Annotated in this window: 55 protein-coding genes and 1 tRNA gene (2 of these 56 only partly in view); 26 read left to right on the plus strand and 30 right to left on the minus strand. The window is 57.8% G+C overall.

The annotated features are described in order from the left end of the window. The 4 genes from iolG to ACR0EL_RS11535 form a co-directional block, all read right to left on the minus strand. A protein-coding gene (gene iolG, locus ACR0EL_RS11520) for an inositol 2-dehydrogenase (protein WP_480500021.1) crosses the window boundary here: on the minus strand, positions 1–595 show its 5' portion. The gene continues 419 nt to the left of window position 1, outside the view; the window shows 595 of its 1,014 coding nt (coding positions 1–595); it begins with the start codon at positions 593–595; its stop codon lies off the left edge, out of view. Positions 596–1,067: 472 nt separating this feature from the next. Then, positions 1,068–1,144 (minus strand) — tRNA-Arg (locus tag ACR0EL_RS11525). A gap of 21 nt (positions 1,145–1,165) precedes the next feature. Next, entirely contained in the window at positions 1,166–1,642 is a 477-nt protein-coding gene (locus ACR0EL_RS11530) for a GNAT family N-acetyltransferase (RefSeq protein WP_353011775.1), read from the minus strand. Next, positions 1,643–1,954, minus strand: a complete 312-nt coding sequence (locus ACR0EL_RS11535) for an ETC complex I subunit (RefSeq protein WP_353011777.1) — start codon at positions 1,952–1,954, stop codon at positions 1,643–1,645. It abuts the gene before it with no gap. A 142-nt stretch (positions 1,955–2,096) separates the two neighbouring features. Here ACR0EL_RS11535 and ACR0EL_RS11540 point away from each other — a divergent pair, with 142 nt between their 5' ends. From ACR0EL_RS11540 to ACR0EL_RS11555, 4 genes are all read left to right on the plus strand, one after another. After that, on the plus strand, positions 2,097–3,053 hold the full coding sequence (locus tag ACR0EL_RS11540; RefSeq protein ID WP_480500023.1) for a thermonuclease family protein: 957 nt from the start codon (positions 2,097–2,099) through the stop codon (positions 3,051–3,053). A 282-nt stretch (positions 3,054–3,335) separates the two neighbouring features. Then, on the plus strand, positions 3,336–5,522 hold the full coding sequence (uvrB, locus tag ACR0EL_RS11545) for an excinuclease ABC subunit UvrB (RefSeq protein WP_480500024.1): 2,187 nt from the start codon (positions 3,336–3,338) through the stop codon (positions 5,520–5,522). Between the two features lie 4 nt (positions 5,523–5,526). After that, positions 5,527–6,495 (plus strand): DUF2971 domain-containing protein, encoded by a 969-nt coding sequence (locus tag ACR0EL_RS11550; RefSeq protein ID WP_480500025.1) that lies wholly within the window; start codon positions 5,527–5,529, stop codon positions 6,493–6,495. A 359-nt stretch (positions 6,496–6,854) separates the two neighbouring features. Further along, positions 6,855–7,283 carry an excinuclease ABC subunit B gene (locus tag ACR0EL_RS11555; RefSeq protein ID WP_480500027.1) on the plus strand — a complete coding sequence of 143 codons (429 nt, stop codon included), beginning with the start codon at positions 6,855–6,857 and terminating at the stop codon, positions 7,281–7,283. Positions 7,284–7,310: 27 nt separating this feature from the next. On the opposite strand, the gene ACR0EL_RS11560 is transcribed toward ACR0EL_RS11555, so the two are convergent. The 6 genes from ACR0EL_RS11560 to ACR0EL_RS11585 form a co-directional block, all read right to left on the minus strand. Continuing rightward, positions 7,311–7,715 carry an excalibur calcium-binding domain-containing protein gene (locus ACR0EL_RS11560; RefSeq protein WP_480500028.1) on the minus strand — a complete coding sequence of 135 codons (405 nt, stop codon included), beginning with the start codon at positions 7,713–7,715 and terminating at the stop codon, positions 7,311–7,313. 119 nt (positions 7,716–7,834) lie between these two features. Further along, a complete protein-coding gene (locus tag ACR0EL_RS11565; protein ID WP_480500029.1) occupies positions 7,835–8,161 on the minus strand; it encodes an antibiotic biosynthesis monooxygenase family protein in 327 nt (108 codons plus the stop codon). 124 nt (positions 8,162–8,285) lie between these two features. Continuing rightward, positions 8,286–10,571: a glycosyl hydrolase family 28-related protein gene (locus tag ACR0EL_RS11570; protein ID WP_480500030.1), complete on the minus strand. Its 2,286-nt coding sequence runs from the start codon at positions 10,569–10,571 to the stop codon at positions 8,286–8,288. A 137-nt stretch (positions 10,572–10,708) separates the two neighbouring features. Next, the gene (locus tag ACR0EL_RS11575) at positions 10,709–11,110 is read right to left on the minus strand and encodes a DUF4864 domain-containing protein (protein ID WP_480500032.1); all 402 of its coding nucleotides are present in this window, start codon (positions 11,108–11,110) and stop codon (positions 10,709–10,711) included. 47 nt (positions 11,111–11,157) lie between these two features. Further along, positions 11,158–12,732, minus strand: a complete 1,575-nt coding sequence (locus tag ACR0EL_RS11580; RefSeq protein WP_480500033.1) for a lysine--tRNA ligase — start codon at positions 12,730–12,732, stop codon at positions 11,158–11,160. 264 nt (positions 12,733–12,996) lie between these two features. Then, the gene (locus tag ACR0EL_RS11585) at positions 12,997–14,169 is read right to left on the minus strand and encodes a zinc ABC transporter substrate-binding protein (protein ID WP_480500035.1); all 1,173 of its coding nucleotides are present in this window, start codon (positions 14,167–14,169) and stop codon (positions 12,997–12,999) included. Positions 14,170–14,225: 56 nt separating this feature from the next. On the opposite strand from ACR0EL_RS11585, the gene ACR0EL_RS11590 reads away from it, so the two are divergent. The 4 genes from ACR0EL_RS11590 to ACR0EL_RS11605 all read left to right on the plus strand — a co-directional run bounded on the left by ACR0EL_RS11590 (position 14,226) and on the right by ACR0EL_RS11605 (position 16,792). Then, positions 14,226–14,738 (plus strand): transcriptional repressor, encoded by a 513-nt coding sequence (locus ACR0EL_RS11590; protein ID WP_480500037.1) that lies wholly within the window; start codon positions 14,226–14,228, stop codon positions 14,736–14,738. A 2-nt stretch (positions 14,739–14,740) separates the two neighbouring features. Beyond that, positions 14,741–15,481, plus strand: a complete 741-nt coding sequence (locus ACR0EL_RS11595; RefSeq protein WP_480500038.1) for an ATP-binding cassette domain-containing protein — start codon at positions 14,741–14,743, stop codon at positions 15,479–15,481. Continuing rightward, on the plus strand, positions 15,481–16,275 hold the full coding sequence (locus ACR0EL_RS11600; RefSeq protein ID WP_480500039.1) for an iron chelate uptake ABC transporter family permease subunit: 795 nt from the start codon (positions 15,481–15,483) through the stop codon (positions 16,273–16,275). The genes ACR0EL_RS11595 and ACR0EL_RS11600 overlap by 1 nt, the downstream gene beginning before the upstream one ends. A 94-nt stretch (positions 16,276–16,369) precedes the next feature. After that, positions 16,370–16,792, plus strand: coding sequence for a tellurite resistance TerB family protein (locus tag ACR0EL_RS11605; protein ID WP_170535981.1), 423 nt, complete (start codon positions 16,370–16,372; stop codon positions 16,790–16,792). Between the two features lie 13 nt (positions 16,793–16,805). Here ACR0EL_RS11605 and dacB read toward each other — a convergent pair whose 3' ends face one another. The 3 genes from dacB to ACR0EL_RS11620 all read right to left on the minus strand — a co-directional run bounded on the left by dacB (position 16,806) and on the right by ACR0EL_RS11620 (position 19,474). Then, positions 16,806–18,284: a D-alanyl-D-alanine carboxypeptidase/D-alanyl-D-alanine endopeptidase gene (gene dacB, locus ACR0EL_RS11610; protein ID WP_480500040.1), complete on the minus strand. Its 1,479-nt coding sequence runs from the start codon at positions 18,282–18,284 to the stop codon at positions 16,806–16,808. 66 nt (positions 18,285–18,350) lie between these two features. Further along, the gene (locus ACR0EL_RS11615; protein WP_480500041.1) at positions 18,351–18,971 is read right to left on the minus strand and encodes a nicotinate-nucleotide adenylyltransferase; all 621 of its coding nucleotides are present in this window, start codon (positions 18,969–18,971) and stop codon (positions 18,351–18,353) included. A gap of 32 nt (positions 18,972–19,003) precedes the next feature. After that, positions 19,004–19,474, minus strand: a complete 471-nt coding sequence (locus ACR0EL_RS11620) for an MOSC domain-containing protein (RefSeq protein ID WP_480500042.1) — start codon at positions 19,472–19,474, stop codon at positions 19,004–19,006. A 137-nt stretch (positions 19,475–19,611) separates the two neighbouring features. Here ACR0EL_RS11620 and ettA point away from each other — a divergent pair, with 137 nt between their 5' ends. Next, entirely contained in the window at positions 19,612–21,279 is a 1,668-nt protein-coding gene (gene ettA / locus ACR0EL_RS11625) for an energy-dependent translational throttle protein EttA (protein ID WP_480500043.1), read from the plus strand. Positions 21,280–21,382: 103 nt separating this feature from the next. Here the strand turns inward: ettA and ACR0EL_RS11630 are convergent, their stop codons facing one another. Then, complete coding sequence (locus tag ACR0EL_RS11630) at positions 21,383–22,306, minus strand: hypothetical protein (protein WP_480500044.1); 924 nt, start codon at positions 22,304–22,306, stop codon at positions 21,383–21,385. 325 nt (positions 22,307–22,631) lie between these two features. Between ACR0EL_RS11630 and ACR0EL_RS11635 the strand changes: the two genes are divergently transcribed. Beyond that, positions 22,632–22,838, plus strand: a complete 207-nt coding sequence (locus ACR0EL_RS11635) for a cold-shock protein (RefSeq protein WP_170350547.1) — start codon at positions 22,632–22,634, stop codon at positions 22,836–22,838. Between the two features lie 165 nt (positions 22,839–23,003). Then, entirely contained in the window at positions 23,004–23,558 is a 555-nt protein-coding gene (locus tag ACR0EL_RS11640) for a L,D-transpeptidase (RefSeq protein WP_480500046.1), read from the plus strand. A gap of 5 nt (positions 23,559–23,563) precedes the next feature. Here ACR0EL_RS11640 and ACR0EL_RS11645 read toward each other — a convergent pair whose 3' ends face one another. Next, a complete protein-coding gene (locus ACR0EL_RS11645; RefSeq protein WP_480500048.1) occupies positions 23,564–24,178 on the minus strand; it encodes an SOS response-associated peptidase in 615 nt (204 codons plus the stop codon). Between the two features lie 8 nt (positions 24,179–24,186). Further along, the gene (locus tag ACR0EL_RS11650; RefSeq protein ID WP_480500150.1) at positions 24,187–24,822 is read right to left on the minus strand and encodes an arylesterase; all 636 of its coding nucleotides are present in this window, start codon (positions 24,820–24,822) and stop codon (positions 24,187–24,189) included. 50 nt (positions 24,823–24,872) lie between these two features. On the opposite strand from ACR0EL_RS11650, the gene ACR0EL_RS11655 reads away from it, so the two are divergent. Continuing rightward, positions 24,873–25,568, plus strand: a complete 696-nt coding sequence (locus tag ACR0EL_RS11655; protein WP_480500049.1) for an ABC transporter ATP-binding protein — start codon at positions 24,873–24,875, stop codon at positions 25,566–25,568. Further along, positions 25,565–28,093 (plus strand): ABC transporter permease, encoded by a 2,529-nt coding sequence (locus ACR0EL_RS11660; RefSeq protein WP_480500050.1) that lies wholly within the window; start codon positions 25,565–25,567, stop codon positions 28,091–28,093. Before ACR0EL_RS11655 ends, ACR0EL_RS11660 begins: the two co-directional genes overlap by 4 nt. Positions 28,094–28,095: 2 nt before the next feature. Here the strand turns inward: ACR0EL_RS11660 and ACR0EL_RS11665 are convergent, their stop codons facing one another. Then, on the minus strand, positions 28,096–28,542 hold the full coding sequence (locus tag ACR0EL_RS11665; protein ID WP_170535953.1) for an RrF2 family transcriptional regulator: 447 nt from the start codon (positions 28,540–28,542) through the stop codon (positions 28,096–28,098). 92 nt (positions 28,543–28,634) lie between these two features. Between ACR0EL_RS11665 and ACR0EL_RS11670 the strand changes: the two genes are divergently transcribed. Further along, positions 28,635–29,246: a gamma-glutamylcyclotransferase family protein gene (locus ACR0EL_RS11670; protein WP_480500051.1), complete on the plus strand. Its 612-nt coding sequence runs from the start codon at positions 28,635–28,637 to the stop codon at positions 29,244–29,246. Between the two features lie 21 nt (positions 29,247–29,267). On the opposite strand, the gene gltX is transcribed toward ACR0EL_RS11670, so the two are convergent. Then, entirely contained in the window at positions 29,268–30,593 is a 1,326-nt protein-coding gene (gltX, locus tag ACR0EL_RS11675; protein WP_480500052.1) for a glutamate--tRNA ligase, read from the minus strand. A 216-nt stretch (positions 30,594–30,809) separates the two neighbouring features. Here gltX and ACR0EL_RS11680 point away from each other — a divergent pair, with 216 nt between their 5' ends. Further along, positions 30,810–31,742 (plus strand): MBL fold metallo-hydrolase, encoded by a 933-nt coding sequence (locus tag ACR0EL_RS11680; protein ID WP_480500053.1) that lies wholly within the window; start codon positions 30,810–30,812, stop codon positions 31,740–31,742. Between the two features lie 4 nt (positions 31,743–31,746). Here the strand turns inward: ACR0EL_RS11680 and ACR0EL_RS11685 are convergent, their stop codons facing one another. From ACR0EL_RS11685 to ACR0EL_RS11695, 3 genes are all read right to left on the minus strand, one after another. Then, positions 31,747–33,078, minus strand: coding sequence for an NAD(P)/FAD-dependent oxidoreductase (locus tag ACR0EL_RS11685; protein ID WP_480500054.1), 1,332 nt, complete (start codon positions 33,076–33,078; stop codon positions 31,747–31,749). Between the two features lie 144 nt (positions 33,079–33,222). Further along, the gene (locus ACR0EL_RS11690) at positions 33,223–33,483 is read right to left on the minus strand and encodes a hypothetical protein (protein ID WP_170535943.1); all 261 of its coding nucleotides are present in this window, start codon (positions 33,481–33,483) and stop codon (positions 33,223–33,225) included. A 263-nt stretch (positions 33,484–33,746) separates the two neighbouring features. Then, positions 33,747–35,405, minus strand: coding sequence for an NAD+ synthase (locus ACR0EL_RS11695; RefSeq protein ID WP_480500055.1), 1,659 nt, complete (start codon positions 35,403–35,405; stop codon positions 33,747–33,749). Positions 35,406–35,558: 153 nt separating this feature from the next. On the opposite strand from ACR0EL_RS11695, the gene ACR0EL_RS11700 reads away from it, so the two are divergent. Further along, positions 35,559–37,037 (plus strand): MORN repeat-containing protein, encoded by a 1,479-nt coding sequence (locus tag ACR0EL_RS11700; RefSeq protein ID WP_480500056.1) that lies wholly within the window; start codon positions 35,559–35,561, stop codon positions 37,035–37,037. A gap of 4 nt (positions 37,038–37,041) precedes the next feature. Here ACR0EL_RS11700 and ACR0EL_RS11705 read toward each other — a convergent pair whose 3' ends face one another. Then, positions 37,042–37,707, minus strand: coding sequence for an SDR family NAD(P)-dependent oxidoreductase (locus ACR0EL_RS11705; RefSeq protein WP_480500057.1), 666 nt, complete (start codon positions 37,705–37,707; stop codon positions 37,042–37,044). Between the two features lie 289 nt (positions 37,708–37,996). On the opposite strand from ACR0EL_RS11705, the gene ACR0EL_RS11710 reads away from it, so the two are divergent. Continuing rightward, entirely contained in the window at positions 37,997–39,565 is a 1,569-nt protein-coding gene (locus ACR0EL_RS11710) for a 2-isopropylmalate synthase (RefSeq protein WP_480500059.1), read from the plus strand. An 82-nt stretch (positions 39,566–39,647) separates the two neighbouring features. Here ACR0EL_RS11710 and ACR0EL_RS11715 read toward each other — a convergent pair whose 3' ends face one another. Next, positions 39,648–40,520: a LysR family transcriptional regulator gene (locus ACR0EL_RS11715; protein WP_480500060.1), complete on the minus strand. Its 873-nt coding sequence runs from the start codon at positions 40,518–40,520 to the stop codon at positions 39,648–39,650. A 90-nt stretch (positions 40,521–40,610) separates the two neighbouring features. Between ACR0EL_RS11715 and ACR0EL_RS11720 the strand changes: the two genes are divergently transcribed. Further along, positions 40,611–40,916: a YciI family protein gene (locus tag ACR0EL_RS11720; RefSeq protein ID WP_480500061.1), complete on the plus strand. Its 306-nt coding sequence runs from the start codon at positions 40,611–40,613 to the stop codon at positions 40,914–40,916. A gap of 79 nt (positions 40,917–40,995) precedes the next feature. Here the strand turns inward: ACR0EL_RS11720 and ACR0EL_RS11725 are convergent, their stop codons facing one another. Beyond that, entirely contained in the window at positions 40,996–41,781 is a 786-nt protein-coding gene (locus ACR0EL_RS11725) for a 23S rRNA (adenine(2030)-N(6))-methyltransferase RlmJ (protein WP_480500062.1), read from the minus strand. A 155-nt stretch (positions 41,782–41,936) separates the two neighbouring features. Between ACR0EL_RS11725 and ACR0EL_RS11730 the strand changes: the two genes are divergently transcribed. From ACR0EL_RS11730 to ACR0EL_RS11755, 6 genes are read left to right on the plus strand one after another with little or no spacing between them, the layout of a single operon-like run. After that, positions 41,937–42,983: a rod shape-determining protein gene (locus ACR0EL_RS11730; RefSeq protein WP_170535929.1), complete on the plus strand. Its 1,047-nt coding sequence runs from the start codon at positions 41,937–41,939 to the stop codon at positions 42,981–42,983. Positions 42,984–43,041: 58 nt separating this feature from the next. Continuing rightward, complete coding sequence (gene mreC, locus ACR0EL_RS11735) at positions 43,042–43,944, plus strand: rod shape-determining protein MreC (RefSeq protein WP_480500063.1); 903 nt, start codon at positions 43,042–43,044, stop codon at positions 43,942–43,944. Then, positions 43,937–44,473, plus strand: coding sequence for a rod shape-determining protein MreD (locus ACR0EL_RS11740; RefSeq protein ID WP_480500064.1), 537 nt, complete (start codon positions 43,937–43,939; stop codon positions 44,471–44,473). Before mreC ends, ACR0EL_RS11740 begins: the two co-directional genes overlap by 8 nt. Then, positions 44,470–46,419 (plus strand): penicillin-binding protein 2, encoded by a 1,950-nt coding sequence (gene mrdA / locus ACR0EL_RS11745; RefSeq protein WP_353011856.1) that lies wholly within the window; start codon positions 44,470–44,472, stop codon positions 46,417–46,419. Before ACR0EL_RS11740 ends, mrdA begins: the two co-directional genes overlap by 4 nt. Beyond that, on the plus strand, positions 46,416–47,555 hold the full coding sequence (gene rodA / locus ACR0EL_RS11750; RefSeq protein WP_480500065.1) for a rod shape-determining protein RodA: 1,140 nt from the start codon (positions 46,416–46,418) through the stop codon (positions 47,553–47,555). The genes mrdA and rodA overlap by 4 nt, the downstream gene beginning before the upstream one ends. Positions 47,556–47,570: 15 nt before the next feature. Beyond that, entirely contained in the window at positions 47,571–48,503 is a 933-nt protein-coding gene (locus ACR0EL_RS11755) for a 2-hydroxyacid dehydrogenase (protein ID WP_480500067.1), read from the plus strand. Positions 48,504–48,516: 13 nt separating this feature from the next. On the opposite strand, the gene ACR0EL_RS11760 is transcribed toward ACR0EL_RS11755, so the two are convergent. From ACR0EL_RS11760 to ACR0EL_RS11785, 6 genes are all read right to left on the minus strand, one after another. Further along, positions 48,517–50,532 (minus strand): M3 family metallopeptidase, encoded by a 2,016-nt coding sequence (locus tag ACR0EL_RS11760; protein WP_480500068.1) that lies wholly within the window; start codon positions 50,530–50,532, stop codon positions 48,517–48,519. A gap of 76 nt (positions 50,533–50,608) precedes the next feature. Then, a complete protein-coding gene (locus ACR0EL_RS11765) occupies positions 50,609–51,658 on the minus strand; it encodes a HesA/MoeB/ThiF family protein (protein WP_480500069.1) in 1,050 nt (349 codons plus the stop codon). After that, positions 51,658–52,113 (minus strand): dUTP diphosphatase, encoded by a 456-nt coding sequence (dut, locus tag ACR0EL_RS11770; protein WP_480500151.1) that lies wholly within the window; start codon positions 52,111–52,113, stop codon positions 51,658–51,660. Before dut ends, ACR0EL_RS11765 begins: the two co-directional genes overlap by 1 nt. Before the next feature lie 31 nt (positions 52,114–52,144). Next, positions 52,145–53,341: a bifunctional phosphopantothenoylcysteine decarboxylase/phosphopantothenate--cysteine ligase CoaBC gene (coaBC, locus tag ACR0EL_RS11775; RefSeq protein ID WP_480500070.1), complete on the minus strand. Its 1,197-nt coding sequence runs from the start codon at positions 53,339–53,341 to the stop codon at positions 52,145–52,147. Between the two features lie 63 nt (positions 53,342–53,404). Beyond that, complete coding sequence (locus tag ACR0EL_RS11780) at positions 53,405–54,229, minus strand: ChaN family lipoprotein (protein ID WP_480500071.1); 825 nt, start codon at positions 54,227–54,229, stop codon at positions 53,405–53,407. Further along, the gene (locus tag ACR0EL_RS11785) at positions 54,226–55,104 is read right to left on the minus strand and encodes an RNA polymerase factor sigma-32 (RefSeq protein ID WP_480500072.1); all 879 of its coding nucleotides are present in this window, start codon (positions 55,102–55,104) and stop codon (positions 54,226–54,228) included. The genes ACR0EL_RS11780 and ACR0EL_RS11785 overlap by 4 nt, the downstream gene beginning before the upstream one ends. Before the next feature lie 100 nt (positions 55,105–55,204). On the opposite strand from ACR0EL_RS11785, the gene cobU reads away from it, so the two are divergent. Then, the gene (cobU, locus tag ACR0EL_RS11790) at positions 55,205–55,726 is read left to right on the plus strand and encodes a bifunctional adenosylcobinamide kinase/adenosylcobinamide-phosphate guanylyltransferase (RefSeq protein WP_480500073.1); all 522 of its coding nucleotides are present in this window, start codon (positions 55,205–55,207) and stop codon (positions 55,724–55,726) included. Continuing rightward, positions 55,723–55,852, plus strand: the beginning of a protein-coding gene (locus ACR0EL_RS11795; protein WP_480500074.1) for a histidine phosphatase family protein. 449 nt of this gene lie beyond the right edge of the window; only the first 130 of its 579 coding nucleotides appear in the window; it begins with the start codon at positions 55,723–55,725; the stop codon falls past the right edge of the window. Before cobU ends, ACR0EL_RS11795 begins: the two co-directional genes overlap by 4 nt.

Raw genomic sequence — 55,852 nt, forward strand, 5'->3', positions numbered from 1 at the left:
GATCAACCACCGCCGAGCCAACGGCGGAAATCGCCACAGGCAAGCCACCCATAAGGTAGTTCGCCATGTCAAAATCGTGGATCATCATGTCCCGAAACAATCCACCGGACACTTTGATGTAGCTTACTGGTGGCGGTGCCGGATCGAAGGACGTGATCGAAAGCAGCTCGGTCTTGCCGATCTCTCCGGCGTCTGAGGCAGCTTTCATCCCTGAAAAATTCGGGTCAAACCGGCGGTTGAACCCAATCATGATGGGCTTTTGATGATCCGCCACGTTGGCCTGACACGCCATTGCACGCTGCAAATCCAGATCCACCGGCTTTTCGCACAAAACCGCCTTGCCCGCCTGCGTCGCCGCCTCGATCAGGTTCGAATGCGTATCGGTTGGGGTCGCGATCAGAACGGCATCAATCGCGGGGTCTGCAATGATTTCATGTGAACTGCTTACCTGCGCGCCATATTCGTCCGCAAGCTGGCTCGCCGCGTCAGCGACCGCATCTGAGACCGCAGAGAGGGTGCTGTCAGGATGCGCCGTAATCGCCTGCGCGTGAACGCGCCCAATCCGACCGGCCCCAAGCAGTCCAACACTCAGCATGCATCTCTCCCGAATCCTGTTGCGCTTCACAATGAGAATTTTTGCAACCGGTTGCAAGGTGTTTTTTTAGGCGATCCCTCGATATCAACAAAACGCCGGAACCATCGGGAAATTTCAGGCTTTTTGTAGCGCAACAGCCTGTTGGATTTTCGAGTTTTTCCACAGCATTTTCGAGAAACCACACAAAAAACGTCTGTTCTACGGGAATCCCCCAATGTCGCGGATCATCGGCTTTCGCTAGACTGTGAATCAGCGGTTAACACTACCACTGAATAACCCCCTTGCGAGGGGCTGGCCCAAACCCCCTCACCCAGCCCCTCGAACCCTCACCTGATTTTTCGCTCTATTTGGCCTTTCGAGATGTGCCGCCGCTTAGCCCCGCACCTTTGTGCGACCGTAGGAATGAAAAAGTGTTTTGAGGCCGTGCCCCTGTCCCGTAAGAAAAACGGGCGATTTCATAGAGTTTTGGAAATGGCGATCCCTGAAGGACTCGAACCCTCAACCTGCTGATTAGAAGTCAGCTGCTCTATCCAGTTGAGCTAAGGGACCGCTGCGCCCTTCTTGCGGTTTTTATAAGCGGGGTTCAAGGGCCAAGCGCATGAACGCGCTGTTGGGATCTTCTTCATAGCCAAAGATCGGGCCGCAATAGGAATATCCCAGCGCCTCGTAGAGTTTGCGTGCGGCGTCGTATTCGGAAAGATGGGCTGCGCCGGTTTCCAGTACAAGCGCGGAAACTCCCTCGGCTTTGGCCAAGTCAGCCAGATAGGTCATGATCTCACGTGCAAGGCCGCGACCGCGTGCCGCCGACACAACATGAACCGATTTCACCTCGGCCGTGCCATCGGGAAGGGTTTTGAGCGCTCCGCACCCAAGCGCCACATCATCTTCGAAAACGCCCCAAAACCGAATCTCGGGCGCGCGCAAAGCCTCGACGTCTAGAGTGTGATTTGAGGTCTGCGGCGTTGCCTCCCAACTATGGGCAAGATGGGCCTCAATAATCGGACGCAGAGCCTCTGATCCGGGATCAGCGGCGCGAATCTCGATCATTTAGTGGGTCCAGGGCGCGCGGCGGTCGGTGGCAAAGTTCTCGCCATAACCGCGTTGCCGCAGGTTGGGTTTGCGCTTGTGCGGCTCGCTTACCTGTGCGTCGATGCCATTGTCTTTGGCATAATCCAACGCTTCTTCCTTGGTGTCGAACTTCAGGCGCACCTGGGTCTGGGTATCGTTGGATGAGGTCCAGCCCATCAGCGGATCAACCTCGCGCGCGGATGCAGGGGCATATTCCAGCACCCATTTGCGGGTTTTGGCCATGCCCGAGGTCATCGCATTTCTGGCGGGCTGGTAAATCCGTGCGCGCATATCGCCTCTCCGTACTCACTTGGCTGGCGTGTTTATGCGCCAGTGCGGCGTCAGGGGCAAGACTGCACGCACAGCAGTTAACAAACTGTCGCGCAAACATGGTATCCTAAACTTGTTTGTTTCAATTGATTGGAGAAGCCCGATGTCAGGGACATCTTTTACCGCCCGTGTGGACCGTGTTGTTGATGGGGACACCGTTCGTGTCTTTTTGGAGGACGATGCCGAGAAGAGCGAGAGCCTGCGCATTCTAGCGCTTGATACCGAAGAAGTATTTGCTGGCAGTAAACCGGTTACCCCGCTTGGTCACGCCGCCTCCGACCGTGCCAAGGAACTGATTGCACCCGGGGATACGGTCAAACTGATCCTGCCCGGGAACGAGCCACGTGCCGAAGCCTTGCAGAAGTACCGAGGCAATTTTGGTCGGGTTCTCTGCTATCTCGAACTGGAAGACGGCACCGATTTTCAGCAGGTGATGATTCAGGAGGGTCTTTCACCCTATTTCCAGAAATACGGCTATGCCGAATTTGCCCATTTGCATGACAGGTATCGCGAGGCCGAACGCATGGCGCAATCCGGAACGTTGGGCATTTGGGACCAGGTGGCCAACAATGGCTCGGTCATGCGCAACTACGCCGCCCTGACAACATGGTGGGATCTGCGGGCACGCATCATCGAAGGCTACCGCGAAATCAAGCGCCGGAACCCCGAGATCAACATGTTCAACACCCGTCTGGACTATGATCGCCTGGTTGAGATCGCCAAAGCAGGCCAGGAGACCACAGTGTTCATAGAACTGCGTGACTTCACGCCCACCTCGGGCGATCATATCCTGTTTCACACCGGCAGCCTGACCCAGCCGTATCAGTTGTTCATTCCAAATGGGAACGTGGGCGGTGGCGAAGATGTAATGAACCTGATCCTGAACCGCTACCGCGCGGATGGAGAGGAGCAACCGCGCCGCTCCTATGCGTATGTCACAGGCCCCACCAAGATGTTCCCCGACAATGACAGCGGGCGGCCCGAGATTATCGTGACCGATCCCGCACAGATTACGGATTGGCCTGATCAGGCTTTGGAACGCGCTGGCGTATCTGGGTAGATCCGAGTCAGCATGTTGGCCTGCCCATTTCGGTAGGGCCGACACTTTTTGACCGTCGGAAGCTTCGGAATCATCTGATGACAAAATCTGTCATCAGATGAATCTATACGATCACGCAAACCCAGTTTTCAGGATCAATCCAGTCGATCCCTGAATACGATATGGGCATCGCTGCACCGCAGCAGCCTGATTTCAGCCGCATAAGTCCACATCATACTCGGATCAGCCCTTGCAGATGGACAAAATAAGAACAAATGTAGGGACCTGACCCGGAGCCTGCCCATGCCATACGCCCATTCCGACAAGACCCAACTGACCGCCGAAGACGTGCGCGCCCGCCTGAAACTGGAAGGCGGCAAGCAGTTTGTGATGCACACTGAATTCGCGCCTGCAGGTGATCAGCCAACAGCCATCAAAGAACTGGCAGGCGGGGTTCAGGACGGAGAGCGAGATCAGGTTCTGCTGGGTGCCACCGGCACGGGCAAGACCTTCACCATGGCCAAAGTGATCGAGGAAACGCAACGCCCTGCGATCATCCTTGCACCCAACAAGACGCTGGCCGCGCAGCTATATGGCGAGTTCAAGGGCTTCTTCCCCGAGAACTCAGTCGAATATTTCGTATCCTACTACGATTACTACCAGCCAGAGGCCTATGTGCCCCGCAGTGACACGTACATAGAAAAAGAATCGCAGATCAACGAACAGATCGACCGGATGCGCCACTCGGCCACCCGCGCGCTGTTGGAGCGGGATGACGTAATCATCGTCGCCTCGGTCTCGTGCATCTACGGTATCGGCTCGGTCGAGACCTATGGCGCGATGACGCAGGACCTGAAGGTGGGTCACGAGTACGACCAGCGTCAGGTGATGGCCGATTTGGTTGCCCAGCAATACCGGCGCAACGATCAGGCGTTTCAGCGCGGCTCGTTCCGGGTGCGCGGAGATTCCTTGGAAATCTGGCCCGCCCACCTTGAAGACCGCGCCTGGAAATTCTCGTTCTTCGGCGAAGAACTGGAAACCATCACCGAATTTGACCCGCTAACCGGCGAGCGCGCAGCGACGATGGAACAGGTACGGGTCTATGCAAACTCGCACTATGTGACACCGAAACCAACGATGAACCAAGCAATCATCGGGATCAAAAAGGAACTGCGTATCCGGCTGGATCAGCTGGTGGGCGAGGGCAAGCTGCTGGAAGCGCAGCGTCTGGAACAGCGCACAAATTTCGATCTGGAAATGCTCGAAGCCACTGGCGTGTGCAACGGGATCGAGAACTACTCGCGCTATCTGACCGGCCGTGCGCCGGGTGAACCGCCGCCAACCCTGTTCGAGTTCATCCCCGACAACGCCATCGTCTTTGCCGACGAATCCCACGTCAGCGTCCCGCAAATCGGCGGCATGTACCGGGGCGACTATCGGCGCAAATTCACACTGGCCGAACACGGGTTCCGCCTGCCCTCCTGCATGGACAACCGTCCCCTCAAATTCGAGGAATGGGACGCCATGCGCCCGCAATCCGTCTTTGTCTCGGCGACGCCTGCGAAATGGGAGATCGAGCAAACCGGCGGCGTCTTCACAGAACAGGTCATTCGCCCCACCGGCCTGCTGGACCCAGAGGTCGAAATCCGCCCCGTCAGCATGCAAGTGGATGATCTGCTGGACGAGGTGCGCAAGGTTGCCGCTGACGGCTATCGCACGCTGGTCACCACGCTGACCAAACGCATGGCGGAGGACCTGACCGAATACCTGCACGAACAGGGCATCAAGGTCCGCTACATGCACTCGGACATCGACACGCTGGAACGGATCGAAATCCTGCGCGACCTGCGGCTGGGGGCCTTCGACGTGCTGGTCGGCATCAACCTGCTGCGCGAAGGCCTCGACATCCCCGAATGCGGGCTGGTCGCCATTCTGGACGCGGATAAAGAGGGCTTCCTGCGCTCGGAAACCTCGCTGATCCAGACCATCGGCCGCGCCGCGCGGAACGCCGATGGCCGGGTGATCATGTATGCCGACAAGATCACCGGCTCGATGGAGCGTGCCTTGGGCGAAACCAATCGCCGCCGTGCCAAGCAACTGGCCTATAACGAAGAACACGGCATCACGCCTGAGACCGTGAAGAAAAACGTCGAGGACGTTCTGGCCGGTCTCTACGAAGGCGACGTCGACATGAACCGCGTCACCGCCACCATCGACAAACCGATGCACGGCGCGAATTTGGAAGCGCACTTGGACGGGTTGCGCGAGCAAATGCGCAAAGCGGCCGAGAATCTGGAATTCGAAGAGGCCGCCAATATCCGGGATGAGATCAAACGTCTGGAAGCGGTCGATCTGGCCGTCGCCGACGACCCCATGGCGCGCCAATGGGCGGTGGAGAAGGCCTCGGAAGACGCAGTGAAATCGCGCGGACGGTCAACGGCTGGGCGGCCGGGGCAAAGGGGTGGGAATGTGAAGCGGAGAAAAAGATAAAAATATGATGAAAAAGGAAAAATTTCTGAGATTTTGGAATCTTCTCACCAACGATCTACACAGCAATCGTGACATCGGTAATTCAAGGCCTCTTTTAGTCCACTATACAACCGTGGACGTCGTTCAAAAAATTCTAACAACCCCTTGCTTATGGATGTCTAGCCCTCTGAACATGAATGATCACCAAGAAGTTGGTTTTCTCATCAACAATGCCATTTGGCAACTTCATGCCAGTACGTTGCTGAGAGATGCTTTTGATAGTGACAGCATTCACGTTGAGTTCCTTTCCGCTCTAAAGCGACAGTATGATTATTTTGGCTCAGAAGAGGTACTCAGTATTTTTGTTGCTTGCTTCTCAGAACACGAACCGGCCGAATTACCAGATGGAAAATTGAGCATGTGGAGAGGTTACGGCGATTTTGGAAACGGTGCAGCTATCGCGTTTGACACGAGTGCGTTAGCACTCGAACAAAACTCTCCTCTTGTTTTGTCCGAAGTCCGTTATTTGACGAATGCTGAAATCGTTGAACGAGTCAGAGACATGATTGGCCAATTGGCAACTGCAATAAAATCAGAAACGATTTCGATTGATGAAGCAGAAGGATTGGCTCACGTTGTATTTCGCAGATTGGCGTTGGCTGCGGTTTTTGCAAAGCATCGCGGTTTTGAAGAGGAACGTGAATGGCGGCTTGTGTACATGCCCAACCTGAACGACTCTGACAGATTTTCCCGCATGATCGACTTCTTCAATGGCCCCAAGGGCTTGGAGCCGAAGCTCAAACTTGCCCTGACCGAAGAAGAGGACCCGAGAGGCTTAAAACTAGATTTTGAGAAACTGGTGCATTCAATAATTATTGGTCCCAGCGCTGCTTCTCCTCTCAGTGAACGAGCTGCAAGCATCCTTCTCGATAAGATTGGGAGGTCAAATTTCAAAAGCAAATTGAAAGCTTCGACCATTCCGTTTCGTTCCTAGCAAGCGTAGGATGGGTGCTCGCACCCATCTTCTCCGGTGATAAACATTGATGGATGAAATCACCCATCCTACAGCCCCATACACCACCCTTACAGTCCAGCGCCCTCTCCTCCACGGTTGAAATCACAAATTGTGAGCCAGAACGGTTGCCACGACGAACACCCTGCCCAGCTCACATGAAGTCCAAAGCGCCATTCATCGGGTGTGCGGCACCCGCGTTGTACTGCCGAGGATTTGGGGGGGCCTCTAGGAAAGTCCGCCTGCGCCTTTGATCAGGCCGTGTCGCTTAGGGTCTGCCTCAATCGCTGAAGCGGATGACCATCCTTGTCCGATGCCGATTGGCAGCTAGATTACCGATCATGCGCATCGTCCTACTCTCAATAATCCTCGCCACCCCGGCCACCGCATGGGAGGCGACAGTCGGGCAAATCTGCACCCTGTCACACAGCACCGATCAGGCAGACATCTTCCTGACCTACGACCCGTCTCAGCCGCTTTATACGCTGACCGTCACCCGTAAGACCGAGGGTTGGACACAAACCCCATGGTTCGCCATGCGCTTTAACGGCCCTAGGCCCATCGAAATCGCCACGCCGCGCCATGTGTTGTCGGACAATGCGGCCTCGCTAACCGTCACGGATACCGGGTTTGGCAATGTTCTGGATGGGTTGGAATACAATCAAACCGCCTATGCCTTTACGCAGGACGGTCTTGCCGAGTTTCCATTGGACGGCGCAGCGCCCGAGGTGCGCATCTTTCGCGATTGCGCGGGCGCGCAGCTTTCATAACGGCGGCCAGTCACTCCGCCCAACAGATCACGGCCGCACGAACTTTGCGTTTCCAACCGAGCGTACGGGCGCTTTGTTCGTGCTTTGCGCTGGGGTGCTTTGAACTTGCACCGAACCCGATCTTTCACAGGACACACCGTTACCGTCCGGGTCATAGCGTTCGTGATAGCCAGCATAGCCTTTGCGGAACGGGCCAAAGCCAATTGCCTCGGGCGCAGAGCAACCTGTTAGAGCGATCAGGTGCAAGAGTGCTCCGTTGCGGTCATACTCGGATGTCCGGATATAGATATTCGCCGCCAATAGAAGCGTGGTTACAGGCAATGCAAGTAGCATCAGCGAAATCCGAAACGGCGATAGCGCCTTGCGGCGTGTCGCTTCGGCGCGCAATTGCCGCTTGGTCGCCTTCGGGGTTTGACCTTCAGGCTTTTGCATCGTGTTGTCCAAATTCATGACCCGAATCTAAACCACATTTGTGGCGAAGCCGAGGCGATCCGCATTGAGCAAATTAAAGCTGTGGCACATTGGTCGTCAGGCTCTAAGAAGATTGCCCACTAAGGGCGATCAAATGTGTCGGCCACGTCATACATGACCGGCTCAAAGCTCTTGCACATCTCATTGATCTTGCGGTTCCGGTTGCGCATCTCAGGCGTGCGCAGCATGGCAAGAAAATCCTCGCGCCGTTCCCATTGCGAGTAGTTGGCGATCCGAGTCTGGGCATCGTTCACATGCAACCCCGCCGAGACAAACCCCGGTTGCTTCGAAATGAACTCGGCATAAGCATCCGTCAACGCATCGAGCAGATCGTGACAGGTGCCCGGTGTCATTTCAAACGTTGTGATGACGGTCTGTACGCTGGCATTTTTTGCTATGGTCGGCATCTGCTCCTCCTGTGGCTGAAGCAAGCGTAGCACAGAGAACTGATATGTCGTCCAATTCCTTGGAAAATTTCAAAGCGCGACCGCAATGGAATGTGGCCGCCCCAAAGAGCGGCCACATCGATCCCTAACTCTCCAACCGGACCAGAACCGATGCAGAGCCCCGCAGGTTTTCTGGCCATTGCAAATGAATGTTGCCGCCATCGCCACCCTGTTCAAGCTGGACATAGGGCGCAAAAAACCGAACAGACCCGAATATGCTGACGGTCGGCCCCAACAGCGTAACCGCATCACAACTCCGGGCTTTGCCTCCAAATGGTAGCTGTTCGGAAGTCCCGATGGCCCAGAAGCTGCTGGCTGTATTCTGGTTGTGACGAATCCTGAGCGGGTTCGCCGCCTTCTTATCGACCCCATGATATGTGTTGTTTTGAAACGTCACATTGATATGGCTATCCTTATTGAGATCGGCAAAGGTCGTATCCACGCGTTCTGCGCGTTCGATATCGCTGCTGCTGGACCGGAACTTGTTTCCCGTCACCGCAAGACCATTCAGAAAGTGGCCGGGCCCATGCGGACGGATCACGATGTAGCTGAACCAAGGCGGTGCCTCACTGGAATAGAAGATGTTGTCCGTGATACTCATGGCGCTGAACGAATAGCCCGAGACGTAGCTGGGCTCTGCATCCCGCTCATTCGTCCATTGGATAAAACAGTTATCCACATAGTTCTCGGCAATCGTCGAACTGTTGTAAGTCCCGATCATGATCAGACCAGCCGTCCGTACGCCTTGCGGGATGCTATCACCCTGGAAGAAGTGGTTGCCTAGGATCATGTTGTTGTCGCCACCGACAACAGCAAAGTGCTTGAAGCGAACAATACGATTGTGGCGCAGTTTCACATCATTCGCGTTTGTGTTCAGCGCGATCGAGTTCCGGTCGGGTACGATAAAGGATTCCTCGGCTGACAAGAACTGGCAGTTGTCGATCAGCAAACCTTTGCAGCCCGTGCCAATTGATGAGATGCCACGATCCTTGGGACGGCTGACAAAGCAATCGGTCAAAGAAAACGTACTACCGGACGGGGCCAGCCGAATGGCGCTGCATCGGCTGTTACACTGGAATTCAATCTGCTCCATCCCGAATTTGCGCAAGGTGCTGAAGCCACTGAAATCCAGCAGGTATTTGAAAGACTGGAAGGTGTAAGTCTGCGTTCCTGAAGCATCGTAAAGCGGTGCGTTCAGTGTGATTTCACCGGCGCCCACATCCTTGGATCGCACATAGATCTCTCGCCCAACGCCTGCACCCTGCACCAACGAACCAACGGGAATATTCGCCACATTCGCCACATCTGTCAGGCGGGTGGCATCCGAAGGGTCATATGTGGCGACCGAGGTGAAGGTCTCGGTGTCCCAGTCCGAACTGCTTTTGACATCAAACTGGCCGTTCCTGATTACCCGTCGGGTAGAAAAACCCTGCTTGTTGGGCACAGCTGCTGCCATATCAATCGGGCCCGTGACCGAGATCTTCCGGCCCGCCAAATCCAACGAGTCATGGTCGACATTGTTGAGCAATGCCTGAAACGCCTTCTTAAAGGCCAACTCCTCATCGCCGAATGCCGTGATATAGGCGGGCAGATCAAAGTTCTTGGTTAGCAACAGCATTTTATCATCGGGCATCGTAACCGTGCCTTCAAAATCCATCTCGGATGCAATGCTGGTGTTTTCACCCAGATGGTATGTGCCCTGCGGGACATAAATCCGACGCCCGCCAGCCGCTTGGTCCGCAGCCTCGAACGCAGCGGAATCATCGGTGACGCCGTCACCAATTGCACCGAAATCCCGTACATCGACGATGCTGATCATCTCACGCAGAAAAAAGCCGGTCACATCGGTGATTTCTATATCATTCACACGGACCAGCGCGCCATTTGCACCCTCAATGTCCAAACCAAAATGCCCGAACAAGGCCGAAACACCCCACGGCATGTCAACACCTGGTCTGCGCCCGGTCCCGACGATGGCGGTGATTTCATGCACTTCGCCATAACCGGACAACTGCGTCGCGGGCCCCTCTTCGATCACACTGTCGACATGAGCATCCCCAGCACCACCTGCCCAGGCTGCAATCCGCACCTCGGGCAAAGGACCACTGATCGCTTTCACGCGCGCTTTGATCTGCAAATAGCAGCCCGGCAGTAACGGCGTCTGCCCCATATACCGCAATTGCTGCGTCGGATTGACCTTCAGAATTTCAAGGCAGCCGCCAAAATCTGCATCCGCCGGAACAAACACACCGGTGCCGGATCCGGCATAGGTTGGCGTACCCGGGGTGCCATCCCCTGCGGACCATACATCCAACCCGTTGGCGAACTGAGGCGGCATGAACACGATGCCGTCGGTGATTGCCTTATTCATAGAAATCCCTTTCCCAATCGCGCCGCGCATCACAGCGACACGTTCAAACCCGGTGCTCGGGTCCAGCCCGAACGCGAAAGTCTGAGTATCGAAAAGGAATTAACCGTAGTTCATTCCACCGTTACGGTGGTGTTGCATCACGCTGAGGGATCAGAATTGCCCAGAAGCTGTACACCATTGATTTTCCAGGCATTGCCCTGCTGTACCATCTGGTAGTCCAGTATGTGGGTCTGGCCGTCCTCATCCACAATCATTACCTTTTGCCACAGCAAACCCGTGATTTCGCGCAGTTCCAGAAACCGCACCTCGGCGGGTCGCCAAACCATCGGATATCCACCACGCACCATCGCGCCAAAATTATCAGGATTTTGGAACAACCTTTGAATATTGGGGCTGGCATAGGTGAAGGCGGTGTCAAAATCATCCGCCTTGAAGGCCTGTATCTGAGCCGCAATATTGGCTTCGATCTCGACATTCTGGGCCGCCGCGATCGGGGCCAATCCAAAGCTTAGAAACAAAATAAGCAGAATACGACGCATGGGGCACCTCCTGAACGAAGGGTAGCCCCATGCGGTTTCAGGTCAAATCAGACCAGTTCTCCGGCTAGCGCGCTGTCGATCAGGGCAATGGTTTCGGACACACCATAGAGCGCGATAAAGCCGCCGAAACGCGGACCTTGCGACGCGCCCAGCAGAACCTCATAGAGCGCCGTGAACCAACCACGCATCGGGTCGAACCGCTCGCGCCCGATGGAATAGACCACCGATTGCAGTGCTTCGTCTTCCATCGGCCCGTCATAGGCTTCCAAAGCCGCCTTCAATGCCTCCAGCGCCTCACGCTCCTGATCCGTCGGCACACGATGCTGGCGCGTCGGCTTCACGAAGTCGTTGAAGTAGCGCACCGCAAAGCCCGCCGCTTGGTCCAGATCAGGATGCGTCTCGGGCGTGGCCTCAGGTGCGTAACGGCGAACAAAACCCCACAGTGCCTCTTTATCCTCAGCCCCCGAAACAGATGCCAGATTCAACAGCATCGCAAAGGGGACCATCAACGTGGATTCAGGAACATCCCCACCATGGATGTGCCACACCGGGTTGTTCAGCTGCGCCTGCAGTTCCTGCCCCGGATAAGCCCGCAACTGCTGATGATATTCATCATAGGCCTTCGGGATCACATCGAAATGCATCCGCTTCGCGGTCTTGGGCTTCTGATACATGAAATAGGCCAGCGACTCGGTCGGCGCATAAGTCAGCCATTCGTCAATCGAGACGCCGTTGCCGGACGACTTGGAAATCTTCTGCCCATTCTCATCCAGAAACAGCTCATAGCTAAAATGCTCGGGCGCACGGCCCCCCAACGCGCGGCAGATCGCGTCATAAATCTTTTCGTTGGTCGCGTGTTCCTTGCCATACATCTCGAAATCAACGCCCAGCGCTGCCCAGCGTGCGCCAAAATCCGGCTTCCACTGTAGCTTGACGTTGCCACCGGTGACAGGAACGGTCCATTCCTTGCCCGTCTCATCATCGAAGGTCACGGTATAGGTCTCGGCGCAGACCTTTTTCATCGGCACATACATCACCCGTCCGCTTTCAGGGTGCAGCGGCAGGAAGATCGAATAAGTTTGCTGGCGTTCTTCCCGCAGGCTTTTCAGCATGATCGCCATGATCTCGTCATAGCGTTCGACCGCACGCTTGAGCACATCATCAAACTGCCCGGATTCGTAAAACTCCTTGGCCGAGTAGAACTCATACTCGAACCCAAAAGTATCGAGGAACCGCCGCAGCATCGCATTGTTATGCTCACCAAAGCTGTCATATTCGCCAAACGGATCGGGTACTGAGGTCAACGGACGCTGCAAATGCTGCTCCAGAACCTCCGGGTTCGGCACATTGGTCGGCACCTTGCGCATCCCATCCAGATCGTCCGAAAAACAGATCAGCTTGGTCGGAATATCCGACAGCGCCTCAAACGCGCGCTTGACCATCGTGGTCCGCGCAACCTCGCCGAACGTACCGATGTGGGGCAGGCCAGATGGGCCATAGCCCGTCTCGAACAGCACATATCCCTTCTCCGGAGCACCCTGTTTGTACCGTTTGAGCAACCGGCGCGCCTCCTCAAAAGGCCAAGCCTTGGACGTCATGGCGGTATCGCGCAGTTCAGACATTTTTTGGTGTGCTCCATAAGGGAAAACCGTCCCGATCGCCCCATGCCATCGGACCGACCCCTCCTATTGTGCGAGCGCAGCATGAGTCAATAACGACACATACTTTTTCCGATTCGTCACAATTGTGTCGGGCAATCAGGACGGCCGGCCAAACTGGCGAATTCGAGCATAAAAGGGAAAACTGGAAACCGTGTTCAACAGCTACGCGACTTCCAGCAGGATATCCCGACCGAACTTGCGGATCCGATCGGGATCGGCGTTACCTTAGAGGCACTCAGCCAAAGTCTTGGCCATGTTTTGAATGAGCTGTGGATAAAGGTCCTTGCCCGGCTCAAGTTCCGAGCCCAGCGGGTCAATCACACCCGTATTCGCCTCGGTTCCAGCCAGAACCGTTTCGATGATCCCTGGGTTGAACTGCGGTTCCGCCAAAACGCAATCCACACCTTCACCGGTGATGCGACCCTGGATTTCAGCGATACGCGCCGGGCTTGGATCAGCGGCATCCCCAAGCGAAATGGCACCCGCCGCCGGAAAATCAAAATCGTTTTCGAAGTACTGATAGGCGTCATGGAAAACGATAAAGCTGCCACCGCGCACTGGTTCGAGCGTCTGTGCAACTTCAGCAGACAGCGCTGCCATCTCTTCGCGAGCCGCCGCAGCATTTGCAAAATAGGTGCCCGCATTGTCAGGGTCAGCCGCTGACAGTTGCGCCGCAATCAGGTTCAGCCATGTGCTCGCATTTTCAGGCGATAGCCATGCATGTGGATCATGCGCCCCGTGATCATGCCCATCATGATCGTCGTGACCTGCGTGGTCATCGTGGTCATGATCGTCATGGTCCGCGTGTTCTTCGCCGTGGTCATGATCATCATGATCTTTAGCATCAGCATGATCGTCATGATCGTGGTCGTCATCTTTGGCATGATCATGGTCATCATGTTTTGCGTGATCATCCCCGTGGTCATGATCGTCGTGCCCTTCGTCCGCATGGTCGTCGTGGCCCTCATGATCGTGATCGTCATGCCCATGGTCGCCATGGTCATCATGATCGGCATGATCGTCGTGGGAGTGCGCTTCAAACAGCGCGTTTTCACGAAAATCCAGCAGGACCGTGCCGTCTGATTCCAGCAAAGTAGTAACGGTCGCGCCGTCTGCCAACGTCTCGACCGCGCCTTCCATCCAAGGCGTCAGATCCTCACCCATCCAGAACACCAGGTCCGCCTCTTGCAACGCGGCAGCTTCGGACGGGCGCAGGCTGTATTCATGGGGGGATGCGCCTGATTGTACAATCAGGGCTGGCTCACCAACACCGTCCATCACTCGCGCGACAAGCGAATGAACCGGAGCGATATCGACGGCCACATTGGGGACCTCGGCCAAGGCCGTCCCCCCCATCAAAACCGCCGTGATCGAAACAGGAAGAAGCTTTCTGGACATCAGACACCCTATGTGATTTTATAACGTCAGCAGCGACATACATGATATATAATAACATGACAAGCGAGACACCCTCGAGCCCGGCCGACAACGCCGACCTGATTGGCTTTGCCAAGCATGATCACGCCTCCTGCGTTGAAACCGGGCTGGCCACCGCGCAGGCACGGTGTGAGGCAGAAGGGCTAAGACTAACGCCTGTTCGCCGCAAGGTGTTAGAGATGCTGCTACAGGAACATCGCGCACTTGGTGCATATGCCATTCTGGATCGCCTGCGCGACGAAGGGTTCGGATCACAGCCGCCGGTTGCGTACCGCGCCCTGGATTTTCTGGTGGAGAATGGTTTCGCCCATAAGATCGAACGCCTAAACGCCTTCGTCGCCTGCGCCCACCCCGGCGGCTCCCATTCGCCCGCCTTCATGATCTGTCGCAAATGCGATGCCGTGGCCGAGGCCTATTCAGCCCCCGCCAAGGGTGCGCTTGGGGCCGCTGCACGCGCCGTCGGGTTCGAGATCGAACGCACGGTCGTCGAGGCCGAAGGCATATGCCCCGATTGCATCGAGAAACGCTGATCATGGCCCTCGTCTCCGTCAAAGACCTTGGCGTCCGATATGGCGTGAACACCGTGCTGAGCCATGTAAATATGGTCATCAACCCCGGCGAGATCGTTACCATTGTTGGCCCCAACGGCTCGGGTAAAACCAGCTTGTTGCGTGCAATCATCGGCGCCACACAACCCGCAGCCGGACGCGTCGAGCGCAAGCAAGGGCTACAAATCGGGTATGTTCCGCAAAAATTGCACATCGACCCAACGCTGCCCATTTCGGTTGATCGCTTCATGCGCCTGACAGATCGGGTATCGAAACAGGATTGCGCCGAAGCGTTGAAAACAGCGGGCGTACCGGACCTGCTAAAACGCCAGATGTCTCAGCTATCCGGCGGTCAGTTCCAACGGGTCCTTTTAGCCCGCGCCCTGATCAACCGTCCCGAGCTCCTGCTGTTGGACGAAGCGACTCAAGGTTTGGATCAGCCTGGCTCTGCCGCGTTTTATCGCCAGATCGAAGATGTCCGGCGCAATACCGGCTGCGCTATCCTGATGATAAGTCACGAACTGCACGTGGTGATGAGCGCCTCGGACCGCGTGATTTGCCTGAATGGGCATATCTGCTGCGAAGGCTCCCCCGCGGTGGTCGCCTCGGCCCCGGAATACCGCGCCCTGTTTGGCACGGGCACCGGCGGCGCACTGGCCCTTTATCGCCATGATCACGATCATCACCACCACGACCACGCAAACCCGCAGGAAGCCGCTGAATAATGCTTGATGATTTTATGACTCGGGCAACGCTCGCCGGGATTGGCGTGGCTATGGCAGCTGCGCCTTTGGGGTGTTTCGTCGTTTGGCGTCGGATGGCCTATTTCGGCGATGCAACCGCGCATGCCGCCATCTTGGGCGTCGCCTTGTCTCTGACGTTCCAGATTTCCGTGTTTACCGGAGCACTCGCGGTAGCTTTGATCATGGCAATGACGGTGACTCTATTGGCAGGCAGAGGGTATGCAATGGATACGCTATTGGGCGTGCTAGCCCATTCTGCGCTGGCCTTCGGTCTTGTTGCCGTCTCGTTCCTGTCGGGTGTTCGCATTGACCTGATGGCCTATCTGTTTGGCGATATCCTTGCCGTTTCAAAAGCTGACCTGATCGTCATTTGGGGTGGGGCCGCACTGGTTGTGACCTTGATCACTTGGCGCTGGTCTCAACTGCTGACCGCGACTCTGAACGAGGAACTGGCCTACGCGAGCGGCTATAACCCCAAACGCGAGCAGTTGATCCTGACCCTGGCTCTTGCCGTCACGGTTGCCGTCGCCATCAAGGTTGTGGGTGTTCTGCTGATCGCAGCCATGCTGATTATCCCAGCCGCCGCCGCGCGCAGCCTAGCCCGCTCACCTGAATCGATGGCATTGATTGCCGCCGGGATCGGCGCTCTGTCGTCGGTAGCAGGTCTCCGGGCCGCCTATGTATTCGACACGCCCGCCGGCCCCTCTATTGTTTGCGTGGCCGCGCTTGCATTCGCCTGTTTCAGCCTGCTGGGTTGGCAGGGCAGGCGCACTTGAGCCAGCAGCAAAGAATGCGACCAAACAAGCTGTTGAACCCGCACGCGCGCGCACATATCGTACAGCTTTGAAAACCTTCACGCAGGACGCATTCATGCCCGATCAAACCCCTCATCCCATGTCTCCGCAGGATTGCCTTGTGGCGATCATGGTTGCGGTCTCCGCTTCGGACGAAAACATCCGCACGGCTGAGCTGGTCAAGATTCAGGGCGCCGTGAATATGCTGCCGGTTTTTGCGGGCTATGATGCCGATCGCATGCGCCATATTTCGCAAACCGTGTTCGATTTGTTCGAACAGGAAGACGGTCTGGACGCTCTGTTTGGTCTGATCCGAGACAACCTGCCCGAACGTCTGAACGAAACCGCCTACGCTCTGGCCTGCGACGTGGCGGCGGCAGACGGGTCATTGGCCGAGACAGAGCTGCGGCTTTTGGAAGAAATCCGGTACGAGCTGAGTATTGACCGCCTGCACGCCGCCGCAATCGAACGCGGTGCACGCGCACGTCACGTCGTCTGAGCCGAGCTTAGGCTCAACTACCGTAGAGCGCGCCCCATCGTTCGATCAACGCCCGTTGCAGCTTGCGCGACCGCCGATTCCAGGCGCGCGCACCTTCGGGCCGTTCTCGTTGCGCGCGCGTGATCGTAGCGCGGTGGGCCTCATCTGCGGTGAAAATCGCAAAAGCCAGCTCTGACCCGTCCGCCGTTGTCAGAAAACCACCCAAGCCCGATACGAAGTTTAGGGTGCCGGTTTTGGCATCAACCTTGATCGGGTGATCCTCGACCGGTCGGCCTTGGCTGTCGGTCAAGGCAAAGGGTTTCAGCAAATGCCTCAACGCCCCCGTTTTACGCGCCTGCACCAGGGCCGAGACCAGATCCCCCGGTGCCATGCGCGACGCATCACCCAAGCCGGAATGATCCACCATTGCAATTTGATTAACGCCATAGGTCTCCGACGCCCACCGGTTCATCTCGGCCGCTGACTCAGCAAGCGAGTGCGGCATCACCCCCCGCGCCCGGGTCGCAGCCATCCCCACAGTTTCAGCCGTCAGGTTCGTCGAATACTTCAGCATCCCGCGCAAGATACTGTCCAAACGATCACTTTGATGCACGACCAAAACAGTGCCTTTGGGCGTTTCTCGGGTGACCTCAACCCGCCCCAGGACAATCCCATTGGCCCGTGCCAGCGTTTTTAACACATCCCCTGCATAAAGCGCAGGCTTGCGCACCGGCAACCAGCGCGACCCTTCATTCCCCAAAGCTGCTTTGGCAACGGTCCAGCGGTCCTGACGTGCACTGGCCTGATAGGTGTAAATCGGCAGGCTGCGCCCCTCGACCCGCATCGCAGCCATATCCACATCTGGGCGATACTTGGCGGTGCGGGCATCCATGGTGACAGCGTAATCAGTGCCCTCCCGCTTCCATTCAAAATGCACCCGGTTGAAATTCAACGAAATCCCGCTGATCGCCGGGCTATAACCCAGATGGTCCGGCTGGCCCGGATCAATACTGAAAACAAAGGGCAGCGCGCCGTCATAAACTTTGAACGCCCCGCGCACCTCGGTGATCCCGGCACTCCGCAAGTTGGCCGCCATAGTGGCCAGACCGTCCGTATCCAACAACGGGTCGCATCCGCCCACCAGGATCAGATCGCCCCGCAAAACCCCGTTTACGACTGGTCCATCCGCCAGCAATCTGGTCTCAAACCGATGATCGGCACCCAAAACATCCAGCGCATAAAGCGCCGTCAAAGCTTTGCCGACACTGGCGGGAGGCAACCCAAGCTCTCCCCTATAGCTTTCAAGCTGTGCGCCTGTATCCACATCGGCCACGGCGAATACAACTTCTCCGCGCAGCCCGGCGGCCTGAACCAGACGATCCGTCCCGGTCAGCTGTTTGCCGCGCAACTGAGGGCGAAGCGACGTCAAAGGCGCTTCGGCCAGACCCATCGCCGGGATCAAAGACGCCCCAACACCCCCTAAGAAAAAACGACGCGAAATACGATCGACCATGGGTCAAATAAAATCCCAGAGATGAAAATCAGACAACCATTGCATGAGAATATGCAGATAGTGTGGCTATTCCGGCAACACCTGAACGCTCCAGTCCCCGCGCTTGCGGATCTGGGTTGAGCTGACATTGACCATCGGCACATTCACGAAACACCAAGCCGGAGCTTGTGCTCGCCCCAACAGATGCCGCGCCTGCCCGTCAATCCGATACTTGGCATAGAGCCGCGCCGCAGGCGACATCCGGGCCGAGATCCGATCGCCCGGCCGCGCCACAACACCAACCGGCACGCTGTCCATGATCCGCCGCCAATCCTTCCAGTGATGAAATTGCGCAAGATTGTCAGCCCCCATCAGCCAGACGAATTTGACTTGCGGATAGAGCCGCTGCAACGCCATCAAAGTATCCGCTGTCGCCCGCGTCCCGGTCAACGCCTCGATATCCGTGATCTCAACATCAGGGTGCTGCATCACCGCCTTCGCGGCCTCCAGCCGTTGCGGCAGCGGCGCAGGCCCGCGCTGTTTCAGAGGGTTCCCCGGAGAGACCAGCCACCACACCCGATCCAGCCCAAAGGCCTTCATCGCCTCTCGCGTCACATGCACATGGCCTATGTGTGGAGGATCAAAGGACCCGCCGAACAACCCGATGACCTGCCCAGGCCGCGCATATGGAATGGCATAACGCTCCATCCTTCGCTGATGTTCAGAAGTAAGGGATGTTGTCAATCAACTGGTTGCACCGTATCGCCCAGCCCGATCCGTCCGGGCCGGAGGACTTCGGCACACCAGCCCCCATGCCCGCGCACGGCAGAATAGCCCCCCTTGCCCAGTGCCTCTTCCATTCGGCTGCAGGGCGCACAGATCACGGTAAAACGCAAAATCGCCTCCCCCACCTGCACTTCGCGCCCCTTAAACGCCGCCAGATTTGTGCCTGATACCACCAAACTACGCCGAAGAATTTCAGGCGCAATCGACCCCTGACCCAGATAAGAACCAATCGCCGCCAGGTGCTCGTGTTGGATCAACGTCACCGCCCGCTTGCCTGCACGGCTGCGATCGCCTTCGAGGCCGTCGGCGGAAACAACAGCCGTATCGGGTACAACCATCCCGGCCCGCCGCTCGGGCCGCAGACCAATCCACTCTAGACGACCCGGTTGCGCCCAACCCGCAATCAAATCTGCCAGTTCAGACATTCCAGCCCCTCCTGCCGCTAAACTCATCTAGCGCAATCGGACACTGGACGAAATTCACAAAACCACCAGCTTGCCCCGCTCGCCCGCCTCAGATATCCAGCGTTTCAACCCAATTTCACCGACCCAGAGGAAGCGACATGGCCGCCTATCAATATGTCTACCACATGCAGGGTGTCTCCAAGACCTATCCCGGTGGCAAGAAGTGCTTTGAAAACATCCACCTGAGCTTTCTGCCCGGCGTGAAAATCGGTGTTGTCGGCGTCAACGGAGCGGGTAAATCGACGCTGATGAAGATCATGGCCGGCCTCGACACCGATTTCACCGGCGAGGCATGGGCGGCGGAAGGCGCCAAGGTCGGCTATCTGCCGCAGGAACCGCAACTCGATGAAAGCCTGACCGTCCGCGAAAACGTCATGCTGGGCGTGGCCGCCAAAAAGGCCAAGGTCGACCGGTTCAACGAAATCGCCATCGAGATGGCGGAGAACTATTCCGACGAACTGATGGAAGAAATGACCACCCTGCAGGACTCCATCGACTCCGAAAACCTTTGGGACCTCGACAGCCAGATCGACGTCTCGATGGAGGCGCTGCGCTGCCCGCCCGACGACGCCAACATCGCCAACCTCTCGGGCGGTGAGAAACGCCGCGTGGCGCTCTGCAAGCTGCTGCTCGAAGCGCCCGACATGCTGCTCTTGGACGAACCGACCAACCACCTCGACGCCGAGACCATCGCCTGGCTGCAACAGCACCTGATCGACTATAAGGGCACCATCCTGATCGTCACCCATGACCGCTATTTTCTGGATGACATCACCGGCTGGATCCTCGAACTCGACCGCGGCCGCGGCATTCCCTACGAGGGCAACTATTCCGCATGGCTGGAACAAAAAGCCAAGCGGCTGGAACAGGAAGCCCGCGAGGACAAGTCCAAGCAGAAGACCCTGCAACGCGAGCTGGAGTGGATGCGTCAGGGTCAGAAGGCCCGTCAGGCCAAATCCAAGGCCCGGATCAACGCCTATAACGAGCTGGCCGACCAGTCCGAGCGCGAAAAACTGACCCGCGCCCAGATCGTCATCCCCAACGGCCAGCGCCTTGGCGGCAAGGTGATCGAGGTCGAGGGCCTGTCGAAACACATGGGCGACAAGCAACTGATCGAAGGGTTGGACTTCGCCCTGCCCCCCGGCGGCATCGTCGGCGTCATCGGCCCCAACGGCGCCGGTAAATCGACCCTGTTCAAGATGCTCACCGGTCAGGAACAGCCCGACAGCGGCACCATCACGCTGGGCGACACGGTCGAGCTGTCTTATGTCGACCAGTCCCGCGACGACCTGAAAGACAACGACACCGTGTGGGAGGCGATCACCGGCGGCGCCGAGATCATCCAACTGGGCGACGCGCAGGTCAATTCCCGCGCCTATTGCTCGTCCTTCAACTTCAAGGGCGGCGACCAGCAGAAAAAGGTCTCCTTGCTCTCCGGCGGTGAGCGCAACCGCGTCCACATGGCCCGCCTACTAAAAGAGGGCGGCAACGTCCTGCTGCTCGACGAACCCACCAACGATCTAGACGTCGAAACCCTGCGCGCACTGGAAGACGCCCTGGTCGATTTCGCCGGCTGCGCCGTCGTCATCTCACACGACCGCTTCTTCCTCGACCGGATTTGCACGCATATTCTGGCGTTTGAGGGCGACGCTCATGTGGAGTGGTTCGAAGGTAACTTCGAGGACTACGAAGAAGACAAGAAGCGCCGCTTGGGACCGGATGCGCTGGAGCCCAAGCGGCTGAAGCATAAGAAGTTTGCGCGGTAAGAAATCACAGCAAACTCAGGCAATTGCTCGGAGGGCGAACACGCCCTCCAAATATGTACTAAGACAACAGCTACTTGGCTTTGTCGCAATCAACGTTCCCCATTTATTTCTTCTGGAACGGAACGCGGTTCTTTAACAGAAACTGCATATACTCAGCATCTGCGGCTTCAAGCTTTTCAAGGTCTTGTGCCGACCTTTCTAAAAATGGTCCTGGATCTGTGTCCAAACGTGCTTTTAGACGCCAGATCGCACCCAGAATTTCATTGTAGGCATTCATATCGTTCTCAAACTGTGGGCGAACTTCGCGCAAAAACTTGAGATATGCTGTTGGTAAACTTACATTTTCACTATCAGTTTCAGTGCTGGCCACAATCGCGGAAAGCCCGGTCACTGAAAGAAACGCTTCAACAACCCCGCCATGCTGAAGAGCATACTCATAAGAAATAAAGTGGAACTTGGCATCGGGAAAGTGTCGTTGCCAAGGTTCGACTAATGACTGAGTCGAGAGATAGTCAGATTGTCGTCTGAGAAAGCTTGAGAAATTCTGGATCTGCCGATCCAGCTCACCACGCATTACCTTTTCCCGATAAAATGACTCGATCCACTTGCTTGGCTGACGTACAAACATAACGATCTCGACTTTGAAATCGCCAGCAAGCTTAACCAGTTCATCCCAATCATCATTTTGGGAAAGCGCCGCCTCTTCAAAGTACTCGCACGACAGAATAATGCTATCTTCAGTAGAACTAATTTCATCAATCAGTGTTGCCGGCAAACGTCCGGTTTCGATGAACTTCTTCGCTGCAACATGATGCGCGAAAGGCCATTCTTCCAGACGTCCGCGAACCGGATATAGAAAGCCCTTTTCAGATAGCTGCTCGCCATGCGCTGCAAGCCATTTCTGCAACGCAGAACTTCCGGTTTTGTAGCGTCCGATATGAAGTATAAAGCGTCTCTGCTTAGGTGATCCAAAGCGTTTTTCAATATATTTCAGAGGGTTACTTCGCGTCCAACTCTTCTTCATCATTCGCCGCTCATCTAGATATTAATATATCACTAGTGCAAGTCTTCATCGAATATTCTACTGAAAGAGGAGCTGCAACAAGATAGCTTACAACAGCAGTTTTTGAACTAACTGACCAGAGTGTGAAGCCACTTTCGGTCTATTCTTGGTTCAGCAACCGCAATCAACTCCACCCTTGCCACAGGCCCAGCCCGATGCCATATGCAAAGAGCTAACGTTTTTCTATTTCGACCCACTGTCTCCGATTCCGGCGCTCAGTCTATCGATACAGACAACGACGCCGGGCTGCCGCATCCCCGTGGGCAGCACCAAACAGGAGACAACGGATATGCCCGCAGGCACCGTAAAATGGTTCAACACCACCAAAGGCTACGGCTTTATCGCACCTGAAGATGGCGGCAAAGACATCTTCGTCCACATCTCGGCTGTCGAGCGTTCGGGCCTCACCGGTCTGGCCGACAACCAGAAAGTCACGTACGAGCTGCGCTCGGGTCGTGACGGCCGCGAAAGCGCCGACGATATCCAGCTGGCCTAAGCCAAGCGCAGGGTGAGGGGAAATCCTCACCCTATTTCCGTTCCGCGCATCGGTATGCAGCCGGAACAGATCATATTTTCGCGATATCTGCCCTAGAATTGACCAGATTTGCTATCATTCTGACAGCATAGTCATGATTGCATTGGTCAATTGAAGGGGTCACCCATGTTCACACGCCGCGTGTTTCTTGCCGGAACGGCTGTCAGCCTGATGCCTGGCATTGCTAGCGCCAAGAAGGCGGTGGAGTATGATCCAACGCCGCAATATGTGCGGATCAAAAAGCAATTCCTGCCTGGTCAATTGCTGGTCGTGCCGCGCTCCTTCTACCTCTATTTCGTGACCGAACCCCGAAAGGCGATCCGCTATGGCTGCGGTGTCGGTAAAGCGGGGCTGGAGTTTACTGGAACCGCGACCATCGACGTCAAGAAGGAATGGCCCACGTGGCGACCGACGAATGAGATGATCGAGCGCGACCCTGTCGCCTATGCCCGTTTCAAGGACAATGACTATGTGCAACCGGGCGGAGGCGACAACCCGCTGGGTGCCCGCGCGCTCTATTTGTTCCAAAACGGCGTCGATACCTATTTCCGCATTCATGGCACAACGCAGCCGCAGACCATCGGGCGTGCGGCCTCGAACGGGTGCATCCGGATGCTGAACGAACACGTGGTCGATCTATACAACCGTGTTCCGATTGGAACGGTGGTGACAGTGGTCTGATTGCCCTACGGTGCGGTCCAATCTACGTCTGTTGCTTCTTCAATCTGTAACAACCCGTCTGGCCATGGGCGTGTCAGCTCTTTGGCCTGCTTCTCGGAGCCAGTCAGCCAAGTGTTGATATCTACAGGTTTCAGCAGAACGCCCATGCGGTGGTGGATCGGTTTCACATCACCATTCGGCTCACAGGTCACCGTCGCAAACTGATCGACCTGTAACCCGCCTGGGGCCTGCCATGTATCTGTGATTGCCGCAAAGAACAGCGGGGCTTCGTCGGCGGAGCAGATACGCCATGCAGTCTTGCGGCGCTTCTCACCTGTCCATTCGTACCACCCGTCGACGGGGACAACGGCGCGACCAACGCCTTCAAATGCGGTTTTGTCGAACACGGTCTCAGAGCGGGCGTTGATGATCGTTTCCATCACCGGGCGACCACGGGCGTTGACCCGGCCAACCGGGATCATGCCCCAGCGCATCGGTACAAGGCCCGATTGGGTCAACGCCAACATCTCTTGCCCGGGTTGGATATTGCGGCGGGCAGTTTGCGCCGGGACGTTGCCCGAAACGCCAAGCGCATCAGCAATGTCAGAGATTGGTCGCGTCAGAAAGAACCGCCCCGGCATATGCCCCCTTAGTCTGCAGTCGTGTTAACCAATTCCAAAACCTTGGGTCCCAAAGCCTCGACAATAAGGGCAACGCCCTTGGCGTTGGGGTGAATTCCATCGGATTGCATGAATTCTCCAACAGCATTGGGATCACCATCCGCTACCAAACCTTCGAAGAAGCTGGTCGCATAAAGCGTATCGTATTCCTGCGCCAACTCGGGGTACATATCATCGAAGCTTTGCTTGTATGCAGGCCCGTAGTTGCCCGGGGCTTGCATGCCCACTAACAGGACCTCAACATCCCCTGCCTGCGCGACCATCAGAATTTTCTCCAGGTTGGTGCGCGACACATCCGGGTCGATCCCGCGCAGCAAGTCATTACCGCCCAGCGCCACGATCATACCGCCCACCTCGGGTGTCAGGGTCCACTCGACCCGTGCCGCACCCCCGGCCGTCGTATCGCCAGAGACACCTGCGTTGATCACGCGAACGTCTGCTCCCTCAGCCGCAAGCCAACGTTCCAGCTGCGGGACAAACCCATCCTCTTCGATCAACCCATAGCCTTGTGTCAGCGAGTCCCCCAATGCTGCGATGACAACAGGTTCTGCTGTGGCCGCAAAACCGCAACAGGTACACAGGCCCGTCAGCAGGCCCTTGCGCATTCTGGTAAGTGCTCCATATCCCAAGATGTTGCTCCTATATGGAAAGTCTTATGGCACAGCCCGTTCTCTCTCTCCAAAATGCTGCTTTGTCATTGGAAGGCAATGCCGGCCGGGTGGATATTCTGCACGGCATTACGCTGTCGGTAAACCAGGGTGAGACGCTAGGGCTGGTCGGGCCATCAGGGTCGGGCAAGTCCTCACTGTTGATGTTGATGGGTGGTTTGGAACAAGCGACCGGTGGTTCGGTCAAGGCCTTGGGTCAGGACCTGACCGGGATGGATGAGGATCATCTGGCGCGGTTTCGGCGGGATACGATGGGAGTGGTGTTTCAGAATTTCCACCTGATCCCGACGATGACTGCATTGGAAAACGTGGCTACGCCTTTGGAATTGGCCGGTCACAAGGATGCCTTTGCAAGTGCCGAGGCCGAACTTGCCTCGGTCGGTCTGTCGCACAGGCGCGATCACTATCCGGCGCAACTGTCCGGGGGTGAGCAGCAACGCGTGGCGCTCGCCCGCGCCTCGGCACCGCGTCCTCAGATCCTGCTGGCGGATGAACCCACGGGAAATCTGGATGAGGCAAATGGCGCGGCTGTTGTAGACCTGTTGTTTGGCTTGCGTGACAAACATAATGCGACACTGGTTCTGGTGACCCATAGCCACACACTAGCCGACCGCTGTGACCGGGTGGTTCGGTTGCGCGATGGGCGCATTGCCGAGGATGCACAAAAAGAGGCGGCAGAATGAGCCTGCGACTGGCCGGACGGCTGGCGCGACGTGAACTGCGCGGTGGCCTGCGCGGGTTTCGCATATTTCTTGCCTGTCTGGCGCTTGGCGTCGCCGCAATCGCTGCGGTTGGTTCGGTTCGATATGCAATTCAAACCGGGCTGACGCAGGAAGGTGCAGCCTTGCTCGGGGGTGATGCCGAGCTGGAGTTCACCTATCGATTCGCCACCCCTGAAGAACGCGCCTGGATGGAAGAGGAAGCCGAGGCGGTGTCGGAGGTCGTGGATTTCCGGTCACTTGCTGTTGTTCAACAAGAAACAGGCCCCGAACGTGCACTGACGCAGGTAAAGGCCGTTGACGCCAGCTATCCTCTGCTGGGCGAGGTTGGACTGAACCCAGACATGCTGTTGTCCGATGCTCTGGGCGGTGACATCAATCTGCCGGGCGCCGTGATGGAACAGGTCCTGATGGATCGGCTGGGGCTTTCGCTCGGGGATACCTTTGCCTTGGGCATGCAGGAATTCGTCCTGATGGCCGCACTGACTGCCGAACCTGATGGCGCCGCTGGAGGCTTTGGCCTTGGTCCCAGAATGCTGGTCCGAACCGAAGACCTAAGCGCCTCGGGCCTGTTGGAACCGGGCACTCTGTTCTCGACCAAATACCGGCTGGATCTGCCGGATGCGACCGCGCTGGAGGAGATCTCGGCCGAGGCTGCAGAAACGTTTGATGGCACGGGAATGCGCTGGACGGATGCGCGTAACGGCGCGCCGGGCATCGCTGAGTTTGTGGGTCGGCTCAGCGCCTTTCTGGTCCTGGTCGGCCTGTCCGGGCTGGCTGTGGGCGGCATCGGTGTTTCCGCCGCTGTCCGGGCGTATCTGTCACAGAAAACGGAAACCATCGCTACGCTGCGCACATTGGGGGCAGATCGGGCAACCGTGTTTCAGACCTATATGATTCAGATCGGGCTGCTGTCTGGGGTTGGTATCGCAATAGGTGTTGTCCTCGGCGGGCTTGCTCCTGTTATCTTGGCTCCGGTCATTGAAAGCCAGCTGCCCGTGCCTGCTGTGTTTTCGATCTACCCCCAACCCCTGGCCGAAGCCGCGCTCTACGGGCTACTCACGGCGTTCCTGTTTACCCTCTGGCCGCTCGCCCGGACTGAGGAGGTCCGCGCCGCCACCCTGTTCCGCGACGCCTTGACCTCGGCCCGACAGATTCCCCGGCTGTCCTATGTGATGGCGACAGGACTGGGGCTGGCAATCCTGATCGCAGCCGCTGCCTGGTTCAGCGGCTCAACCGAGCTTACGCTTTGGACAAGCGGCGGATTGGTCGGGGCGCTGGTCCTTCTGTCCGTGGCCGCCATCGCCATTCGCTGGCTGGCGCGAAGGGGCGTTCCATGGTCGCGTGGTCGCCCTTCATTGCGGTGGGCCCTAGCCGCCATCTCTGACCCCCGCGAAGGGGCCGGTTCAGTGGTCTTGTCTCTTGGCCTGGGCCTCTCGGTCCTTGCGGCAGTTGGCCAGATCGACGGCACATTGCGCAATGCCATTTCTGGCAACCTGCCCGAGGTCGCGCCCTCCTACTTCTTTGTGGACATCCAGAAAGACCAAATGCCCGGTTTCACTGAACGGTTGGAAACTGACCCCGCTGTCAGCCGTCTGGAAAGCGCGCCCATGTTGCGCGGGATCATTACCAAGATCAACGATCAACCCGCGCGCGAGGTCGCGGGGAATCACTGGGTTTTGGAAGGCGACCGAGGCGTCACCTACTCTGTCCTCCCCCCAGAAAACGCACGAATCACAGCGGGGGAATGGTGGCCGGAAGACTATACAGGCGGCCCTCAGATCAGTTTTGCCGCTGAAGAGGCCGAGGAAATGGGTTTGAACATCGGCGACAATCTGACCGTGAACATTCTGGGCCGGGATATCACCGCTACCGTCACATCCCTGCGGGAGGTGGATTTTTCGACGGCAGGCATGGGCTTTATCATGTCTATGAACCCTTCGGCCCTTGCCGGTGCACCGCATAGTTTCATCGCAACCGTCTATGCCGAAGAACAGGCCGAAGCCGCCATTCTGCGCGATCTGGCAGGCCAGTTCCCCAACATTACTGCAGTGCGTGTGCGGGACGCCATTGACCGGGTCTCGGGCCTGTTGGCAGGGCTTGCCTCGGCAACATCTTATGGCGCGGGCGTTTCGCTGCTCACCGGTTTCCTTGTTCTGATCGGTGCTGCGGCAGCGGGCGAACCGGCCCGCCGGTATGAGGCGGCTATCCTCAAAACAATCGGTGCTGATCGCCGTCGTATTTTGTTGAGCTTCACGCTGCGCGCCATGCTGCTGGGGGCTGCTGCGGGCTGTATTGCCTTGCTGGTCGGCATTCTGGGCGGCTGGGCCGTTGCCACCTATATCTTCGACACGGGGTTCCAGGTGATCTGGCCCTCGGCATTGGGCATCGTGATCACAGGGGTCGTTGTCACGCTTGGCGCAGGGCTGATCTTCTCATTGCGGCCCCTATCTGTCAGACCGGCCCGCATATTGCGCGCCAGCGACTGATCCTAGCGCGCGCAGGCCACTGGCTGCAGGATTTTCAGCAACGGATCATTGTCACAGACCAGCGCGTCCAGTGTGACATCATCAAGCGATGCATAGAAAACCTCGGCCGCATCCCGCAACGCCACACGCAGGCGGCAGGCATCGGTCAGCGGGCAAGTGTTGTCGGCATCCGCGAAACACTCGGCAATTGGCAGCGATCCCTCCACATGCCGAAACACAGCGCCGATCCGGATTTGATCTGCGGGGCGCGCAAGCGACATGCCCCCGTTTCGGCCTCGCTGCGTGCTCAGATAGTTCAACTGGCCAAGTTGATTGATCACCTGCGCCAAGTGGTTTTCCGAGATGTTGCACACCTCGGCGATCTCGGATTTCGTCACCAGCCGATCCGGATGCGCCGCACAATACATCAGCAGGCGCACAGCAATATTCGTTCGTTTGGTAATCCGCATAGGGGCCTCCCTCACTCAAATATGCAGCCTTATTGCATGTCGGGCGAAAAAGCGGTTTGACATACATCAATTGACCGAAAGGCCCCAAGCAGATGGCAGACCCCTATTTCTTTGGCTATGGCAGCCTTGTGAACCTGGCCACTCATGACTTTCCAGATCCACGCCCGGCAAAGCTCAAAGGGTGGCGACGGGCTTGGAAGCACACAGATTTGCGGTCTGTTGCCTTCCTGACTGCCGTGCCCGATCCAGACTCCGAGATCGAAGGCATGATCGCGCATGTTCCCAAGAACGACTGGGCCGCGCTGGATGATCGGGAATGGGCCTATGATCGCATCCCGACAACGCAGTCGGTCTCCCATCCGCTGACCCACGACGTCGAAATCGCCGTCTATGCGGTGCCAGAGGAGCGTCATAATCAGCCCTCGGATCACCACCCCTTGCTGCTCAGCTATATCGATGTGGTTATACAGGGATATCTGCGCACATTCGGGCCAGACGGGGCCGATCGTTTCTTTGACACGACCGATGGCTGGGACGCACCTGTGCTGAATGACCGGGCTGAGCCGAGATATCCACGCCACCAACCGCTCAAATCAGATGAGACCGCATTTGTGGATGACCGCCTGCAGCGCGCATCGGTAACGATCCTTCAGCCGCAGCACCAAAAAGGGGCAGACGCTCTGCCAGCCTCTTTCAAATTCTAGTTTGCTTTCAGTTCAGCGCATTCAGCCCCGCGCGCGGATCACCTGAAGTAGCGGCAACAAAGCCGCCATTTCCGGCCCCCGCTCCATCCCTGTCAGTGCCTTGCGCAGCGGCATGAACAGGCCTTTGCCCTTGCGGCCCGTGGCCTCTTTCACCGCTTTGGTCCAGGTGCCCCATGTTTCAGCGTCGAACGGCCCGTCGGGTAGCAGCGCAATCGCCTCGGCGATGAAGTCGCGATCCTCATCCGCGATCAGCGGCTCTGCCCCATCGCGGCACAATTCCCACCAGCCTTTTAGATCGGTCAGAGTGGTGATGTTCTCACGAGCCATCGCCCAGAACGGTTCAGCCAGCTCAGCAGGAACGCCCGCATCCGCCACAGCCCGGGCCACATCCCCCAACGAAAGCGTTTGCAGGTGCTTGGCAGTCAGCGGGAACAGGTCCTGCACGTCAAACTTGGTCGGGGCCGCGCCAAACCGGTTCACATCGAAGCCTTCGATCAGTTCGGCCATGTCAGAGCGCAGTTCAACCGGATCGGACGAGCCTAGACGCGCCATCAGGCTCAGCAGGGCCATCGGCTGTACGCCTTGCTCACGCAGATCACGCAGGGCCAGCGTGCCAAGACGTTTAGAAAGTGCCTCACCCTGCGGGCCAGTCAACAGCGAATGGTGCGCAAAGCGCGGGCATTGACCGCCCAGCGCCTGGATGATCTGAATCTGCGTCGCAGTGTTAGTGACGTGGTCCGAGCCACGTACCACATCGGTCACGCCCATCTCGGTATCGTCCACAACAGACGCAATCGTGTAGAGAACCTGACCATCGCCGCGGATCAGCACCGGATCAGACACCGAGGCCGCATCGATCGAAATGTCGCCCAGAATACCGTCATTCCATTCAATCCGCTCATGATCCAGCTTGAACCGCCAGACACCATTGCCACGCTCAGCTCGAAGCGCTTTTTTTTCGGCATCCGAAAGGTTCAAAGCGGCGCGGTCATAGACCGGCGGCTTACCCATGTTCAGCTGCTTCTTGCGCTTGAGGTCCAGCTCGGTCGGCGTCTCAAAAGCCTCATAGAACCGGCCCATCTCGCGCAGCTTGTCGGCGGCTTCGGCGTAGCGGTCCAGCCGGTCCGACTGACGCTCGACCTTATCCCAATGAAGGCCCAGCCACTCCATATCCTGCTTGATCGCATCGACATACTCTTCTTTCGAACGCTCTGGGTCGGTGTCGTCGATGCGCAGGATGAACGTGCCGCCTGCTTTGCGGGCGATCAGGTAGTTCATCAGAGCGGTGCGCAGGTTTCCCACATGGATGTAACCGGTGGGCGACGGGGCGAAACGGGTGGTTGTCATGGGTGTCTCCTGTTGGCGCGGCTCTTGTCACAAAGGCGCGTTTTTGTCCAGCAGGCGTTTCGGATTGCCCAAGTTCCGCAGGCATTCCAGATCGCAAGATGAACAAATATTAACACGCATTGTTCATCCACGCAGACTAAGTACCGGTTTATAAAGTGGCACGCGATCCGAAGCGAACTACCTTTTTGGCTGGCGTTCTGACAGGGAGACTAAGAAATGGCCATCAATTTGACACGCAGAGCGGCCCTTGGCGCCGCCGCAGCCCTTCCATTTGCATCCGCAGCGACCCCGCTCTTGGCAGCCGGAACTGAGACTAAGGCGAACTCGACCATCGCAAGATCATTCAAGCTAGGCGACTTTACGGTCACAACCCTGCTTGATGGCAGCCTGCCACGCGACGGCGCGCAGGAGATCTTCGGAGGCGGCGCTTCGGATGAGGAATTCGCGAAAGTATCGGCCGAAAACTTCATCTCACCTGACGTGGCTCAATTCTTTTTCACGCCGACTCTGGTGAACACAGGTTCGGAACTGATCCTGTTCGACACCGGGCTTGGTCAGGGTGGCATTCAGGCCGCTTTGGCAGATGCAGGTGTCACGCCCGATCAGATTGACGTGGTCGTGCTGACCCATATGCACCCGGACCATATCGGCGGCATGACCACTGATGACGCGCCGACATTCCCCAATGCGCGCTATGTCACTGCGGCACCCGAGTATGACTTCTGGTCCGCTCAGGACGCCGGGAACCGGGTCGGCGATCTGGTTGCTGCCAAAGTCACCCCTCTGGCCGAGAAGATGACCTTTATCGAGGATGGCGGCGACGTGGCCTCGGGTGTGACGGCGATGGCGACATTTGGGCATACCCCCGGTCACATGGTTTACCACCTGGAAAGCAACGGTCAGCGTCTTATTCTGACAGCGGACCTTGCCAATCACTATGTCTGGTCCTTTGCGCACCCCGAATGGGAAGTTCGGTTCGACATGGACAAAGCTGCCGCAACGGAATCACGCCGTAAGACTTTGGGCCTGCTGGCCGCCGACAAGGTACCGATGATCGGCTATCACATGCCCTTCCCCGCCGCCGGTTTCGTGGAGACACGTGGCGACGGCTTCCGTTTTGTTCCGGTCAGCTATCAGATGATGGGCTAAGCGCTCAATAACCCGTGTCCGGCCGCACCTTTGAGCCGTCGCTGAACCGCGACAGGCGAAAAGCGGCCGGGTCCACGCAGGGCGCACACTGGGTTACCAGATCGGCCGCCAAACGCCCGGCCCCCGGTCCAATCCCAAAGCCATGCCCCGAGAACCCTGTGGCAATGACCAATCCAGGGACGTCATCGACCGTGGAAATCACCGGAATCGCATCTGGTGTGACATCAATTAACCCAGCCCAGCTTTGCACGATTTCTGCCTTGTGAAGGGCGGGGAACCCTTTTGTGGCGTTGGCCCAGGCATTGCGCAGAACCTTCTGCGATGGCTCTGGGTCCAGGACCCTGCAATGCTCGAACGGGGTAACATCAGTGGGTAGCCATTTCCGATCTTGCGCGGCTTCAACCTTCCAACGGCCAGACAGGCGAAAGCGCAACGACCTCCATTCCTGAACAAACGCTGGCAGAAACTGCAATGCCAACCGGAAACTGTCGGGCACTAGGTCATAGGTGTTTTCATGGCCCGACGCGATGGTGTATCCCCCATCCGCTCGCTTTCGGATAGCAAAATCATCTGACCAAAGCGCGGCTTCGGGACCATCTTCAACAGGCGAACTGCGCATGACGGTGTTCAGGACTTTTAGCTGCGGCAAATCGATCCCGGCATTGCCTGCAAACAGCCGCGACCACGCCCCACCTGCCAGCACCACCTGGTCGCATGCAACGCGTCCGCGTTCGGTGAAGACTCCGGTGATCTGACCCGCCTGCAGATCAAGACCGCGAACGGCACAATTGGTCATCACCGCAGCGCCTTTGTCGCGGGCACCTTCGGCAATCGCAGGGGCTGCAAGCTGTGGTTCCGCGCGTCCGTCCTGCGGCATGTATAGCGCGCATTTCAAGTCGGTTTCTTGCCCAGGAAGCAGCTCTGCCAGTTCAGGTCCTGAAACCATCCGAGCCCCGGTCTGCAGCCCGTCGACGTTGCGCATCCAGCGTTCCAGATTGTCCGCGTCCCGCGCTCCAGAAGCTCCGAACAGGATGCCTGCTTGTGTGTAGCCAGTTGGTCGCCCAATGCGCGCATCCAGATTTGGCCAAATACGCAAAGCCTCTTGCATCAACGGTATCTCGCGCGGGTCACGCATGCCAAGTCGAACCCAACCCCAATTGCGAGAGCTTTGTTCCCCAGCAATCTGCCCTTTCTCACACAGCAAAACCGAAACTCCACGTTCGGCCAGTTCCAACGCAGCGGACGCGCCAATAATGCCGCCGCCGATCACGACAACATCAACAGATTTTGGCAGCGAAAGATCAGGTTCAAATGGGGTTGGCTTGGGGCCTGGCATCAATGACTCGTTCTTACGACATACGAGCCCTCAAGATGCCAGAGAGGAATGCGCTGACAACGGAAATCAGAAGCTATCAAACCGATAGTAAAATCCTGTGGCAAAGGTGCCAGCAGGCGACATGCGTGATAGATTTGGCAGCGCTTAAGCTGCGCCGGACAGTTCAGCCCATTTCTGGCGCAACGCCCCGGACAATCCACCGTCTTTGGCAGTGTCCTTGGCGGAAATTTCTGGCTGCGACTTTAAATCAGGGAACTCCAAACGCTGCGAGGGTTCCGCCTTCTGCTCGCCGATCAGATCGGCAATTGCTGCGTCTAGCTTTACCTCATCCAGCTCCTGCGCCGGAGATTCCATCGTTCTGTACTGCCACGGCTTGTGCAGAGACTTATCGTATTCCTCGTACATGTTAACACCACACCATTAACTCAGACATCCAACCCCGGATGCACCACACAGACAAAACATTTGTCGAAAACTGCGAACTCTACAGCAATGCGTCACATCCGCCCCATATGAGGCAACTTCTAAGCATAAATGTGGCAGAAAAATGTCAATCAAACAAGCGCTGACATCGGCAGAGTCGCTTGAAACTGCTTGGATTTATCGGATCTATGGAAACGGTTATCCACATAACGATTTACTGTTTCCAAATTCAGAAACCGCGGCGCTCAACCACGATCCCGCCAGCGATTCACAATTGGGTACCGTCTGTCCAACCAGAACGCGCGACTGGTCAAACGCGTGCCAGGGGCGGATTGGAAACGCTTGTATTCGCTGACATAGACCAGATGTTCGACCTTGCGCGCATCCTGTTCATCATATCCTGCCGCAACGCAATCGGCGACAGATCCATCCTGATCCACCAGAATCTCAAGTATGCCGTCCAGCACGGGATAATCCGGCAGGCTATCGCTGTCTTTCTGATCTTCCCGCAGCTCAGCGCTTGGAGGTTTATCGATGACCGACGGGCGAATGACCTCACCTACCGGTCCCATCATCCAATCGCGATGATTGGCATTGCGCCAGCGGCAGGTTTCAAACACGCGGGTTTTGTACAGGTCCTTAATCGGGTTATAGCCGCCATTCATGTCGCCATAGATCGTGGCATAGCCTACCGCGACTTCGGATTTGTTGCCGGTGGTCAGCAGCATCTCACCAAACTTGTTCGAGATCGCCATCAGCAACACTCCGCGCAGGCGCGACTGGATGTTTTCTTCGGTCAAATCGACCGCGCGCCCTGCGAACAACGGGGCGAGCGTATCCGTCACGGCAGCGCGACTGTCCGAGATCGGAACAAAGTCATAGTGAACGCCCAGCGCTTTTGCGACCGCCTCGGCATCGTCCAGCGATGCCTGGCTGGTGTATTCCGATGGCAGCATCACACAGCGCACATTCTCGGCCCCTATCGCGTCCACAGCGATGGCCGCAACCAAAGCAGAGTCCACACCGCCCGACAGGCCCAGCAACGCCTTTTTGAAACCGGTTTTTCCCATGTAGTCGCGCAAGGATTCCACCATGGCGCGATAGTCCTGCTCCCACGCATCGGGCTGCGGCACGATCTCGGCAGGGACAATCCGCCAACCCTCATCCCCACGTTCCAGATCTACATGAGCGATCGTCTCATCAAAAACCGGCATGCGAAACGCCAGTTCTCCGCCCGGGTTCAGGCCAAACGTGGCCCCATCAAACACTTGGTCATCCTGCCCGCCGACCATGTTCAGGTAAATCAGCGGCAATCCGGTCTCGACCACACGCGCGACCATATGGTTCAGGCGCACATCGTATTTATCGCGAAAATAGGGCGATCCATTGGGGATCAGCAGAAACTCGGCCCCGGTTTCTTCGAGCGTTTCGGCAACATCAGGATGCCAGCTGTCCTCACAAATCGGGCTGCCGATACGCGAATTGCCAACCGAATACGGCCCGCCCAGAGGGCCTGAATCATACAGACGCACCTCGTCAAACACCGTTTCATTCGGCAAGTGGTGTTTCAGCACTTTGCTGGTGATCCGACCCCCTTTGAGGATCAGATAGGCATTGAACAGGCTGCCATCTTCGGCCCAAGGGCCACCGATGGCCATTGCCGGACCTTCGGCACATGTCTTGGCCAAGTCCTCAACCGCAGCCATTGCTGCACGGTGGAAGACCGGCTTCATGATCAGGTCCTGCGTGTTGTATCCGGTGATGAACATCTCGGGCAGCGCGACCAGATCCGCTCCGGCCTCGCGACCTTGTTCCCAAGCCGCAAACGCCTTGGCTGCATTGCCTTCAAGATCGCCCACAACAGGGTTGAGTTGCGCCAGTGTGATACGGAAACGGTCGGCCATGCTGCCCTCTTGCCTTCACCAGTCCTACTGCATTTAGCAGATCATTGCGCGAGTGGAAGACCAATGGCTCAAAAGCCGTTGCTCTGATCTGTGCGGTCCCCTATTTTTGCCCAAACGCATATGAAACCGATGATCGGGCAGTCAGGACAAACCATGAAGCTGATCCGCAATTCTCTCACCGCCGGGATTCTGAGCCTGTCGATCACGGCGGCATGGGCCCAGGATGGCACAGTGATCGTCAAAGATGACGAACTTGGCGGGGTCTATGAGGGCACGTTTGAAAACGGGCTACGCCACGGCACAGGCACATACCGGTTGCCAGACGGGTTTGAGTATTCCGGTCAATGGGTCGAAGGCGAGATTCAGGGCCAAGGCACGGCCCGGTTCGCCAACGGGTCTGTTTATCAGGGCCAATTCGCGAAAGGACAGCCCGAAGGCCAGGGCAAAATTAGCTATGCCGATGGCGGGACCTACGAAGGTGAATGGCTTAACGGTGCAATCAATGGCTCGGGCATTGCCGAATATGCAAATGGCGTGCGCTATCAAGGTGGGTTTCAGAACGCCCGCCACCACGGCAAGGGCACTCGCACTGACCCAAATGGCTATATCTATGACGGGGATTGGGTCGACGGTGCACAGCAGGGTACGGCCCGGATCACCTATCCCGATGGGTCGGTTTATGAGGGCGATGTGCAGCAAGGCCAACGCCACGGGCAAGGCCGTTTGGTCCAGTCGGACGGGTTGGAATATGACGGGCAATGGGTTCAAAACCTGATGACCGGAACCGGGCGCCTGACACTGGCCAACGGTGATGTTTACGAAGGCGAGGTTACCGAAGGTCGCCGTCAAGGCAAAGGCAAAGAGACCTATGCCAACGGTAATGTCTATGAGGGCGACTACCAAGACGACCGCCGTCACGGCAAAGGCACATTCGTCGGCACAGATGGCTATCGCTATACCGGCGAATGGTCCGAAGGTCAGATCGAAGGATTTGGTGAGATCACCTACCCCGACGGCTCGGCCTATATCGGTGCGCTCAGCGCCGACCTGCCGCATGGCAAGGGCCAAAGCACCTATGCGGACGGGACCGTCTATGACGGAGAATGGATCGCGGGAGTGTTTGAAGGAACCGGTACTGCGACCTACCCCAACGGGACCGTGTATACCGGTCAGTTCCGCAATGCGGTGAGCCACGGAACCGGCACCGTCACCTTCGCCAATGGGTATCGATACGAAGGCGAATGGGTCGACGGCGTCCGTCAGGGCAAAGGGAAATCTACCTTTGCCGATGGCACGGTATACGACGGCGACTTCATCAACGGCGCCCGCCACGGCAAAGGGACGATCACCGCGCCCAGTGGCTTTACCTACACAGGCGATTGGTCGGACGGAAAGATCACCGGCATTGGCCTGGCAACCTATCCCTCGGGCGATGTCTACGAGGGTGGTTTTTTTGAGAACAAGCGCCAGGGTCAGGGCACAATGCGTTATGCCAATGGGCAGGAAGAAGCGGGTGTCTGGGACAATGATGCGCTATCGTCCGAAGAGGCACCTGAAACCGGCGGCGAAGAAACAAACGCGCAAGAGCCTGCTTCAGACGGTGAAAACCCCGAACCGCCTGCAGACAACTAAGCCCCTACCACGGTACGCGCGCACCTGACCAGTCAAAGAACCCGCCTGTGTCTTCGGGCGTTAGTCCGTCGATGACGCTCAGAAGGTTCTCGGCAGCAATATCTGGCTCAACCGCGGGATGGCGGCCAAGATACTTCTGTGTGAACGCTGTTTTAACAGTGCCGGGATGCAGCGCGACGCAGATCGCTTGTTTATGCGTACGGGCCAGTTCAATCGAGGCAGTGTGAACCACCTGATTGACCGCCGCCTTGGACGCGCGATAGCTGACCCAACCGCCGATGCGATTATCCCCGATCGATCCAACCCGCGCCGACAGCACCGCGATCACTGACCGCCTGTTTCGCGTAAGCAGCTTATGCGCCCGGCTCAAAACCAATGCCGGTCCGACCGCGTTCAAGGCGAACTGATCCATCATGGCCTGCGCTGTCACCGCGCGCATGGTCTTTTCAGGCTGCGCGCCATTGATTTCTAAGGCTCCAGACGCGACCAGAACCAAATCAAACGGATATTGAAAAGCATCAAGTGTTTTCAAGGCTGCCTCGGGTTCAGTCAGATCGAACCCGTCATCTGACCGCGACAATCCTGTCACCGCCACCTGCTGCGCAGTAAGCTGATGGCTCAGCGCATTGCCGATGCCACCTGATGCGCCAATGATCAAAGCCGTTTGCATATTGGGCGACCTAGTGGTCTGCACCTTCAGTTCAATGACATCTGCAAAAGAAACCTCACCAAATCCGCTCTGGCTAAATTTTGGTTCTTTTCATTCGCCGTGCGCTCTGTATAACCTGATCCCATGATGAACCGCGCAGATATCCTTGTTGCCGACACCGCCCTTCGCGGTGCCTCGCTGCGTGGCCTACTGATCCTAATCCGCCTCTGAGCGTGCCATCCGGCGCGCCCGCTCAGAGGAGGACGCCAGCGCGCCATAGGCTTTAGGACAGAAGAAGAAAGAGAATCCCATGACCAACTTGACCGACCAAGACCGTGTCTTGATCTTCGATACCACTTTGCGCGACGGCGAGCAGAGCCCCGGCGCAACCATGACCCATGATGAAAAGCTGGAAATTGCTGAACTGCTGGACGAGATGGGCGTCGACATCATCGAAGCCGGTTTCCCAATCGCATCCGAAGGCGATTTTAAAGCGGTGTCCGAGATTGCCCAAAGGTCGAAAAACAGCCGCATCTGCGGCCTGGCCCGTGCCAATTTCGCCGATATCGATCGCTGTTGGGACGCGGTGAAACACGCCGAACAGAACCGCATTCACACCTTTATCGGCACCTCGCCACTGCACCGCGCCATTCCAAATCTGACCATGGACGAAATGGCCGACAAGATCCACGAAACGGTCAGCCACGCGCGCAATCTGTGCGAAAACGTCCAGTGGTCGCCGATGGATGCCACCCGGACCGAATGGGATTACCTGTGCCGCGTGATCGAAATAGCGATCAAGGCCGGGGCCACAACGATCAACATCCCCGATACTGTCGGCTATACCGCCCCGGTCGAAAGCGCCGACCTGATCAAACGTCTGATCGAGACGGTGCCGGGCGCGGATGAGGTGGTGTTTGCCACCCATTGCCACAACGATCTGGGCATGGCGACCGCGAACTCTCTGGCCGCTGTTGCCGGGGGCGCGCGTCAGATCGAATGCACCATCAACGGTCTGGGCGAGCGCGCGGGCAATACCGCGCTGGAAGAGGTCGTCATGGCGCTGCGCACCCGCAATGACATCATGCCCTGGCACACGGGCATCGATACGACCAAAATCATGCATATCTCGCGTCGCGTGGCGACGGTGTCGGGCTTCAACGTACAGTTCAACAAAGCCATCGTCGGCAAGAACGCCTTTGCGCATGAAAGCGGCATCCATCAGGACGGGATGCTCAAAAACCGCGAAAATTTCGAAATCATGCGCCCTGAGGATATCGGCCTGTCGGGCACCTCTTTGCCCTTGGGCAAACATTCGGGTCGTGCCGCGCTGCGCGACAAGCTGGAAACGCTGGGCTTCGAGGTTGGCGACAACCAATTGCGCGACATTTTTGTGCGGTTCAAAGATTTGGCCGACCGCAAGAAAGAAGTGTTCGACGATGACCTGATCGCCCTGATGACCCTGGATGAGGCGGATGACTATCTGCAACTGGTGTCAATGAAGGTCACCTGCGGTACCGGCGGGCAAGCCGAAGCGACGGTCGAGCTGGAAATGGACGGCAAGGACATCATCGCAACCGAGCATGGCGACGGCCCGGTTGATGCCGCGTTCAAGGCCATCCGCGCGATTCACCCAAACACAGCCCGCCTGCAACTCTACCAGGTGCATGCGGTGACCGAAGGGACAGACGCACAGGCGACGGTTTCGGTACGCCTGGAAGAAGATGGCATGATCGCAACAGGCCAATCAGCGGACACTGATACGGTCGTGGCCTCAGCCAAGGCCTATATCCACGCCTTGAACCGTTTGATCGTGCGTCGGGAAAAAGCCGGCCCCGGCGCCGATGCGCGCGAGATCAGCTACAAAGACCTGACCTGAGCAAAAAACCAAGCACAGGGTTCCTGCTCTCGCGGGGCCCGGCAGGTGTGAAATGAATGAGTGACGCCTCGTGCGTCGCTCGTCAAACCCAGACTAAATTGCTTAACCAGTCTTTGGCCGCGTTGATTGATAGTCTGGAAGCCTGATCGGCATGTGACAGCAACCAGATTTCCCGAGTTGGGAGCCTGGCACCACCATCCAATTTTACTTCTCGAAATCGCGGGTCGCCGGATGCGACGGCACATGGCAACAACGTCTTTCCCATCCCCGCCGCAACAGCCTGCATCCCGGTCTCGATATCCGCGATTTTCAGATTGGCGCGCAAATTGGAGGACTTCGCAGCGTTTTCGAGCCAACGCGCTTGTGGCAAATTCAAACATGCGTCGTCATAAGTGATCCAACCCAGATCATTGTCTCGGGTCGGTGAGAGGGAGCTTGCCGCGTAGACTGCGAATGATAGCTCGCCCAGCTTTTGCGCTTTGGTTCGCAATCCTCCTGCATGCGGGCGCGCGAAACGCACCGCAAGATCGGCCTCGCGCTTGGACAGATCCAAATTTTCAGAAGTTGGAACCAACTCAACGGTCAGACACGGGTGCAAACATCCCAAGGCGGCTATGCCAGGCACCAACAAATGGTTCACGATAAATGGCACCGAACTGATGCGGACGCTACCCGTGACATTGCGCGCGTTATCACCTGACATTTCTCCGATTGCGACATTCTCTGCCTCGATGGATTCCGCATGTTTCAGGATTTGCAGCGCCGCATCTGTCGGTTCGTATTGTCCGTTTGCACTGCGCAAGAACAAATTGGTTTCTAGCGCCTGCTCCAGAGCCTTGATCCTGCGGGCAACCGTCGTTTCGCTGACACCAAGCGCGCGTCCTGCGCGTGCAAGCTTTCCTTCGCGGCGAAGGGCCAGAAGATACTTGAGATCGTTCCAATCATGATCCTGCATTTTTGCAGGTTAAGTCGTCATTTTTACTGGCTCAACCTTCGATTTTGATGTGGCAGTCTTTTTGGGCACGCAACTCATTGGAGGTACAAAATGAAATTCATTATCCTTTTCGAAGATGCACCAAATGCCGACCCCAACATACGCAAAACACATATGTCAAAGCATCTGGATTTTCTTGAGCGGAACTCCGACAAGATCGAAGCAGCCGGCCCTTTGTCAGATACAAACGAGCAAGGGCGCGATGGTTTGTGGATCGTTGAGGCGGGCTCAGAGAGTGATGTAGATCAACTCGTTCACGAAGATCCCTTTTGGTCGACAGGTCTCAGGAAGTCTTACTCGATCATCAAATGGAAACAAGTTTATGCGAATGGCATGAGGCAGATCAAACCAAGCTGACGCATTGCACCGCGCAGGGTGTAACACCGTTTGGGGCAATCGTCGCGACGAAGCGCTTCGCAGCGCACCACCCTTGCGTCTAAAGAGACGCGAACCGATCCGAAAGACGGGCCATCTCTTCCTCAATCCCAAACGGTGCGTTCAGGATGAACATCCCCGACCCAACCATCCGATGCCCGTCGCGCGCGGGTGGAAATCTCACTTCGTGAAACACAACCTTGGGGTAATTCTGCGACTTCAGCGCCTCGATCATTGATGAGTGTCGCCCATCGGTCAGGATCGGGTACCACAAGACAATTACACCCACATTCCACTTGCGATGGAACTTGGCGATGAGCCCCGGCAGGCGTGCATAATCGGCTTTCACCTCATAGCTGGGATCAATCAGCATCAGCCCACGCCGCGGGGTCGGCGGCAGCAGGGATTGCGCCAGTTCAAATCCGTCCTGTTGATAGGTCTTCGCTCCATAAGACGACACTGCCAAAGACAGGGCCGCAAACTCCTGCGGGTGCATCTCAGCGAAATGCAGCGCATCCTGATCCCTCAGCAGTTGCGCCGCGATCAGGGGTGACCCGGGATAGGCCGCCGGACCATATCGCGCCTGTGTCGTTTGCAGCACCTGGGTCATCGGATGATCAGCCCCGAACCATGCCTCACGCCGAACACGTTCGATCCCGGCTGCGGCTTCGCCGGTCCGAACCGCTTCTTCCGCGTCCAGTTGGTACAGACCGCGCCCGGAATGCGTTTCAATATAGCTGATCGGCTTGTCCTTGCGGGTCAGATACTGCAGCACCCACGCCAACAAAGCGTGCTTTTGTACATCAGCCAGATTTCCAGCGTGGTAAATATGTTGATATGAGAGCATTTTGCCTTCTAAAGTCCTTACCAATGAGGCGAAAAGGTGCTGATTGTCGCGGAATCAGCCCTTTTACCGGGCGAGTTGGCACCCTATAAGTCATCCGTCCCGGAACCGTCGAGTCGCGGGCAGTAGAAAAACTGACATACAGGATCAGGGGAAACATGGGGATCTTAGGCAATCTGGGCGGCCTGTTCACTTCGGACATGGCCATCGACCTTGGGACAGCGAACACGCTGGTTTATGTCAAGGGTCGCGGTGTGATCCTGTCTGAGCCATCCGTTGTTGCCTACCATGTCAAGGACGGGGTCAAAAAGGTTCTGGCCGTTGGCGAAGACGCCAAACTGATGCTGGGCCGGACCCCCGGTTCAATCGAGGCCATCCGCCCGATGCGCGAAGGTGTAATTGCCGATTTCGACACCGCCGAAGAAATGATCAAGCACTTCATTCGCAAAGTGCACAAACGCTCGACATTCTCTAAACCCAAGATCATCGTCTGCGTCCCTCATGGCGCGACTCCGGTTGAAAAACGCGCGATCCGTCAGTCGGTTCTGTCTGCCGGTGCGCGCCGCGCCGGTCTGATTGCAGAACCCATTGCGGCTGCGATTGGTGCAGGGATGCCCATCACCGATCCGACTGGTAACATGGTCGTAGATATCGGTGGCGGTACCACCGAGGTCGCTGTTCTATCGCTAGGTGACATCGTCTATGCCCGCTCGGTCCGTGTGGGCGGAGACCGCATGGATGAGGCCATCATCTCGTACCTGCGTCGCCAGCAAAACCTGTTGGTGGGTGAATCCACAGCTGAACGGATCAAGACCACAATCGGCACCGCGCGCATGCCCGACGATGGCCGCGGCCAGTCGATGCATATCCGCGGTCGTGACCTGTTGAACGGTGTACCCAAGGAAATCGAGATCAGCCAGGCCCAGGTGGCAGAAGCGCTGTCAGAACCTGTGCAGGCCATCTGTGAGGCCGTGATGACCGCCTTGGAAACCACGCCACCCGATCTGGCAGCCGACATTGTCGACCGGGGCGTGATGCTGACCGGTGGGGGTGCTTTGTTGGGCGATCTTGATCTGGCACTGCGCGAACAGACCGGTCTGGCGGTATCGATAGCCGATGAAAGCCTGAATTGTGTGGCTTTGGGTACCGGCAAAGCGCTAGAATACGAAAAACAGCTGCGCCACGCGATTGACTACGAAAGCTAAGGCGCGCACCCTTTGAATGTAGGGTAGTTTCGGCACGAGCAGCACGGGAAGGTAACCTGTGGCAAAAGACCGATCACAGCGCGATGACTACACGACCCCGCTGCGCCGACTGTTGCTGGGGATTGTTGTGCTGTGCCTGCTGGGCATATTCATTGTCTGGCGCATTGACAGCCCAAGAGTCGAACGGTTCCGCGCACAGGTGGTGGACGCTGTTGTCCCATCAATGGAATGGGCCATGGTCCCGGTCACGGCAACGGTCAATCTGGTGCGTGACTTTCAAAGCTACCAAAGCCTCAGCGAACAAAACCAAGAGCTGCGCAGCGAATTGCGCCTGATGCGGGCGTGGAAAGAGGCCGCCCTGCAATTGGAGCAGGAAAACGCGCGCCTTTTGGATCTGAATAATGTGCGTCTTGACCCACGCCTGACCTATATCACCGGCGTCGTGATGGCCGACAGCGGCTCTCCGTTTCGGCAGTCGGTTCTGCTGAACGTGGGCGCTCGGGACGGAATCGTTGATGGCTGGGCCTCGATGGACGGGATTGGGCTGGTGGGTCGCATCTCCGGCGTGGGGCCCGATACAGCGCGGGTCATTTTGCTGACCGATGCGTCCAGCGCGATACCGGCGACCATCCAGCCTTCGGGGCAAACAGCCTTGATTGCGGGTGACAACACCCCCGCTCCTGCCGTCGAGTTTCTGGAAAACCGGGAACTTGTGCGCCCTGGGGACCGAGTGACTACGTCGGGGGACGGAGGCGTTTTTCCGGCCGGACTGCTGGTCGGGCAAATCGCAGAGGACCCGGGGGGCCGCTTGCGCGTGCGACTGTCCGCCGATTTCGAGCGGTTGGAGTTTCTTCGCGTTCTACGCTTCAACGCAGCCCCAACCATTCGGGATCCCGGCACGGTTGTCGGGCCAACACAGCCCGAAGCGGCCCTAACATCCGAGGAGGCCGGCGATGGATAGACCCGCCTCTTACAACTGGGCCATGCGCGGGCTTTACATCCTGATAGCGTTTCTCGTTCTTTTCCTGCACCTGCTGCCACTGAACGCACAGCCCGATCGCTGGCCTTTTCCGGATGTGATGATCGCACTGAGCTTTGCCTGGGTGCTGCGCCGCCCGGAATATGTTCCAACCTTGTTGATTGCCGCCGTGATGCTGATGGCCGATCTGCTATTGCAACGACCTCCAGGATTGCTAGCGGCTTTGGTCGTGCTTGGCGCCGCCTATCTGCGTGGGGCCGCGCCAAGCATGCGAGACGCCGGGTTCGTTAGTGAATGGATATCCGTCAGCGTGGTCACCACTGCGGTCTTTCTCAGCAACCGCATTATCCTGGCGCTCCTGTCCGTCGACCAAGCTGCCTTCGGGCCCGTTCTGTTCCAGTTGATCGTGACGATAGCAACCTATCCTGTGATCGTCCTTCTCAGCCAATCCGTGTGCGGCGTACGCAGGATATCAGCGGCAGACGCTAGTGTTGCGGGGGCGCGGGCATGAAGCAACGCAAACCCAAAGCGCAAGGGCTCGCCTACAAACGCCTCCCACGCCGAGCCTTGATATTGGGCGGTTTGCAAGCCGCCTTTGTCGGCGGGCTGGCCGCGCGGATGCGGTTCATGCAAGTCGAACAGGCCGATCAGTACCGTCTTTTGGCCGAAGAAAACCGCATCAACCTCCGCCTGATCCCACCGACACGTGGCCGAATCTATGACCGCAACGGTCAGATCATCGGGCAAAACACGCCATCATATCGCATCGTTATCGTTCCCGAAGATGCAGGTGATCTGGACAAGGTGATTGCCAAGCTGTCCAATCTAATCCCGCTGACCGAGGATGAGATCGAACGTGCCAAGACCGAGATACGCCGCTCGGCTCCGTTCTTGCCAGTTACTCTGGCGGATCAGGTGACGTGGGAGGACATCTCGAAGGTCGCGGTGAACGCACCTGCCCTTCCTGGCGTGACACCCGAGGTGGGCTCGACCCGGCAATATCCCAGATACGAGGATTTCGCCCATATCGTCGGTTATGTTGGCCCGGTCAGCGACTATGACCTCAGCCAGATCGAAGACCCCGAACCGGTGCTGCGCATCCCCCGGTTCCAGATCGGCAAGGTCGGATTGGAGGCGAAACAGGAAATTTCGCTGCGTGGTCGGGCCGGGTCCAAACGGGTTGAGGTCAACGCGACGGGTCGTGTCATGCGAGAGTTGGATCGACAGGAGGGTCAGCCTGGTGCCGACCTGCAATTGTCCGTCGACGCTGACCTGCAACAATACGCACAGGCCCGGCTGGCCGGGGAAAGTGCCGCCGCCGTTGTCATCGATTGCGAAACCGGCGATCTGCGCGCCATGGCCTCTGCCCCCAGCTTCGACCCCAACCTGTTCGTGCGCGGTATCTCGGTCGCGGACTATCAATTCCTGACACAGGACAAGTATCGCCCGCTGGCCAACAAGACAGTTCAGGGCACGTATCCGCCGGGGTCGACCTTCAAGATGGTCACTGCACTGGCCGCACTAGAAGCTGGTGTCGTAGGCCCCGGTAATACCGTCTATTGCCCCGGCCACCTGAAAGTCGGCAGTCGCCGCTTCCACTGCTGGAAACGCGGCGGTCATGGAATGGTGGACTTGAATACATCTCTGAAACGCAGCTGCGACGTGTATTACTACGACGTGGCGATCAAGGTCGGCATCGACAAAATCTCTGAGATGTCCAACATCCTTGGCCTGGGAATCAAGCATGACATCCCCATGTCCGCCGTGCGCGCCGGACTGGCGCCCAATCAGGCATGGAAACAGCGTGTTCATGGCGAGGAATGGCTGATCGGTGATACGGCCAATGCGTCCATCGGGCAGGGCTTCATGCTCGCCTCGCCCATGCAACTGGCCGTGATGACCGCAAGGATCGCCACCGGGCGCGCCGTTGCGCCCCGACTGGTGCGGTCGATCAACGGGGTCGAACAGCCCACGGGCGCGGGTGAAGCGCTACCGATCAGCCCAACCAACCTGCGCTACATTCGCGAGGCGATGTGGTCGGTGTCGAATGACCGTCGCGGGACGGCCTATCGCAGCCGGATCATCGCAGATGATCTGCGCATGGCGGGCAAGACCGGCACCAGCCAGGTCCGCAACATCACCAAGGCCGAACGGGCCGCTGGGGTGATCCGCAACGAAGACCTGCCCTGGGAACGGCGTGACCATGCCCTGTTCGTTAGCTTTGCACCTTATGACAATCCCAAATACGCGATTGCCGTGGTAGTGGAACATGGGGGTGGCGGATCAAAAGCCGCGGCCCCGGTCGCGCGGGATATCATGCTGCAGGCCCTCTACAAAGGCACCCCGCCGCTTGAGGCCTATCCGGTTGCCGACCGCGACCGCATCAAGGAACAGCAAAAACGGCTTGAGGGCGACCGCCGCCCCAAAGCGCGTCCTGACGAAAAAGACCGCGCATGAGCTATCTTGAGTATAACGTCAAATCCACACCATCGGGGTTGCGCAAGTTTCTATACATGAACTGGCCCCTGACGCTGTTGCTGATCAGCACGGCCAGCGCCGGATTCCTGATGTTGTATTCCGTGGCGGGCGGATCATGGATGCCCTGGGCCGAACCTCAGATGGAGCGGTTTGGCCTGGGCCTGACAGTGATGTTCATCGTTGCACTGGTGCCAATCTGGTTCTGGCGCAACATGTCGGTGCTGGCCTATCTGGGCTCAATCGCACTGCTTGTTTTTGTTGAGCTTTTCGGCACGGTTGGCATGGGGGCACAACGCTGGATCGATCTGGGGTTTATGCGGCTGCAACCCTCAGAGGTCATGAAAGTCACGCTGGTCATGCTCCTGGCCGCTTATTACGACTGGCTACCATCACACAAAACCTCGCGCCCGCTTTGGGTAATCCTACCGGTAATCCTAATCCTGATCCCGACCTTCATGGTCCTACGGCAACCGGATCTCGGAACCTCGATCCTGCTGCTGGCCGCAGGGGGCGGCCTCATGTTTCTGGCCGGTGTGCACTGGGCCTATTTCGCCGCTGTAATCGCTGCCGTCGTGGGCCTGATTGCAACCGTGTTCAACAGCCGGGGCACGGAATGGCAATTGCTGAAAGACTATCAGTTCCGCCGCATAGACACGTTTCTGGATCCGTCCACCGACCCATTGGGCGCGGGGTATCACATTACCCAATCGAAAATCGCTTTGGGGTCGGGTGGCTGGAACGGTCGGGGATTCATGCAGGGCACCCAGTCGCGCCTGAACTTCTTGCCCGAGAAACATACCGATTTCATCTTCACCACGCTGGCCGAAGAGTTCGGCTTTGTCGGCGGCATCACCCTATTGGTCCTGTATGCCCTGATCCTGATCTTTTGCATGGTCACGGCATTGTCGACCAAAGATCGGTTTTCGTCCCTGGTGGTGCTGGGCATTGCGCTGAACTTCTTCCTGTTCTTCGCAGTCAACATGTCGATGGTGATGGGGCTGGCCCCGGTTGTGGGCGTACCGCTGCCAATGGTCAGCTATGGCGGATCTGCCATGCTGGTCCTGATGGCCGCCTTCGGCATCGTCCAAAGCGCGCATATCCACCGCCCCCGCTGATCTGAAAGGCCCTTCATGCCCGTCAATATCCTGTTCTCTGCGCGCCCTGAACTGTGGCCGGTCTATGAACCGCTTTTGACAAACGGTCTGGCCGAGGCCCGGTTGGATGTGAATCTGGCCACAAACATGGAACCGGATCAGGTCGATTATGTCGTTTACGCGCCAAATGGTGGCCTGCTGGACTTCACGCCCTATTCAAGGCTGAAGGCCGTGCTGAGCCTCTGGGCCGGGGTTGAGAGCATCGCCGACAACGAGACACTGACCGTTCCACTGGCTCGCATGGTCGATCACGGGCTGACACAGGGCATGACCGAGTGGGCCCTGGGCCACACCTTACGGTATCATCTGGGCATGGATGCCCATATCACCGTGCAAGACGGCGCATGGACCCCGACCGCACCGCCCTTGGCGACCGAGCGCACGGTCTGCGTGCTGGGGTTGGGAGAGTTGGGGCAAGCAGTGGCGCTGGCGCTGGCCGCTTTGAACTTTCGCGTCTTGGGTTGGAGCCGCACCCAAAAGGACATCCAAGGCGTGACCTGTCTGCATGGGACCGACGGTTTACGTACCGCTTTGTCTCAGGCCGAAATCGTCGTACTGCTGTTGCCAGACACGCCTGCTACGGAAAACACTCTGAACGCCGAGACATTGGCACTGATGCCGACAGGAACAAAGATCATCAATCCCGGACGCGGCCCTTTGATCGATGACGGCGCCCTGTTGGATGCGCTGAACACCGGGCAAGTCGGACACGCCACGCTGGATGTGTTTCGGGTCGAACCGCTGCCACTCGAACACCCTTATTGGGAACATCCAAACGTCACCGTCACCCCGCACATCGCGTCCGAGACCCGGCCGGTTACGGCGGCACAGGTGATCTGCGAAAATATCCAGCGCGGCGAAGCTGGTGAGCCCTTCGTGCATCTGGTGGACCGCCAGTTGGGATACTGACGGCCAGATCCAGTTAGGCTGCGATCAACCCGCGCCCTTTTAACAAAGCCTCGACACCCGGCAATCGGCCACGGAAGGCCAGATACAGATCTTCGGCCTCGCGCGATCCGCCGGTGGAGAGGATATTCTCCTCCAGCGCCTTGGCGCGTTCGGGGTCAAAGGCCCCTCCGGCCTCTTCGAAGGCTGCGAAGGCGTCGGCATCCATGACCTCTGACCACATGTAGCTGTAGTAGCCCGCGCTGTACCCGTCGCCCGCAAAGACATGGGCGAAATGCGGGGTGGCGTGGCGCATCCCGATGGCCTTTGGCATGCCGATTTCTGCCAATACCTCGGCCTGTTTTGACATCGGATCAGCAGGGGCCGAACCTTCATGAAAGGCCAGATCAACCAAGGCCGAGGCCACATATTCGACCGTCTGGAACCCCTGATCGAAATTGGCTGCCTTCAGCACCTTCTCCAACATCGCCTGAGGCATCGGCCCACCCGTCTCGGCATGAGTTGCGTATTCCGCCAGTACCTCGGGCACTTCCAGCCAATGTTCGTACAACTGGCTGGGCAGTTCGACAAAATCCCGCGCGACGGATGTGCCCGAGATGCTTTCATAGGTCACGTTCGACAGCATCTGATGCAGCGCATGGCCGAACTCGTGGAACAGGGTCCGGGCGTCATCATAGGACAGCAGCGCTGGATCGCCCTTGGCGAAGTTGCACACGTTGACTACGACGGGGGTCTGTTCTTCGGGGAACTTCGCCTGCGCCCGCATGGCGCTGCACCACGCGCCCGACCGTTTCGAACCACGCGCAAAGTAATCCCCGATGAAAACCGCCACGTGACGCCCATTCCGCGTCACTTCCCAGGCCCGGCAATCGGGGTGATAGAGGGCTACGTCGAGCGGAGCGAACTCCAACCCGAACAGACGGTTGGCACAGGCAAACGACGCCTCGATCATCCGGTCCAGCTGCAGGTACGGTTTCAGCGCCGCCTCATCCAGATCATGCTCGGCCTTGCGGCGCTTCTCGGCATAGTAGCGCCAGTCCCAGGCTTCCAGCGGGCCATTGACGCCATCCTCTTGCATCATAGCCGTCAGGATATCGGCATCCGCATCGGCGCGGGCTTTGGCGGGTTCCCAAACCTGCATCAACAGATCGCGCACGCGGTCTGGCGAGCGGGCCATCTCGGTTTCCAGTTTGAACTCCGCAAAGCTGTCATAGCCCAGCAACTTGGCGCGTTCTTCCCGCAGGGTCAGGATTTCGGCTGCAATCTCGCGGTTGTCCGTCTCGTTCCCATTCGCCCCCCGCGCAGACCATGCGTGATAGGCTTTTGCCCGAAGATCGCGACGGGATGAGAATTGCAGGAACGGCACGATCAGTGAGCGGGACAGGGTCACAGCCGGCCCGTTCGCACCCTTCTCCTCACCCGCGGCGCGCGCCGCAGCGATCACGAAATCGGGCAGACCGTCCAGATCATCCTCGGCCAGTTCCATGAACCAGTCACGCTCATCCGCCAGCAGATTCTGGGTGAACGAAGTGCCCAGCGAAGCAAGGCGAGACTTGATCTCTTGCATCCGGGCATCGGCTTCACCCTCCAGCGCCGCACCGGCGCGGACCAAGCCGCGATGAGTCAGCATCAGAACGCGGGCTTGTTCGTCATTCAGGTCCAGATCATCGCGCCGCTGCCAAAGATCAGCCACCCGGCGGAACAAATCCTTGTTCGATGAAATGCCCGAGAAATGCGCCGATAGCTTCGGTGAAAACTCCCGCTGCAATTCCTCGCGTTTCGGGTTGCTATCAGCGCCCGCCACCGTGAAAAACACCGACAAGACCTTGTCCAACTGCTCACCCGCCGCTTCAAGCGCTTCGATTGTGTTGGCAAAGGTGGGCACGTCTGGGTTGACAGAGATCGCATCGATTTGAGCGTTATGCGCCGCCATCGCCTCGTCCAACGCCGGGGCGAAGTCTTCATCTGAAATCGCGGCAAACGGGGCGATCTCAAAGGGCGTGGTCCAGTCGGACAAGATCGGGTTGGTCATGCAGGTCTCCTTTGCCCTTCAAGCTATGTAGAGGGTCAGCAATGGTCCAGAGGGGGAGTGAAATTTGACGTCGAAACTAGGCCCCAACCTGCCCGCAAATCGGGCAATCGGCGCGTTTCGACAGGGTGATCTTGCGGCTTTCCCCATAAAGCGCATCATAGATCAACATCTCACCGCGCAAGGCGGCACCGGCACCTGTGATCACCTTGATCGCCTCGACCGCCATCATCGACCCGACCACGCCGGGCAGCGGCCCGATCACTCCAGCCTCGGCACAGGATGGGGCGAGCCCGGCGGCAGGCGCTTCTGGGAAGATGCACTGGTAGCACGGGCCTGCGGTTGCAGGATCAAAGATGCTCAATTGCCCTTCCCATTGCGATAGAGCGCCGGAAATCAGCGGTTTGCCCAGTGCGACAGCCGTTCTGTTGGCCAGATAGCGGGTATCGAAGTTGTCCGTTCCGTCTAGGATCAGATCGAAATCAGCGAACAGATCAGCCGCGACCTCTGCGGTCAGGCGGCGGTTATATGGCAGTACCGTTACGTTGGGGTTCTGCGCTTCCATCGCCTGCTGTGCGGAAAAAACCTTGGGCATTCCGATATCGGCATCGCGGTGAATGACCTGTCGTTGCAAGTTGGCGTTCTCGACTACATCGTCGTCGATCACCCCAATGGTCCCCACACCCGCAGCCGCCAGATATTGCAGGGCCGGCGCACCCAGACCACCTGCGCCAATCACCAGCACGCGCGCCTGTTTCATCTTCTTCTGACCCGGTCCGCCCAATTCGCGCAATACGATGTGGCGGGCATAGCGGTCGAGTTCTGTTTCCGAAAACCGATCCGGGCGCACCTGATGGTCTTGTTCAGACGCGGATGTGGCGCGGCTGCGCAGGGCCTTGAGAATCTTGCCATAGCCCAGAACCAACCCGACGCACCCCGCCAGGATCAGCCACATCGCGGCGGACCCGCCTGTCGCCTCGCGCAGAGGGTTACCATCCGGCAGAACCAGCTGCGCCAAGATGACACCCGTCAGCAAAACGCCCACTGAAACCATGCGCGCACTACGGGATACGCCCGCGACATAGCCGACGCCCCAAAGCCCCGCGGCAAGCAGCAGAACCAGCAGCATCAGCCGCGCCCGGTGGACCCGAACCCGCCTGATCCGCGTTCGGTTTCGCTGAGTTCATCTACAAACTGGAAATCTGCCTGTACTACCGGGGCAACGACCAGTTGCGCAATGCGTTCGCCATGCGCAACTTCGAAACTCTCATGCCCCGCGTTCATCAGGATCACACCCAATGGCCCGCGATAGTCGCTGTCGATTGTACCTGGCGTGTTTGGCAGGGTAATACCGTGTTTCAACGCAAGCCCGGAACGCGGCCTGACCTGCACTTCATACCCTGCAGGAATCTCAATCCGCAGCCCCGTCGGGATCAGCGCACGCTGTCCCGGATCCAGAGTGATTGAGATGCCATCCGGCAGGTTTGCTCGCACGTCTGCCCCAGCCGCTCCGCTTGTCTCATAGGACGGCAACGCAACCGAGGCATCTGCACCAGCCTCGCGGATCACACGGATTGCAACCATCATTGTACCTCTTTGTTCAAGGCTGGGGGCATCAGTTGCTCAAAGCCTCAGCAATCTTTTGCGCCAGCCGCGCCGCAACGGCGTCCTTGCCCATGCGCGGCCATTCTTCGGTACCAGCATCCGAAATCAGCAGAACTGCATTCTCTGTGCCGCCCATAATGCCGGTCTGGGGGCTGACATCATTGGCAACGATCCAGTCGCACCCCTTGCGCTGGCGCTTTGCCGTTGCATGTTCAAGAACGTCGTTGGTTTCTGCGGCAAAGCCAACAACTAACATCGGACGTCCGTGCTCCATGTATGAGACACGTTTCAAGATGTCCGGATTTTCGGAAAACTCCAGCGCGGGCAAGCCATCCTGCGTTTTCTTCAGCTTCCTATCTGATGCACTGGCCACTCGCCAATCCGCCACAGCCGCCGTAAATACACCCACATCCACGGGCAGGGCCGCATCCACCGCGTCTGACATCTGCTGAGCTGTTTCAACGCGCACAACCTGCACGCCTTCGGGGGGCGGCACATCTGCCGGCCCGGTAACAAATGTCACATCTGCGCCCAAGGCCGCCAAAGCCCGTGCCACCGCCGTACCCTGCGCGCCCGAAGATCGGTTGGCGATGTAACGCACGGGATCGATCGGTTCATGTGTCGGGCCTGATGTCACAAGGATACGTTTTCCTCGCAGCGGACCATCTGCCATCTGCGCTTCGATAGCGGCAACAATCTCCAACGGTTCAGACATTCTACCAGGGCCGTATTCGCCACAGGCCATATCGCCTTCGTTTGGCCCGATAAAACGCACGCCATCGGCCTGCAATTGCGCAAGATTGCGTTGCGTCGCCGGGTGATCCCACATCCGCACATTCATGGCGGGCGCGCATAACACGGGCGTATCCGTGGCCATTAACAGGGTCGAGGCCAGATCGTTCGCCAACCCCGCCGCCATCTTGCCCATCAGATCCGCCGTCGCCGGGGCGACCACAATCAAATCGGCAGAACGCGACAGCTGGATATGGCCCATCTCTGCCTCATCCGTCAGATCAAACAGGTCGCGATAGCATTTCTCGCCCGCCAGTGCGGACACGGACAAAGGTGTGACAAATTCTTCGGCAGCGCGGGTCAGAACCGGGGTCACGGCCACGCCACGCTCTTTCAGGCGGCGGATCAGGTCCAGCGACTTGTAGGCCGCGATCCCTCCTCCGATGATCAGCAGGATACGTTTGGAAGCCAGCATGTTCAGCCTTTCCCGTTCTGGTCGGCGCTGACATTAGGCAAGGCCACGGCGTAGTACCAGCGGTTAATTCTGCACCTCAAAGGCTTGGCAGGGGTCTTCGCGATCTACTTCAGGGCTATCGATGACCACATCAAAGGTGCCTTCGATCTGCCCGCCTTCGGATTGGCCAAGCACAAAGACCTTCAATCCGGGACGTAGGCGAGACAGGAAGGTGGGGATACCGCGATCCTTACGCGCATGACCGTTGCCAGTGATCACGGCCACGGGCCCACCGGTATCGTCCATCGCTTGCAATATCGACCGCGTCAGCACCGCATCACGCAGGCGTTGTATCGCAACCATCTGCGGCAGCACGTGCTGAGGCAGTGCATTGCAATGCGCCACAAGTTGATCCGCCTCACGCGCCGCTTGTTCCTGCGCAGGCAGCGGCACTGTTAGACCGTATCGTGCCGCATCTGCGCCAAGTGCGGTTGCCGCGCCGCGCTCCATAGCAGCACGTGCTGCGGCGCGCGGCACCATCGCACCATAAACCGGCGCGTCTGTGGCCTGGAAGATAGGATAATACATGCTGAGCGGCGGCCAGCCCGTTTCTGCCCAGCGCAGAATACGACCCAGCTCTTCCGGGTTCGAGGCCGCCGTCTGCGCCAAACGTTGTGCGCCCTCTTCGGTGACCATTTCCCAAACGACTGCGGACGGGGCGATCACCTCAATCGCCTCGGTCTGAACCTTGTGATGGTCCGGATTGTCGTGAATCTCGCCCAATATCACGACATCCGCTGCCTGCATCGCAGCAATCACGTCGTCGGGAATAAGTTGAGCGGCCCATCCCGGGCGCGCCGGGATTGCCGTAACTATTAGAGCAAAAAGAAGAATCGCAAGCCGTGTCATGCGATGAAGTGTTGCACCTCACGCGATTGGGCTTCAAGGTTCTTACGCATCTTCGTGAAGGCGGCAGCCTCAAGCTGGCGCACGCGTTCCTTTGATAGACCAAGCTCGTCACCCAAGCTTTCAAGGGTTCGTGCCGGTTCCCGAAGCTTGCGTTCACGCACGATGAACCTTTCCCGATCATTCAGCGACTTCATCGCAGTCAGCAACCATTCGCGCAATTGCTCGGTATCATGGCTGTGTTCTACCGCTTCGGCGGCCTGCTCTCGATCATCTTCCAGCGCGTCAATCCACTCGCGTCCGTCCTCATCGGCGGATTGCACCGCATTCAGCGAGAAATCAGACCCGGACAGGCGACCTTCCATCATCTCGACATCGCGCAGCGGCACACCAATCTCGGTGGCGATCATCTGGTGCAATTGATGGCGGTCCAACTCAAGGCCCTCGGTTGCGGCCTCACGCTCCAGCCGCGCCTGAACACGGCGCATATTGAAAAACAAGGATTTCTGAGACGAGGTCGAGCCGGTGCGCACCATCGACCAGTTGCGCATCACATAGTCCTGAATGCTGGCCTTGATCCACCAAACCGCATAGGTGGAAAATCGCACGCCCCGGTCGGGGTCGAACTTGTCGGCGGCTTTCATCAGGCCCAGCCCGGCCTCTTGGATCAGATCGTTCATCGGCGCGCCATAGCGCTTGAATTTGGCTGCCATCGAAATAGCTAACCGCATATAGGCGGTGATCAGACGGTGCAGGGCTTGTTCATCGCGTTCGTCTCGCCACGCATAAGCCAGCTTCAGCTCTGTCTCTGCATCCAGCAACTCGGCCTTCATCGCTCGCCGGGACATCGAAAAGTCGGTCGCGTTGTCAAGTGCCATGAAACTCTCCCTATTTCATATTCGATGGCCGGGCTTGCCTTGCCGACCTATGGTCGATACGCAGAACCCAACAGACCGGATCACTTGAAAGGTAAGAATTGTGCTTCCCGATTTAACCTTTGTTCTAGGTGGGGCTGCATCGGGCAAGTCTGCGTTTGCCGAACAACTGGTTGTATCGTCGGGCAAAAGCCGTGTTTACCTGGCCACTTCACAAGTGTTTGATGATGAGATGCGCGCGAAGGTTGATCACCATATCGCGCAGCGCGGGCCGGATTGGCATACGATTGAGGCGCCACTGGATCTGGCGCCCGTTCTGGCTGATCTTAGCACCGAACAGATTTGCCTGATCGATTGCGCCACCATGTGGCTGACCAATCACCTGTTGGCAGAAAGTGATCTGCATATCGCGCAGACCGCCCTGTTACAGGCCCTGAATAGCTGCCCGGCCCAAATCGTCATCGTATCGAACGAGGTGGGGCACGGAATCGTCCCCGAAAACGCTTTGGCCCGCCGGTTTCGTGAGGCACAGGGCCGATTGAACATCGCCTTGGCGGCACGGGCAGAGTTGGTGGTTCAAGTGACAGCAGGTCTGCCGACAGTTCTGAAAGGCGCACTGGCGTGACGCGGTTGCATCTGGTCCGGCACGGCCCAACCCATGCCAAAACCATGGTCGGGTGGTCCGATCTTCCCGCTGATCTCAGCGACACTGCCGCGCTGAAGCGGCTGCATGACTACCTACCTCATGACG

Source organism: Ruegeria sp. AH12 (assembly GCF_056541465.1).

What these genes read in the sequence shown, in the direction of transcription:
- ACR0EL_RS11705 (WP_480500057.1), bottom strand. Translation starts at nt 37,707, where the DNA reads ATGCAAACGGCTTTGATCATTGGCGCATCAGGTGGCATCGGCAATGCG.
- ACR0EL_RS11635 (WP_170350547.1), top strand. Translation starts at nt 22,632, where the DNA reads ATGCCCGCAGGCACCGTAAAATGGTTCAACACCACCAAAGGCTACGGC.
- ACR0EL_RS11590 (WP_480500037.1), top strand. Translation starts at nt 14,226, where the DNA reads ATGACAAGCGAGACACCCTCGAGCCCGGCCGACAACGCCGACCTGATT.
- rodA (WP_480500065.1), top strand. Translation starts at nt 46,416, where the DNA reads ATGAGCTATCTTGAGTATAACGTCAAATCCACACCATCGGGGTTGCGC.
- ACR0EL_RS11630 (WP_480500044.1), bottom strand. Translation starts at nt 22,306, where the DNA reads ATGATGAAGAAGAGTTGGACGCGAAGTAACCCTCTGAAATATATTGAA.
- ACR0EL_RS11715 (WP_480500060.1), bottom strand. Translation starts at nt 40,520, where the DNA reads ATGCAGGATCATGATTGGAACGATCTCAAGTATCTTCTGGCCCTTCGC.
- ACR0EL_RS11620 (WP_480500042.1), bottom strand. Translation starts at nt 19,474, where the DNA reads ATGTCTGAACTGGCAGATTTGATTGCGGGTTGGGCGCAACCGGGTCGT.
- coaBC (WP_480500070.1), bottom strand. Translation starts at nt 53,341, where the DNA reads ATGCTGGCTTCCAAACGTATCCTGCTGATCATCGGAGGAGGGATCGCG.
- ACR0EL_RS11600 (WP_480500039.1), top strand. Translation starts at nt 15,481, where the DNA reads ATGCTTGATGATTTTATGACTCGGGCAACGCTCGCCGGGATTGGCGTG.
- mrdA (WP_353011856.1), top strand. Translation starts at nt 44,470, where the DNA reads ATGAAGCAACGCAAACCCAAAGCGCAAGGGCTCGCCTACAAACGCCTC.
- ACR0EL_RS11700 (WP_480500056.1), top strand. Translation starts at nt 35,559, where the DNA reads ATGAAGCTGATCCGCAATTCTCTCACCGCCGGGATTCTGAGCCTGTCG.
- ACR0EL_RS11560 (WP_480500028.1), bottom strand. Translation starts at nt 7,715, where the DNA reads ATGCAAAAGCCTGAAGGTCAAACCCCGAAGGCGACCAAGCGGCAATTG.
- gltX (WP_480500052.1), bottom strand. Translation starts at nt 30,593, where the DNA reads ATGACAACCACCCGTTTCGCCCCGTCGCCCACCGGTTACATCCATGTG.
- ACR0EL_RS11640 (WP_480500046.1), top strand. Translation starts at nt 23,004, where the DNA reads ATGTTCACACGCCGCGTGTTTCTTGCCGGAACGGCTGTCAGCCTGATG.
- ACR0EL_RS11550 (WP_480500025.1), top strand. Translation starts at nt 5,527, where the DNA reads ATGATGAAAAAGGAAAAATTTCTGAGATTTTGGAATCTTCTCACCAAC.
- ACR0EL_RS11570 (WP_480500030.1), bottom strand. Translation starts at nt 10,571, where the DNA reads ATGAATAAGGCAATCACCGACGGCATCGTGTTCATGCCGCCTCAGTTC.
- ACR0EL_RS11645 (WP_480500048.1), bottom strand. Translation starts at nt 24,178, where the DNA reads ATGCCGGGGCGGTTCTTTCTGACGCGACCAATCTCTGACATTGCTGAT.
- ACR0EL_RS11585 (WP_480500035.1), bottom strand. Translation starts at nt 14,169, where the DNA reads ATGTCCAGAAAGCTTCTTCCTGTTTCGATCACGGCGGTTTTGATGGGG.
- ACR0EL_RS11760 (WP_480500068.1), bottom strand. Translation starts at nt 50,532, where the DNA reads ATGACCAACCCGATCTTGTCCGACTGGACCACGCCCTTTGAGATCGCC.
- ACR0EL_RS11780 (WP_480500071.1), bottom strand. Translation starts at nt 54,229, where the DNA reads ATGACACGGCTTGCGATTCTTCTTTTTGCTCTAATAGTTACGGCAATC.
- ACR0EL_RS11720 (WP_480500061.1), top strand. Translation starts at nt 40,611, where the DNA reads ATGAAATTCATTATCCTTTTCGAAGATGCACCAAATGCCGACCCCAAC.
- ACR0EL_RS11530 (WP_353011775.1), bottom strand. Translation starts at nt 1,642, where the DNA reads ATGATCGAGATTCGCGCCGCTGATCCCGGATCAGAGGCTCTGCGTCCG.
- ACR0EL_RS11695 (WP_480500055.1), bottom strand. Translation starts at nt 35,405, where the DNA reads ATGGCCGACCGTTTCCGTATCACACTGGCGCAACTCAACCCTGTTGTG.
- ACR0EL_RS11650 (WP_480500150.1), bottom strand. Translation starts at nt 24,822, where the DNA reads ATGCGCAAGGGCCTGCTGACGGGCCTGTGTACCTGTTGCGGTTTTGCG.
- ACR0EL_RS11725 (WP_480500062.1), bottom strand. Translation starts at nt 41,781, where the DNA reads ATGCTCTCATATCAACATATTTACCACGCTGGAAATCTGGCTGATGTA.
- ACR0EL_RS11680 (WP_480500053.1), top strand. Translation starts at nt 30,810, where the DNA reads ATGGCCATCAATTTGACACGCAGAGCGGCCCTTGGCGCCGCCGCAGCC.
- ACR0EL_RS11665 (WP_170535953.1), bottom strand. Translation starts at nt 28,542, where the DNA reads ATGCGGATTACCAAACGAACGAATATTGCTGTGCGCCTGCTGATGTAT.
- ACR0EL_RS11785 (WP_480500072.1), bottom strand. Translation starts at nt 55,104, where the DNA reads ATGGCACTTGACAACGCGACCGACTTTTCGATGTCCCGGCGAGCGATG.
- ettA (WP_480500043.1), top strand. Translation starts at nt 19,612, where the DNA reads ATGGCCGCCTATCAATATGTCTACCACATGCAGGGTGTCTCCAAGACC.
- ACR0EL_RS11605 (WP_170535981.1), top strand. Translation starts at nt 16,370, where the DNA reads ATGCCCGATCAAACCCCTCATCCCATGTCTCCGCAGGATTGCCTTGTG.
- ACR0EL_RS11685 (WP_480500054.1), bottom strand. Translation starts at nt 33,078, where the DNA reads ATGCCAGGCCCCAAGCCAACCCCATTTGAACCTGATCTTTCGCTGCCA.
- dut (WP_480500151.1), bottom strand. Translation starts at nt 52,113, where the DNA reads ATGGTTGCAATCCGTGTGATCCGCGAGGCTGGTGCAGATGCCTCGGTT.
- ACR0EL_RS11565 (WP_480500029.1), bottom strand. Translation starts at nt 8,161, where the DNA reads ATGCCGACCATAGCAAAAAATGCCAGCGTACAGACCGTCATCACAACG.
- dacB (WP_480500040.1), bottom strand. Translation starts at nt 18,284, where the DNA reads ATGGTCGATCGTATTTCGCGTCGTTTTTTCTTAGGGGGTGTTGGGGCG.
- ACR0EL_RS11710 (WP_480500059.1), top strand. Translation starts at nt 37,997, where the DNA reads ATGACCAACTTGACCGACCAAGACCGTGTCTTGATCTTCGATACCACT.
- ACR0EL_RS11755 (WP_480500067.1), top strand. Translation starts at nt 47,571, where the DNA reads ATGCCCGTCAATATCCTGTTCTCTGCGCGCCCTGAACTGTGGCCGGTC.
- ACR0EL_RS11730 (WP_170535929.1), top strand. Translation starts at nt 41,937, where the DNA reads ATGGGGATCTTAGGCAATCTGGGCGGCCTGTTCACTTCGGACATGGCC.
- uvrB (WP_480500024.1), top strand. Translation starts at nt 3,336, where the DNA reads ATGCCATACGCCCATTCCGACAAGACCCAACTGACCGCCGAAGACGTG.
- ACR0EL_RS11540 (WP_480500023.1), top strand. Translation starts at nt 2,097, where the DNA reads ATGTCAGGGACATCTTTTACCGCCCGTGTGGACCGTGTTGTTGATGGG.
- ACR0EL_RS11555 (WP_480500027.1), top strand. Translation starts at nt 6,855, where the DNA reads ATGCGCATCGTCCTACTCTCAATAATCCTCGCCACCCCGGCCACCGCA.
- ACR0EL_RS11575 (WP_480500032.1), bottom strand. Translation starts at nt 11,110, where the DNA reads ATGCGTCGTATTCTGCTTATTTTGTTTCTAAGCTTTGGATTGGCCCCG.
- ACR0EL_RS11615 (WP_480500041.1), bottom strand. Translation starts at nt 18,971, where the DNA reads ATGGAGCGTTATGCCATTCCATATGCGCGGCCTGGGCAGGTCATCGGG.
- ACR0EL_RS11690 (WP_170535943.1), bottom strand. Translation starts at nt 33,483, where the DNA reads ATGTACGAGGAATACGATAAGTCTCTGCACAAGCCGTGGCAGTACAGA.
- ACR0EL_RS11740 (WP_480500064.1), top strand. Translation starts at nt 43,937, where the DNA reads ATGGATAGACCCGCCTCTTACAACTGGGCCATGCGCGGGCTTTACATC.
- ACR0EL_RS11655 (WP_480500049.1), top strand. Translation starts at nt 24,873, where the DNA reads ATGGCACAGCCCGTTCTCTCTCTCCAAAATGCTGCTTTGTCATTGGAA.
- ACR0EL_RS11580 (WP_480500033.1), bottom strand. Translation starts at nt 12,732, where the DNA reads ATGTCTGAACTGCGCGATACCGCCATGACGTCCAAGGCTTGGCCTTTT.
- ACR0EL_RS11660 (WP_480500050.1), top strand. Translation starts at nt 25,565, where the DNA reads ATGAGCCTGCGACTGGCCGGACGGCTGGCGCGACGTGAACTGCGCGGT.
- ACR0EL_RS11535 (WP_353011777.1), bottom strand. Translation starts at nt 1,954, where the DNA reads ATGCGCGCACGGATTTACCAGCCCGCCAGAAATGCGATGACCTCGGGC.
- ACR0EL_RS11595 (WP_480500038.1), top strand. Translation starts at nt 14,741, where the DNA reads ATGGCCCTCGTCTCCGTCAAAGACCTTGGCGTCCGATATGGCGTGAAC.
- ACR0EL_RS11670 (WP_480500051.1), top strand. Translation starts at nt 28,635, where the DNA reads ATGGCAGACCCCTATTTCTTTGGCTATGGCAGCCTTGTGAACCTGGCC.
- ACR0EL_RS11765 (WP_480500069.1), bottom strand. Translation starts at nt 51,658, where the DNA reads ATGCTGCTGGTTCTGCTGCTTGCCGCGGGGCTTTGGGGCGTCGGCTAT.